46 protein-coding genes and 1 pseudogene are annotated in these 57,671 nt (G+C 39.4%); 3 read left to right on the plus strand and 44 right to left on the minus strand.

The window, feature by feature from the left end; translation table 11 throughout:
- The 27 genes and pseudogenes from DWW10_RS21700 to DWW10_RS21835 form a co-directional block, all read right to left on the minus strand.
- Positions 1-600 (minus strand): UDP-N-acetyl glucosamine 2-epimerase (locus tag DWW10_RS21700; RefSeq protein ID WP_182021513.1); only part of this gene is annotated, 600 nt, incomplete at its 3' end.
- Entirely contained in the window at positions 597-1,757 is a 1,161-nt protein-coding gene (locus tag DWW10_RS21705) for a polysaccharide biosynthesis C-terminal domain-containing protein (RefSeq protein WP_022394449.1), read from the minus strand. The genes DWW10_RS21705 and DWW10_RS21700, both read right to left, overlap by 4 nt.
- A 33-nt stretch (positions 1,758-1,790) precedes the next feature.
- Positions 1,791-2,810, minus strand: a complete 1,020-nt coding sequence (locus DWW10_RS21710) for a polysaccharide biosynthesis protein (protein ID WP_022394450.1) — start codon at positions 2,808-2,810, stop codon at positions 1,791-1,793.
- A gap of 350 nt (positions 2,811-3,160) precedes the next feature.
- Entirely contained in the window at positions 3,161-4,276 is a 1,116-nt protein-coding gene (locus DWW10_RS21715) for a glycosyltransferase family 4 protein (RefSeq protein WP_022394452.1), read from the minus strand.
- The gene (locus DWW10_RS21720; RefSeq protein ID WP_022394453.1) at positions 4,276-5,364 is read right to left on the minus strand and encodes a glycosyltransferase family 4 protein; all 1,089 of its coding nucleotides are present in this window, start codon (positions 5,362-5,364) and stop codon (positions 4,276-4,278) included. Before DWW10_RS21720 ends, DWW10_RS21715 begins: the two co-directional genes overlap by 1 nt.
- 79 nt (positions 5,365-5,443) lie before the next feature.
- Positions 5,444-6,436 (minus strand): polysialyltransferase family glycosyltransferase, encoded by a 993-nt coding sequence (locus DWW10_RS21725; RefSeq protein WP_022394454.1) that lies wholly within the window; start codon positions 6,434-6,436, stop codon positions 5,444-5,446.
- Entirely contained in the window at positions 6,436-7,086 is a 651-nt protein-coding gene (locus tag DWW10_RS21730; protein WP_022394455.1) for an acylneuraminate cytidylyltransferase family protein, read from the minus strand. The genes DWW10_RS21725 and DWW10_RS21730 overlap by 1 nt, the downstream gene beginning before the upstream one ends.
- Positions 7,087-7,133: 47 nt before the next feature.
- Positions 7,134-8,525: an O-antigen polysaccharide polymerase Wzy gene (wzy, locus tag DWW10_RS21735; protein WP_022394456.1), complete on the minus strand. Its 1,392-nt coding sequence runs from the start codon at positions 8,523-8,525 to the stop codon at positions 7,134-7,136.
- Positions 8,526-8,600: 75 nt separating this feature from the next.
- Positions 8,601-9,548 (minus strand): KpsF/GutQ family sugar-phosphate isomerase, encoded by a 948-nt coding sequence (locus DWW10_RS21740; protein ID WP_022394457.1) that lies wholly within the window; start codon positions 9,546-9,548, stop codon positions 8,601-8,603.
- A 50-nt stretch (positions 9,549-9,598) separates the two neighbouring features.
- Positions 9,599-10,069 carry a KdsC family phosphatase gene (locus tag DWW10_RS21745; protein ID WP_118421069.1) on the minus strand — a complete coding sequence of 157 codons (471 nt, stop codon included), beginning with the start codon at positions 10,067-10,069 and terminating at the stop codon, positions 9,599-9,601.
- Positions 10,070-10,074: 5 nt separating this feature from the next.
- Entirely contained in the window at positions 10,075-10,833 is a 759-nt protein-coding gene (gene kdsA / locus DWW10_RS21750; protein ID WP_022394459.1) for a 3-deoxy-8-phosphooctulonate synthase, read from the minus strand.
- Positions 10,824-11,768 (minus strand): glycosyltransferase, encoded by a 945-nt coding sequence (locus tag DWW10_RS21755; RefSeq protein WP_022394460.1) that lies wholly within the window; start codon positions 11,766-11,768, stop codon positions 10,824-10,826. Before DWW10_RS21755 ends, kdsA begins: the two co-directional genes overlap by 10 nt.
- Before the next feature lie 119 nt (positions 11,769-11,887).
- Positions 11,888-13,342, minus strand: a complete 1,455-nt coding sequence (locus tag DWW10_RS21760) for a lipopolysaccharide biosynthesis protein (RefSeq protein ID WP_022394461.1) — start codon at positions 13,340-13,342, stop codon at positions 11,888-11,890.
- Between the two features lie 8 nt (positions 13,343-13,350).
- A complete protein-coding gene (locus tag DWW10_RS21765) occupies positions 13,351-13,923 on the minus strand; it encodes an MBL fold metallo-hydrolase (protein ID WP_022394462.1) in 573 nt (190 codons plus the stop codon).
- Between the two features lie 7 nt (positions 13,924-13,930).
- Complete coding sequence (locus tag DWW10_RS21770) at positions 13,931-14,932, minus strand: ketoacyl-ACP synthase III (RefSeq protein WP_022394463.1); 1,002 nt, start codon at positions 14,930-14,932, stop codon at positions 13,931-13,933.
- 5 nt (positions 14,933-14,937) lie between these two features.
- Positions 14,938-15,684, minus strand: coding sequence for an SDR family NAD(P)-dependent oxidoreductase (locus DWW10_RS21775; RefSeq protein WP_022394464.1), 747 nt, complete (start codon positions 15,682-15,684; stop codon positions 14,938-14,940).
- Complete coding sequence (locus DWW10_RS21780) at positions 15,684-15,917, minus strand: acyl carrier protein (RefSeq protein WP_022394465.1); 234 nt, start codon at positions 15,915-15,917, stop codon at positions 15,684-15,686. The genes DWW10_RS21775 and DWW10_RS21780 overlap by 1 nt, the downstream gene beginning before the upstream one ends.
- Positions 15,918-15,949: 32 nt before the next feature.
- Positions 15,950-16,414 (minus strand): MaoC family dehydratase, encoded by a 465-nt coding sequence (locus tag DWW10_RS21785; RefSeq protein WP_022394466.1) that lies wholly within the window; start codon positions 16,412-16,414, stop codon positions 15,950-15,952.
- 4 nt (positions 16,415-16,418) lie between these two features.
- The gene (locus tag DWW10_RS21790; protein WP_022394467.1) at positions 16,419-17,009 is read right to left on the minus strand and encodes an acyltransferase; all 591 of its coding nucleotides are present in this window, start codon (positions 17,007-17,009) and stop codon (positions 16,419-16,421) included.
- Positions 17,010-17,013: 4 nt separating this feature from the next.
- Positions 17,014-17,979: an NAD-dependent epimerase/dehydratase family protein gene (locus tag DWW10_RS21795; protein WP_022394468.1), complete on the minus strand. Its 966-nt coding sequence runs from the start codon at positions 17,977-17,979 to the stop codon at positions 17,014-17,016.
- A 17-nt stretch (positions 17,980-17,996) separates the two neighbouring features.
- Positions 17,997-19,193 carry an ATP-grasp domain-containing protein gene (locus DWW10_RS21800; protein ID WP_022394469.1) on the minus strand — a complete coding sequence of 399 codons (1,197 nt, stop codon included), beginning with the start codon at positions 19,191-19,193 and terminating at the stop codon, positions 17,997-17,999.
- A gap of 7 nt (positions 19,194-19,200) precedes the next feature.
- Complete coding sequence (locus DWW10_RS21805) at positions 19,201-20,283, minus strand: DegT/DnrJ/EryC1/StrS family aminotransferase (protein ID WP_022394470.1); 1,083 nt, start codon at positions 20,281-20,283, stop codon at positions 19,201-19,203.
- Between the two features lie 13 nt (positions 20,284-20,296).
- Positions 20,297-21,331, minus strand: coding sequence for a Gfo/Idh/MocA family protein (locus DWW10_RS21810; RefSeq protein ID WP_022394471.1), 1,035 nt, complete (start codon positions 21,329-21,331; stop codon positions 20,297-20,299).
- A complete protein-coding gene (locus tag DWW10_RS21815) occupies positions 21,328-22,710 on the minus strand; it encodes an NDP-hexose 2,3-dehydratase family protein (protein ID WP_118421070.1) in 1,383 nt (460 codons plus the stop codon). Before DWW10_RS21815 ends, DWW10_RS21810 begins: the two co-directional genes overlap by 4 nt.
- Before the next feature lie 134 nt (positions 22,711-22,844).
- Positions 22,845-23,362: pseudogene (locus tag DWW10_RS21820) on the minus strand (polysaccharide biosynthesis protein).
- 1,369 nt (positions 23,363-24,731) lie between these two features.
- Positions 24,732-25,214, minus strand: a complete 483-nt coding sequence (locus DWW10_RS21830; protein WP_022394474.1) for a UpxZ family transcription anti-terminator antagonist — start codon at positions 25,212-25,214, stop codon at positions 24,732-24,734.
- A gap of 43 nt (positions 25,215-25,257) precedes the next feature.
- Positions 25,258-25,791: a UpxY family transcription antiterminator gene (locus DWW10_RS21835; protein WP_118421072.1), complete on the minus strand. Its 534-nt coding sequence runs from the start codon at positions 25,789-25,791 to the stop codon at positions 25,258-25,260.
- A 694-nt stretch (positions 25,792-26,485) separates the two neighbouring features.
- Here DWW10_RS21835 and DWW10_RS21840 point away from each other — a divergent pair.
- The 3 genes from DWW10_RS21840 to DWW10_RS21850 all read left to right on the plus strand — a co-directional run bounded on the left by DWW10_RS21840 (position 26,486) and on the right by DWW10_RS21850 (position 28,130).
- Positions 26,486-26,704: a hypothetical protein gene (locus DWW10_RS21840; protein ID WP_022394476.1), complete on the plus strand. Its 219-nt coding sequence runs from the start codon at positions 26,486-26,488 to the stop codon at positions 26,702-26,704.
- Between the two features lie 200 nt (positions 26,705-26,904).
- On the plus strand, positions 26,905-27,255 hold the full coding sequence (locus tag DWW10_RS21845; RefSeq protein ID WP_022394477.1) for an SH3 beta-barrel fold-containing protein: 351 nt from the start codon (positions 26,905-26,907) through the stop codon (positions 27,253-27,255).
- 26 nt (positions 27,256-27,281) lie between these two features.
- Positions 27,282-28,130 carry a DUF4373 domain-containing protein gene (locus tag DWW10_RS21850; RefSeq protein WP_118421164.1) on the plus strand — a complete coding sequence of 283 codons (849 nt, stop codon included), beginning with the start codon at positions 27,282-27,284 and terminating at the stop codon, positions 28,128-28,130.
- A gap of 125 nt (positions 28,131-28,255) precedes the next feature.
- Here the strand turns inward: DWW10_RS21850 and DWW10_RS21860 are convergent, their stop codons facing one another.
- The 17 genes from DWW10_RS21860 to DWW10_RS21940 all read right to left on the minus strand — a co-directional run bounded on the left by DWW10_RS21860 (position 28,256) and on the right by DWW10_RS21940 (position 57,643).
- A complete protein-coding gene (locus DWW10_RS21860; RefSeq protein WP_007213789.1) occupies positions 28,256-29,470 on the minus strand; it encodes an IS256 family transposase in 1,215 nt (404 codons plus the stop codon).
- A 192-nt stretch (positions 29,471-29,662) separates the two neighbouring features.
- A complete protein-coding gene (locus DWW10_RS21865) occupies positions 29,663-31,300 on the minus strand; it encodes a DUF6377 domain-containing protein (RefSeq protein WP_118421073.1) in 1,638 nt (545 codons plus the stop codon).
- 81 nt (positions 31,301-31,381) lie between these two features.
- A complete protein-coding gene (locus tag DWW10_RS21870; RefSeq protein WP_118421074.1) occupies positions 31,382-32,581 on the minus strand; it encodes an OprO/OprP family phosphate-selective porin in 1,200 nt (399 codons plus the stop codon).
- A gap of 6 nt (positions 32,582-32,587) precedes the next feature.
- On the minus strand, positions 32,588-33,910 hold the full coding sequence (locus DWW10_RS21875; protein WP_022394481.1) for a gluconate:H+ symporter: 1,323 nt from the start codon (positions 33,908-33,910) through the stop codon (positions 32,588-32,590).
- 35 nt (positions 33,911-33,945) lie between these two features.
- Positions 33,946-35,667 carry a dihydroxy-acid dehydratase gene (gene ilvD / locus DWW10_RS21880; RefSeq protein WP_022394482.1) on the minus strand — a complete coding sequence of 574 codons (1,722 nt, stop codon included), beginning with the start codon at positions 35,665-35,667 and terminating at the stop codon, positions 33,946-33,948.
- Positions 35,668-35,919: 252 nt separating this feature from the next.
- Positions 35,920-38,172, minus strand: a complete 2,253-nt coding sequence (locus DWW10_RS21885) for a GH92 family glycosyl hydrolase (RefSeq protein ID WP_022394483.1) — start codon at positions 38,170-38,172, stop codon at positions 35,920-35,922.
- A 26-nt stretch (positions 38,173-38,198) separates the two neighbouring features.
- The gene (locus DWW10_RS21890; protein ID WP_022394484.1) at positions 38,199-39,170 is read right to left on the minus strand and encodes a glycoside hydrolase family 130 protein; all 972 of its coding nucleotides are present in this window, start codon (positions 39,168-39,170) and stop codon (positions 38,199-38,201) included.
- A 27-nt stretch (positions 39,171-39,197) separates the two neighbouring features.
- A complete protein-coding gene (locus DWW10_RS21895; RefSeq protein ID WP_022394485.1) occupies positions 39,198-40,508 on the minus strand; it encodes an MFS transporter in 1,311 nt (436 codons plus the stop codon).
- A 24-nt stretch (positions 40,509-40,532) separates the two neighbouring features.
- Positions 40,533-42,800: a GH92 family glycosyl hydrolase gene (locus tag DWW10_RS21900; RefSeq protein WP_022394486.1), complete on the minus strand. Its 2,268-nt coding sequence runs from the start codon at positions 42,798-42,800 to the stop codon at positions 40,533-40,535.
- A gap of 26 nt (positions 42,801-42,826) precedes the next feature.
- Positions 42,827-44,833 carry a glycoside hydrolase family 97 protein gene (locus DWW10_RS21905; protein WP_022394487.1) on the minus strand — a complete coding sequence of 669 codons (2,007 nt, stop codon included), beginning with the start codon at positions 44,831-44,833 and terminating at the stop codon, positions 42,827-42,829.
- Positions 44,834-44,982: 149 nt separating this feature from the next.
- Positions 44,983-46,956: a BT_3987 domain-containing protein gene (locus tag DWW10_RS21910; RefSeq protein WP_022394488.1), complete on the minus strand. Its 1,974-nt coding sequence runs from the start codon at positions 46,954-46,956 to the stop codon at positions 44,983-44,985.
- A 30-nt stretch (positions 46,957-46,986) separates the two neighbouring features.
- Positions 46,987-48,141 carry a DUF1735 and LamG domain-containing protein gene (locus DWW10_RS21915; RefSeq protein ID WP_022394489.1) on the minus strand — a complete coding sequence of 385 codons (1,155 nt, stop codon included), beginning with the start codon at positions 48,139-48,141 and terminating at the stop codon, positions 46,987-46,989.
- A gap of 8 nt (positions 48,142-48,149) precedes the next feature.
- On the minus strand, positions 48,150-49,166 hold the full coding sequence (locus tag DWW10_RS21920; protein WP_022394490.1) for a glycoside hydrolase family 18: 1,017 nt from the start codon (positions 49,164-49,166) through the stop codon (positions 48,150-48,152).
- Positions 49,167-49,180: 14 nt separating this feature from the next.
- Positions 49,181-50,758, minus strand: coding sequence for a RagB/SusD family nutrient uptake outer membrane protein (locus DWW10_RS21925; protein ID WP_007666457.1), 1,578 nt, complete (start codon positions 50,756-50,758; stop codon positions 49,181-49,183).
- 21 nt (positions 50,759-50,779) lie between these two features.
- Positions 50,780-54,124, minus strand: a complete 3,345-nt coding sequence (locus DWW10_RS21930) for a TonB-dependent receptor (RefSeq protein WP_022394491.1) — start codon at positions 54,122-54,124, stop codon at positions 50,780-50,782.
- Between the two features lie 190 nt (positions 54,125-54,314).
- Complete coding sequence (locus DWW10_RS21935; RefSeq protein WP_022394492.1) at positions 54,315-56,594, minus strand: GH92 family glycosyl hydrolase; 2,280 nt, start codon at positions 56,592-56,594, stop codon at positions 54,315-54,317.
- Positions 56,595-56,635: 41 nt separating this feature from the next.
- Positions 56,636-57,643 (minus strand): FecR family protein, encoded by a 1,008-nt coding sequence (locus DWW10_RS21940; RefSeq protein WP_118487363.1) that lies wholly within the window; start codon positions 57,641-57,643, stop codon positions 56,636-56,638.
- Between the last annotated feature and the right edge of the window lie 28 nt (positions 57,644-57,671).

Genomic DNA, 57,671 nt, shown 5'->3' on the forward strand with positions numbered 1-57,671 from the left:
AATATATTTTCCTTTTTCCAGTTTTAGTTTTTCCAAAATATCACTCCCCTTGATCTGTTCCAGATTGTTATGCAAAACTTCAGCCATGGGTGAACCGACCACATAAGTACGTTCCTTAGGAGTACCCGCAGCATTCAGGTAACGGCGGGCATGCTCGGAGTAGCAAAGGTTCACGTCAGCAGTCACATCGACAATCCTCCGGTTCGTCTCTTCAGGAAGGCATTCGTCAAAACAGCGGTTACCCGCTTCCATATGAAAGATAGGGATATGAAGACGCTTGGCACCAATAACGGAAAGACAGGAATTGGTATCACCTAGTACGAGAACCGCATCAGGACGCATCTCTGCCATAAGTTGGTAAGACTTCGCGATAATATTGCCAATAGTCTCGCCAAGGTCCTTCCCTACAGCATTCAGGTAGTAGTCAGGTTCACGAAGCCCCAGGTCTTCAAAGAACACCTGATTCAGGGAGTAATCATAATTCTGACCCGTATGTACCAGTACCTGATCGAAATATTGATCACAACGTTTGATGGTGGCAGACAGGCGGATAATCTCCGGACGGGTGCCTATGATAGTCATTAATTTAAGCTTGCTCATTTCTGTTTATAGTTTTCAGTGTTATCACAAGGGGCAAAGTAAGTATCACCGTCAGAAGGCTCATACCATTCATTGATCCAGAACTGGGTATAGAGCTCTTCATCCCCGATATTGGTGATGTTATGGGTATACCAGACGGGCATATCCACATAACAAGGCTCATTGCCATCCAGATAGAAGTTCAGGACTTCAGCCGTACCTATCTTACGTAACTGAATACGGGCTTTTCCGCGGATAACGGTAAAACGTTCGATCTTACGGGTATGATAATGATTGCCGCGTGTGATACCGGGAACTGTAGTGGAAAAAGAGACTTGTCCGCCAATACCCAATTTTACTGTTTCCACAAACATACCGCGTGGGTCTTCGTGTTTTACCAGCTTACGGGGATAGACAGAAACAAAGTCAATATAACCGCAGAAAGTATTGAAAAGATTCACTTCATTCTTATCTTTCAGGACAGGAATGATACCCTGATCGAAATAGAGGGATTTAAATTTTTCCAATACACCTAATATCGTAGTTACTTTCTTTTCAAAGTCATAAGGAACCAAATCACGTTCAACCACCGGAACATCATTTGAAGCGGCTTCGCGTATCTTCCCAATGATATGTTTGCAGAGATTACCCACATAGATGAGATTCACCACACTGTCCTGAAGGACCTCAGGAATTTCCCCATGAGTCAGCTTATAGCAGAAGGTAGCAATGAAAGAATTATAGTTGGGACGGCCAAAAGGACCGTACACATTGGGAACGACCATACCGGTAAAACTGGCATGGTTCCGTCCCGCCCACTCTTCAAGCAGCCTACGCCCTTCGCGTTTGGAACGTCCGTATTCATTGTCGCGTTCCTCCTGCGTAGAAGAAGAGAATAACACATATGGAGTTACCTTCTCAGCTTCCATGGCGGATATCAACTGGCTTACCAAGTGGATGTTCGTATCATAAAGCACACAGGCATCCGGGTGGCGGTTCATAGCGGCCAGATGCACGATAACATCACATTCACGCACAAAAGAACGCAATTTCTCCTCGCTCTGAAAATAGGAGTCTTCAAAGGGGATACGCAGGAATTCATCAGGAAACAGGCCGAGCTCATTGTAAAGATGGGTACCTACAAAGCCGGGCTGGCCCGTTATGCCAACTCGTATCATAAAATCATTAAGTTTTTTAAGAATGAGAAAGAATTAGAGATGAAGGTCTTCGCGGATAAAGGAAAGCTTCAGGAGAAGTTGCTTCATGCCTTCCACATCCAGACGGTGGGTGTTATGGGAGTGATAGTCTTCTATACGGGAGACTTCCTCACTGCCTTCCACAAAGAATTTGTCATAATTCAGGTCGCGGGTATCACAGGGGATACGGTAGTAATCACCCATATCGATGGCCTTGGACATCTCTTCACGGGTCACCAGTGTTTCGTACAGCTTCTCTCCGTGGCGGGTACCGATAACTCTGACGTCAGCAGTACTATGGTACAACTCTTTCAGTGCATCAGCCAGGACATCCAGGGTAGCCGCAGGAGCTTTCTGAACAAACAGGTCACCGTTATGACCGTGTTGGAAAGCATACAGTACCAAGTCTACGGCATCATCCAGAGTCATCATGAAACGGGTCATGTTGGGGTCCGTTATAGTAATAGGATTGTTTTCCTTCATTTGTTCCACCCATAAAGGGATCACAGAACCACGGCTGGCCATTACATTACCATAACGGGTACAACAGATGGTAGTAGTACCATCCTCCCCCAATTGGCGGCCTTTGGCAATGGCGACTTTTTCCATCATGGCTTTGCTGATGCCCATGGCGTTGATGGGATAAGCGGCTTTATCTGTGGAAAGGACCACGACATTCTTTACACCATGTTCAATGGCTGAATCAAGGACATTCTCTGTACCAAGGACATTGGTACGAACAGCCTGCGTGGGAAAGAATTCACATGAGGGTACTTGCTTTAAGGCAGCGGCATGGAAGATATAATCCACGCCGTTCATTGCACCGTCAACGGAACGTTTGTCACGCACATCTCCGATGTAAAACTTTACTTTGGGATTCTGCAAGTGATGACGCATGTCATCCTGCTTTTTCTCATCTCTGGAAAATATGCGGATCTCCTTGATATCGGAATCAAGAAAACGACGCAAAACTGCATTGCCGAAAGAACCTGTTCCACCGGTAATTAATAACACTTTGTCTTTAAAAATAGACATAATTATAAAGATTTATTATATACATTAGCGTTCTATTTTGACGTAAGATCCAAGGTTAGCGGCCACAAGGCGGTTTCCTAATAAGTAATATCAAAAAAAGATACTGTTTTTTGATATTACTTATTAATCTAGTCCGATTGTCAAGGTTATCAATGATATTAAACCTATCTGCTACTTTAAAATATGCCAGTTCCAGTATAAACAGAATTAAAAAGATGACCCCATATGTAAATAATACATTCATACTCATTATAATTACTTCAATCCCATGATTTCATCAAGCTTTCTCAAGCATCTTTCCTTATCAAAATGCTCATCATAGTAAATACGGCCAGCCTTTCCTTTTTCATTCAATACAGATTTATCGTTTGTGAGAGTTCAATTACAAGTCGCGCCAAACCTGCAGCATCGCCAGCCTTTACATTCCATCCGCAATTAGCCTCATTAACAACTTCACTACCTTCGCCATTTAAACAGGTAATGATAGGGCGTCCCGATGCCATATATGAGCTTATCTTAGCAGGTGCGTAAAGATTAAACAATGGAGAATCCGTTAGCGATACCAACATAACATCAGCCTTTTCAAAGAACAAAGACATCGTATTTGATGGAAAACGGCCTAGTGTATAAACTGTATCTTCAAGGCCATTGTCCTTCACAAATTGCTTAACCCAGTCAAGTTTACGGCCATCACCTACAATTATCCATTTAATCTCCTTATGTTCCTTTGTGAGCAAAGCTGCTTGCATATTGCATTCGAATCCATGAGCCTCTCCAACAGCACCAGCGAACATAACCTTGAAACCATCTGGTATATCAGGCATCTCAAAATTCTTAGCAGTACTTGATGTCTCATCACTCCATTGTGGGTAATAGATAATCTTACCTTCATAATTACCATACTCGCGAATACTTTCGACGAAGCTTCGGCTACTGATCAATATCTTGTCAGAATATCTATATTCGCTCGCCACAAAGTTTTTAAAGAATCTAAGAATATATTTATTGTTTATACCACCTGCAGCAGTCAAACTTTCTGGCCATAGATCTAGCACCCAGATATAAAGAGGTACATGTCGTAACTTTTTATATAGAACAGCAGGACCCGACATCATCACTGGAGATAGTTGCTGGCAGAATACCATATCATACTTGTGCCAAATAGCATGAAATAGAATATAAATCCATGCTACAATCCAATAGCTGAAATAATTCAGCATCAGCATAATCTTATTATTCCCACGAGGAAATATTGGTAGGTGTGTTACTCTAACTCCATTTATTACCTCATGACGTTTCTTAAAAATACCATATCCATCATAAAACTTACCCGCAGGATAATTAGGTGTACCTGTCACAACATGCACATCATGGCCCTCATGGGATAAATGAAATGACACATCATTACCACGAAATGTTTCCGGATAGAAATACTGGCATACAAATAGTACCTTTTTATTTTGCATTATTTGTTATAGATTAAGGCATAAACTGATCCAACTTCTTGTATAAACTGGTCGTTGTATAACTTTAACTTATCTTTTTTTGTAGAACGCTCATTCACCTTAAACTTCTCTCGCATCTTAGAAAGAAAGGATTCCTTATTTCCACAAATAAACATATCTTCATCGTTAACTAATGGATTTTCAAAAAACATCGGAAGATCTGAAGTAATGACATCTGCACCAGAAGATAAAACCGTTGAAATAACTCCACTGTTAGAACCCATAAGATAAGGCAATAATACATATCTAGCAGATTCAACATAGGCAAGATAATCTTCATCAGTAACAAAGCCTAGATTAATTTCTGTATTCGAAGCTAAAAGTTTCATTTTTTCAATATCCAAACCAGGCTGAGGTTTTCCACAAATTCTCAATGTAGCCTTAGGCTCAATCTTATGAAATTCTGGCCATACATCCAACAATAACTGAATTCCCTTTTCTTGCCTCATTTGTCCAATAAACAAAAAATCAACAGATGAGTACTTTTTAGATGTACTTGGAAGCTTTGATAAATCCATAATAGGGAAAAGATGTTCAACAATTTTCGACTCATCTTCGTTGAAGACTTCAATAAGTTCTTTCCTTGAATTATCATTATGCACTAGCAAATAATCACCAATATTAAAGATTTTCTTACGATACTTCATTTCAGATGAAATACCGCCATGAGGCATAACATCATGACAAGTGATAATAAGCTTTGCCTTGGATGTCTTTTTAAGAAGTTTTAGAAATAAAGGAATAAAGAAAAAACTATGTCCGGCATGGGAATAATTAATTAATTGGGGTTTATCTTTTATAGAATAAATTAAAATCAAAAAATAACCCTTTAGCACCTCGATGAGTTGAAAGATCTTCCGAGTTTTCCCCTTATATTTACTAAAAGCTACATCTCCTCGCTTAAAAAACAACTTGTCACCATAATCAAATGGATAATAGTAGTTAACAAAGGCACGTTGTTTATATCCTTTACTGTCAAGCACTTTATATATAGCGTCTAAATAAAGACCCGAATTGCCGCTTGTCCCCCAGTAAATATGATAAATCATAGAGTCTATATAAAATAAAAGATACTATAGCAATAATTATACTACCTGACTTCCCAATATAACGACTGAAAAACAGAAGTTATTCAACATTCTGCCTCCAATGGCTGTATCTAGCAGAATTTGCTAGTAATTCGTTTTCCAGGCTTACTGTATTATGTCCTAATTGTTTGGCAAAAACAAGCAAAGAACTCTTAAAGCCTAATACAGTCATGTGCTTATAAGATGATAAATAAACCTCAAATGGGAACTCCATAGGAAGTTCCTTAAATTGCAGTCCTCTCTTAGTAAACAAACTTGTTATATACTCTCTATTCTCTGCCGATTGGAATGGATGGAACTTAAAATAATTCATCGAACCTGCAGCTCTTTCAATCAGAACTTCAACGAAATGCATATAAATGTCCTTTTCAATAATATTCATTTCTACAGAAGATTCGAAAATAAAGCATGGGTATTGAGGATCCAGGGAATATTTGCTTTCTATATTAAACTTAGGCCAATTAATAGTTTGCTGTTTATATCCTAGTTCCTTAAATATACTATCATTTAAAGCATAACAAACAGGATTTGACCTATCGTCATTAATAAAATCCGGTACTCGCCAACTAAAATGAGATGACCATATTCTATGTTGATAAAGAATCTTGAAAAAAAGGTCTAAAACAGATCTGTTTAGGGGTAATTGCCTTTTTTTTAGAAGACCACTTAGAACTAAAGCACCTTCTTGAAGATAATTGAATCCAGAACAAAAACTATTTGTAAAAATTAACTGTATAATACGAACTCCGCCAGGATTTGGTGCATACATTATATAATTACTATTTCCAATTCCTTCATTTATTTGTTTATCTATTTTTTTTATTGCCTTATGACAAGATAATAAGTTCTGAAAATATTTATAGCTATATGCCCATGACATATCAATTTCTTTATATTTGCCCTGAATAAGAATATTCTTATAATTTCTAACTAGGACGAATATAATATCATCTTTATTTAAATGTAAATAATCAATCACTCCCAATGCTGTCATACATGTGGTATGAGAATTGATAACAAAAAGATGTTTCATTATTTCTCTTTTTTCGACTCAATTATTTTTTCTGCAAATTCAAAATCCTCAGGCCAATCGATATCAACACCTTCTATTTCGTCAACTAAAGCAAAATAAGGGTTACTACCTATACGTTGATGATGAACCTTCCACACATCCCTCTTAAACATAAAAAATGCACTTGTCTCTTCGTATACTGGTTCAATTGTCTGTGTCCGTGGTATTTCCTTGAGATCATAATTCAAAGGTGCTCCCTTGTACCAAATAAAAGTCTGTATTTTTTTTGCGCTAAAAGCAGAATCATATCCATCATTAATAATCCTATCAATAGCATTTTCTACGGTTTCTTTTTTCATAAAAGGTGAAGTAGTGTGAGCAAGTATATATAAATCTGCATCTACGGTCTTTGCGAACTCTTCATATATTTCTTTACCTAAAGTCTCATCTCTATCCAAAAACTCTGGACGCTTCAAAAACTTAACCCCCTTTGGAAGATATTCAATAATGTCAATATTACTACAATAAACATAAACTTCATCTATTTTGTTAACATCAACTAGAGTATCAAGTATATGACACATCAAAGGTCTACCACCGAGTAATTTAAGATTTTTTCCAACAACTCTTTTACTATTAAGTCGTATAGGAACAAAAGCTACAACTTTCATATGGAAATTTTATTTTATATTTAAAAACTATTTAATACATAAAATTATTATTTATCAACATGCTTCACTAGCATTTTCTTGACTAAAAACATAAATATTAGTGAATAGATTACACCTACAAACAATGGGGAGGATGTTCCTCTTGGCATCATTAAAACACCCTGAGATATAGATATTAATACAAATCTGTATTTTAGATTAACATCAGCCTTATTTTCCAAAAAAGCGAAAAAGAGACCAAAGCCCAATGCAAGTATGCAAAAGACTAGTATCGATGCCCCAGAATAGAGATATAAATCAGAAAGAGAAGACCATCCTAATCCATTACCATCTGCATATAATTTCGGGTTCAAGTCATAACACATGTGCCCTTGAAAGGTAAGATCTTGCATATGCAGTTTTTGGTCAGATAATTTGGAATAAAGAAAAGTTGATCCTGGAATAAAAGTTTGGATGTATGCAATCCATGGATATCCATGAACAAGAGTACTTGCATGAAATATCATTAACGAAATTCCTGTAGAATACAAAAAAACTTCCAAAGCGTCAAAAATAATAAAACCTTCCAAACCGGCTCCTCTTGCGCTTAGTGAAAATATTACAAGCAAAACTATTACTCCGGCAATTACATATATGAGAATTTTTGATATTCCAATATTTTTCTCTTTAGAATATAGCCAAATACATATAAGAAGTATAGAAGCAAATGCAAATCGAGATCCACCAATTAAAACTAAAATTCCATAAAGAATGTACATTTTAAGATATTTTGGATATTCACTTTTTGCATATACATTTGTAAAAGCAAGCATCATTACGCCTACAACCGAGTTGATTACTGTTATAAAAGATTTATTGTATTCTTTTTCAGTAACATCAACTAAAGATACGCCATATCCATAAGTAAAAGCATAATAGATCTCATTCATACCTTGAATTAATATACATATTAAAATTAGAGGAAAAACAATTTTTGCAAATGAAACACATTTTTTACTATCCATCTTTCCATCAATGACTTCCTTTATAACACAGCATCTCCTCCTTGACATTACATATCCTATCGTAACGAAGTATAAAAAAGAATATACCCATGTCATCAACTCCGATACGTTTTTTGGTGTAACATTATATACAAAAAAATATGTCGGCTGAAAAATATCAAGATCATGATCAAAAACACCAACCCAGAATCTACCTCCAATAAATAGACTAAAAGCAACTAGGTACAAGAAAAATAAATTAATCTTTGCATTATTGCTATACCATACAGCCCTAAAGGAGACTATAGAGAGGACTACATAACCAACGCTATATTTAAAATTATGAACATATTGATCATTACAAATGTATAATGAAAATAAATAAACGACAGTAAGCAGGATCATCTGTGATGAGCGCGGCCTAAAAATAAAATTGTATTTATCTTGATATGCCATGCAAAAGATTAAATGATTATAAAAGTTTATTATGATTATAATATTCTGCCCACTCCCATATACGCTTTTCTACAATTATAGACATGAGAAACTATCAATAACTCCTACAAATCGAAAATTATCATCTACCACAATAAGTGAATGAATATTATACTCTCTCATCATTTCGCCAGCAAGGCTCAATTTTGCATTTTCACTTATCGTTTTGGGGTTAGTACTCATAATTTCCTTTACTGTAAGATCAAAGAATCTATCTTGCTTATCATACATTGCTCTGCGAACATCACCATCAGTTACAACACCTGCTATCTTATTGTTATCGAGAGCAACAGCAATACCTTGTTTAGTCTTACTAATCTCAATGATAGTATCACTAATTTTCTGATCGGGATGAACAATAGGTAGATTTGTAGAAACCATAAAATCCTTAACCCTTGAAAGCAATCTTCTACCAAGTGAACCACCTGGATGAAATTGCGCAAAGTCTGCCGCCTTGAAGTGGCGAACTTTTTCAAGAGCACATGCCAATGCATCACCCATTGCGAGTGTTGCGGTTGTAGATGATGTTGGAGCAAGGTTTAAAGCATCAGCTTCTCTATCGACATATACATTAAGATGGCATACAGAATATTGAGCAAGCAAAGAATTTGGATTGCCAGAAACTCCAATGATAGGAATATTACGATCAAGGAGCAGTGGTATGAATCTCAGTAACTCATCTGTCTGGCCAGAATAGCTGATAGCCATAACTACATCATCAGGCGTAAACACACCAAGGTCGCCATGATAAGCATCCAATGGGTTTACGAAAAAAGTTGGAGTACCGGTACTAGCCAATGTTGCTGCAATTTTCGCTCCTATATGGCCTGACTTTCCAACACCAGTAATCACAAATCTACCTTTACAATTATAAATTAAATCCACTGCCTTAGAGAAATCATCTGTAAGATTTGGAATCATGTCTAATATTGCCTTTGCCTCATCTTGGAAGCATTTAATGGCATACTTATTTGCGTCAATCATAAATATTCCTTTTATTTAACATCAACTATTTACAATTATGACAGTATTTTTTAAGCACCCAAAGATGTTAAATAATCAATACATTCACGTACTGCACCTTCTCCACCCTTTGCATTACAAACATAGTTTGCAACATCTTTAACTTTATGCATTGCATCAGCAGGAGCTGCTGTAAAACCACAAAGGTTCATACAATCAATATCGTTAAGGTCATCACCAATATATGCTACTTCATTAAGAGAGATACCTTTTTCTGCACATACATCACGAAGTTTAAGAATCTTATTTTCTATTCCTTGGTGTATGTTTGTTATCTTGAGTTCCTTGCAACGATTTAGAACGATATCTGATTCTCTACCTGTGATAATAACAGGAAGAATGTCGAAATCAGCCAATCGAGCAATAGCATAACCATCCTTGATATTAAATGCTTTCATCATCTCACCTTGGTTTGACATGTAAATCTTACCATCTGTGAGAGTTCCATCCACATCCATCACCAGTATTTTGATCTTTTGCATATCTACTACAACAATGATACAATTACTTGTTCAAGGTCCTTCAAATAAAGCATATTAGGGCCATCGCTCTTTGCATGCTCAGGATCTGGGTGAGCTTCGAAGAAATACCCACAAGCACCAAATGCCTTTGCTGCCAAAGCCATTGATGGTACAAACTCACGGTTACCACCTGTACTACCACCATTTCCGCCTGGACGCTGAACAGAATGAGTACAATCCATAATGACAATATCAGTATACTTCTTCATATCAGGAATATTACGGAAATCAACAACAAGATTATTATAACCGTAAATGTTACCACGTTCAGTAAGCCATACATTATCATTGCCAGTCTCTCTTACTTTCTGAACTGGAAATTGCATATCATCACCTGAAAGAAACTGAGCCTTCTTGACGTTTACCACCTTACCAGTTTTTGCAGCTGCGACAAGGAGATCTGTTTGTCGACACAGAAATGCAGGTATCTGCAAAACATCAACTACTTCACCAGCAGGAGCCGCTTGGTAACTCTCATGAATATCAGTCAGAAGTTTTAGTCCATACTTCTCCTTGATATCATTGAGCATAGTTAAACCGACCTCCAATCCTGGTCCTCTATATGAAGAGATACTAGTACGATTAGCCTTGTCAAATGATGACTTGAAGATGATATCAATACCATATTTCTTATTTAATCTTACAATCTCTTGTGCAACAATATCAAGGCATTCTTCTGACTCTATAACACAAGGGCCTGCTATAAACATAGGTTTTACTTCCATTTTTTCTTTATGTTTTTGATGATAAGTGTTAACATTTCTGGATAATACCTCCAATATTTTGGATTAAGGCTTAAGCCTTTGTACAATCCGAAGAAAATTGCTCTATTATTTCTCCAACTTATTCCCTTATGATATTTAAAGTTGGTGTACTCGTCAAACTGATTGTAACCTTCTACAACTTTTTGAATAATCTGCATTGCTTTCTTTTTGTCTTTACCACTGTTTGAATTCCACCCTCCTGACATAAATCGATAACACCCCATAACTTTATCAATATAAAATCCATTTCCGGTAGTGAGAGCGCACATAATGAGAGGCATATCACCATATGGGAATGAGGTGAGGACATCCTTTCTAAACTCTATATATTTGCTATATATTTCACGCCTCATGAAAAAGCTGCAAGTATGAAAACACCAATGTTGCCCTAAAAATTCTTCATCTACGACAGTTTTCATGGTTACTATACCCTGCTTTATTTTTGATTCTTCCCATGGTATTAAATTTCTTTTTGTAACACCATCTTCTTCTACTACTTGAACGCGATTAAAACATATGGAATATTCTGGATTAAGTTCCATCGCATCAAACTGTTCCTGCAATTTATTCGTATCAATCCAAAAATCATCACCCTCACAAATTGCTATATACTTACCTATACAGGCATCTCTCATGAGTATGTCCAATGCCATATTTCCTTTTGACCACTGGTTTTCCTTCTCGTAAATCGGCTTAATAATATTGGGATATCGTTCTGAATACTCCCGAATAATCTCGACACTCTTATCTGTAGATACATCATCATGCACAATTGCTTCAAATCGAAAATTTGTTTTCTGCATTACTATACCATCAAGACATTTCCGCAGATAATGTTCATGATTAAAAACTAAGCACTGTATCGATACCATAACAGGTCTCATATCATTTTCCATCTGTTACAATAAATTTTAGTTGTTTATGCTTCCTTCTAAAACAGTATCTTTGAATAATATTGAACATACTTATCTTTTATAGATACATAAAACTACAAATAATAATTAATTGAAAACTATCAAAACAGATTACATTTTTTAATAGTAACAATAAAAATTCCTTTAATTTCTTTATATTCTGGAAGCTTACAAAATTCACAAATAAAATATCCAATAATTATTCCCGTTATTACTTGAATTGGCAAAATAATCCAATAAGAAATTGGAATATATTTGAAAAAGAACACAGATAGAGCTATAATAAATGCAATACCATAAGAAGGAAGAATGTCTCTTAGCTGGTCAAACGATGTATATCCCAAATATTTGCCCGTATAATACGAATTCAAGAAAAAAGATATTATACATGTAATAATGAGAGCTATCAACATCATATAAATATCAAACACACCAATCACTAAGGGGATAACACCATATATTTTTTTTATAATCTCAAGTTTAAGAAATAAATCACTCCTCCCTTGAATCTGTAACATATTTAGATTGATTGCATGTATAGGATAAGTAGACATTGTTATACAAATGAATGGCAAATAAGATGCAGCTTCTCTCCATTGCGGTCCAATAAAACAATAAATCAAAGGATCAGCAATAGCCCCCATAAATATCATACTTATAGAAGATACAAACATTGTCACTTTTATAACACGTCTATAAGCTTCTATCATTCTCTTTTTATTATCTTGGATTTCAGCAAGAGCAGGATAACTAACCCTTTGAACTATTGCAGTAATGTTAGAAGAAAAAATATTAGCATATTCCTTAGATCTTGAATACTGACCCAATGTTGATGGGCTATAGTACTTACCAACAACAACTTGATAAAGCTGATTCCATATATTATTTAATATACCACTTAGCATCAATTTTGAACCAAAGCCCCACATATAGCTAAAGCTATTTTTATTAAACTTGAAACATGGTCGCCATTTATTCAGAATCCACAATATTATTGAATAAAACAGTGTTTGAGATAATTTCTGACCAACCAAGGACCATACACCAAATCCAATAAAAGCCATAATAACACCTATTATTCCACTAACTATAGCAGATATCAAAGAGGCTTTTGTTTTTGTTTTGAAATCAAGTCTCTTTGTTAATACTGTCACTTGTGTAATGGACAAAGCCTGAAAAATCAACATGACACCCATTGCACGTACCAAAAGGATCAATTCTTCTCTGTCAAAAAAAACAGCTATTAGAGGAGAAGACAAAAAAAGGAGTAAATAGAGAACTAAACTTATAATCATATTTGTAATGAACATTGTATTATAGTCATCGTACGATACTTCCTTCTTTCGAATTATTGCATTACTAAAGCCACTGTCTACAACGCCTGCTAATACCGTTGTAAATATTAAACAAATACCTATCAGTCCATATTCAGCCGGTGTAAGTAAACGAGCAAGAACTAAACCAACTAAAAATGTTACGCCTTGACCCAAAAAAGCATCTGCGGCACTCCATCCGACCCCCTTAATAGTTTTATTTTTTAATGACTCTTCTACCACTTTTTATATTACTCATGTCCAGGACAAATAATCTTGTCCATGGAATTGTTTTTAATTTTATCTAATGATTTTAATGCTTCTTGGGCGTTTCCATTCTGAAGTTTTGTGAATACCTTCTTCCCTGGAATATATGCATCTCCTGTAAATAACCATTCACCTATAGAATAGCACATGCATGACCAATCATGCCCAGGAGTTGCGAAAGCTCGTATTTCAGTATTGCCTATGTTTACCCTTACATCATCTTTAAGAACACAGATTTTAGCTTTTGAACTAAGTATCATTTCATTCTCATGATAAGCAGACAAGTTGTCTGATGGACTATACAAAGATTTTGATCCGAACTCATTTGTATATACTGGTACAGTTGGATGAAATGCCAACAACTCGTTCAAGCCATATATGTGATCATAATGCACATGAGTAAGCAAGATTGTCTTTAATTTGAATGGAGCAATTATATCAAGTATTTCTTTGGTATCTCCTACATCTATTATTACGCAATCATTAATTACATCATCATATACAATATAACTTACCGACCTAAATACTGTATTGACATGGGAGAAAAGATGTAACATCAAGTTACTATTCGCAATTTATCATAGTTGCACCCCAACTGAGACCGACTCCAAAGCCTGCAAGGAGCACTTTGCCATGAAGTTTATTCTCCTTCTTTGCTTCAGCAATTGCAATAGGTACAGTAGAAGATACAGTATTGCCTACCTTCTCCATGAAGATATAGAATTTATCCTTATCTATCATCATAAGCTTACGAAGGTAGTTAATCATATATTTGTTTGCCTGATGGAATATCCAAAGATCTACATCATCTTGAACCATATTCTCTTTAGCCAAGAGTCCCTCTACCATAGGTGGTACAACATCCGATGTAAAGTTGAATACTGCTCCGCCGTCCATGAAGAGATTATCATCCCACTGTATATTCCCGTTTTCATCAATAGATTGATTTCCTGTCTTCTCCGGGTTACGAGAGCCTCCTGTATTGACAATCAGATTCTTTGCACCTGAACCATCTGTACCTAATACAAACTCGCCAATTTCTGCAAATCCTTCTGTCGAAATCAAAGAAGCGGTTGCTGCATCACCAAAGATTGTTTGGTTGCCTTTATCTTCTGGATGAATATACTTGGTATAAGTTTCTGCTGTTAGAAGCAATATATTATTTGCGATTCCACTTACTATTAAGCCCTTTGCAACAGCTAAGCCATATTCGTAACCAGAGCATCCAAGATTAAAATCAAAAGCGCCACATTTTTTGGATAAACCAAGGCGATCCTGCAAAATACAGGAACTGGATGGCAACTTATAATCTACACTCTGAGAACAAAGCAAAAGAAAGTCAACCTGTTCTTTTACCTTTGGATTCTCTGCAAATAACTTTTCTGCTGCTTTATACGCCATATCAGCTGCAGTTTCATTTTCAGCAGAAAGATGGCGCTCAGTGATACCAACTTTTTTTGCCACTTTCTCAGCCGACCACTCAAGAAATCTTTCCGATATCTGATCGTTTGTAAGTATCTGTTCAGGCAAATAGTAATTGATTGCCTTAATATATACTTTATTCATTATTTTCAATTTAGTGTATAACCTCCATCTATTAATAATGATGAGCCAGTCATCCATTTGGTAGCATCTGATAACAGGTAAATAGCAGCATATCCAACTTCTTCTGGTTTACCATACCGTTTCATTGGATATCTTGATTTATCTATTTCCAGTTGTTCTTCGCTTATCTCGCTATTATTAAGCAAGTTACTCTCTACCATTCCTGGGGTGATGGTATTAACCCTTATCTTTCGAGGAGCAAGTTCCAATGCTATAGCTTTCGTAAAGCCCTCAAGCGCTCCTTTTGTAGCTCCATAAATTGAGCCACCAAGATAGCCACATCTTACACCAGAGATAGAAGATATCATAACGATAGAAGCTTCTTTTTCTAGTTTCTTGCCCTGTACGAGTGACCTAATTAGTCTAATAGAAGAGAATGCATTTGTTTGAAACAACCTCTCAAGATCACTCTCATCTGCAAATTTCAAAACTTTTGTTTCAACGATACCTGCACAACTAACAATACCATTCAATTTTGGAAGGCTAGCAACCAAATTCTCTATTGCATCATTGTTGCTTAAATCAGCAATAACCATCAGATGATTATTACCCTCCAAGCTATCCAAAGTCTGTTTCAGTCTTTCTTCGTTACGCGCAGTAATAATACAATTGGCACCAACAGCAGCACATTGCTGTGCCACTGCTTTGCCAATGCCAGACGATGCTCCTGTAATGAGTATTGTTTTGCCTGTTAAGCTAAATATATTCTGCATTAAAGCTTAGATGCTACCAAATCATACAAGCTCTGAATTGTATCAGTAGCTTTGATTTCAGAATTAGTCAACTTAATGCCATACTTCTTGTCAATCATGTTGAGAATAGCAAGACCAGTAAGGCTACTCCATTCCTCAAGACTCTCACGATAGTCTGTTTCAGGCTTGAACTCCTCAAGTTCTGTTTCATCAAACTGATCGGCGAAATCCTTAATGAACTCATTAATTTCCATAAATCTTATTTTTTTATTTGTGAATAATTATATTAATTGAAATAATACAAGAATACGATTGAACCTTCCAAAACAGGTTTTTCTTGACCTTCTATTTCAAAGGTACATTGGATATTAGTCTTACAGATATTTCCGAGGTCTTTTGCTGATTTCAATGTTGCAACCATTCGCAACTTGCTATCAACCAACACTACTGATTTATAAACCATTTTTTCGATGCTGTAATTCACCAAATACTTGAGATTTCTAACCTCTAGTATTTCATCCAAAAGACAAGGAAGAAGAGATAACGTTAGATAACCATGAGCGATAGTAGTTTGATATGGACTATTTGTCTTCGCTTTATCTGCATCAACATGAATCCACTGATGGTCATGAGTTGCATCAGCAAACTGATTAATCATATTCTGATCTACAAGCAGCCAACTTGACTCACCTAATTTTTCTCCAGATAATTGAAGAAAATCCTCGATCGTATTGATTATTACTTTGACCATAATTTTAGAAATGCTTTGTCCAATCCATTGCGTCAACAATAATTTTTCGCTCTTCTGATGGCTTTTCTCTCGTTCCCACCAACTTTACAGGGTTGCCAAAATATATACCCCATGGTTTAAGGTTGCGGTTGACTAGTGAATTTGCACCAACAACTGCACCTTCGCCAATTGTTACACCTGGCATAATTGTAGAATTAGCACCTATATATGCATCATCATGAATTGTTACATCGCCATATCGCGTCATGCGAGTGTCACCTGGAAGCTTCTCTATTGCATAATAGCCATCAAGCTCATAGGTCGAAGTTAAGACTTTCGATCCAGGTCCAATAAAGACTCTATCACCAATATATGTGTTAGCGCCACCTTCAATTAAACAATGCCATGTAACAAGACTGTATTTTCCAATTTTTAGAGACTTACCTGCATCAATAAAAGCAAAGTCGAACAAACGGCAATGGTCATCAATCTCTGCATTTTGTGGATGAATCATCTTGAACATAGGATATATTGAAACACCCTCGCCAACATATTTTATTTTATCTCTAAGATTATCACCCATTAAATCAAAACTCATATTCTTGTCTTTTTCCATAACTCTATAATCGATTAAGTTCCATTTCTTTTTTCATATCTCGAAGCATGTCCAAGAAAAAGTATTTAGGTTCATATCCTAAGTCCCATTTCGCCTCATCGATATTCATAATATATTGAGGAGCATTCGGCTTTTCTGGAGAGAACAAAATCTTAGATTTTTTATCACCTCCAAATACTTCAATAAATCCTTTGATTTGATCTAACAAAGAAGTGCCAACACCTGTTCCTATATTATAGAATCCGAAATCTTTATCCACGAAAGTTGCCTTGTAGAATTCCTGACATAAGTCTTTAACATATACCATATCTTTCTTTCTATTTGGATCACCCCACACATGAATGTCATCACCTGCAATAGCTTGATCAATAAGTATTCTCCATGCTCTTTTTATCTCCTTACCTTCTTCAAAGTAAGGTTTAGAATTCCAAGAATAAATGGTTGGTAATCTAAAGATAAAACTACGTTGGTTGAATAATCCGTGGTAGCACTTTATAAGTTCAACACATGTATTCATTGTGGTAATATATACACTTTTAGAATCTGTATAGTCCTGTAAAGGAGTCATTTCGACTTTTAGTTCCGGTGTTTCCTCTGATCTGCATAAAATATCACCAAAAGTTTGAGCAAATAGAATTCTGTTTACATTCTTATTTTTACAAAACTCCAAAACGTTAAATGTTCCTCCAATATTCACATCTAAATATAACTTTGGATCGAAGCCTTTCATTCGAGCAGGCATAATAGTAGCAAGGTCAATAATTGCATATATATCCTTTGGAAGACTATCTACTTGTTCTTTTTTACTAATATCAACCTGATGGAACTCTGATCGTTCTTCTAAAAACTGACTTCCGCTCAAGTCGGCAGTAATCAGTTCAATATTATGTTCTTCTTTTCTTTCATAGAAATAATCAACAAGATATCTACCTATCGCACCATTTGCTCCAAATACTAATATTTTCTTCATATCGAAATGTATTTATTTCAGTTTATTTTAATTTTCAGCCAGTCACTCTGATTTACTAGTGCATGATTAAGATCTTTGCGGCTATCAAACTTGAGGAATAATGTCCCGATTAATGCATTTGCACCTGTAAAGGGCCTTACATCATCACCCTTCTTATATAGGATCATTTTGTCAATGACATGATTGAAAAAAGGATCTTCAATAACAATATCTTCAAACTTTCCGGGCAATAGAGAATGCATAACTAAAATTGCATAATGTCCATCATACTGTGCTTCTGATAAAGTTTTAGGTTCTAAACCAACGGCTTTACGTACCTCTGCATCAATTATGTTTTGCCCAGTAGCATGTACCAACATCTCTGCAAGACGGTTGCCTCCTGCTCGAGGAGAAACTTCCATTAAGTATAGCTTACCATTTTTGCACAATCTAAACTCAATATTAAATATACCTGTTCTTACTCCTAAAATTGAAAATAGTCGCTGAAGCTCTGACTTTAACTCATTTTGATAAGAAGCAGATAATGACGAAGGCCATACTTCTCCTGAAGGAACATAAGGATTTCGAGATTCTTGGTCGAAATATTGATCATATAGCCCATTAAAAACAGCTTTACCATCTATTGCAAAGGATTCAGATCCACAAGAAAGTCCTTCCATTTCAAGAAAATCTTCTATTATAAAATGTTTCTTATGTGAGAACTTTAATGCATTTTCTACAGCTTCACGTAGCTTTCCTTTTGTCTCAACTTTACATACACCCTTACTTCCTGCCGAATCAACAGGCTTTACAATGACTGGCCATAAAAATTCATCGAGATCCTTCATTGCGTCTTCTATCGTTGAGTATCCCTTAGCATGAGGGCAATTAAAATTGTTCTTCTGAAGAAAATCACGGAATAATGCCTTATCCTGAAGTATTGATGCAGCTTCGTAAGAACACTGATAAGGTAATCCCATTTTCTCTGCGATATAAGCTGCAGTCAAAGCTCCCGAATCAGTAAACGTAAGAACACCATCTATATGCTTAGCCTCTGCCCATTCAAGAATGTCCTCTTTGTCTGTTGTACTGAAATTGACATACTCATCAGAAGATTTATGAGCAATATTATCAGGAAGATAATCACAAGTAATTGTATATATTCCATACTCCTTGGCTTTCTTTATTACTGGAAGCAACAGAGCATCGCCACCCAACAACAGCAATTTCTTCATGACAGAACTATTTTAAAATGCAATCAATAATTCTTTGCATATCGTTCTCTGCTAATGTATAATACAAAGGCAAGCAAAGAATACGACTAGCTAAATCCTCAGAATGAAGCATTGGTACGTAAGGCACCAGCTTGGTGAATGTGTTCACTGAAGGATAGAAATATCTTCTTGGAAAGATGTGTTCCTCATTCATTTTAGCCTGAGCCTTGAGAAGAGACTCTTCATCCTTGAATACTACAGGGAAATAGCTATAGTTGCAACAACCATTAATCTTTTGAAATGAAAGTGAACTATCCTTAGAGAGTTCATCCCTATATATCTTATATTTACGCTCACGATCTGCAAGGGCAGCATCAAGATACTTTAGGTTGGCAAGACCAACAGCAGCATGAACCTCAGTCATCTTGCCATTAGTGCCATCTTCAACAATATCTGCATGATTCTCGAAACCAAAGAAGCGAATTCTTCTAAGCTTCTCATCAAGTTCCTTATTGAGCGTGAAGACGCCACCACCTTCTGTTGTGTTCAGTATCTTTGTAGCGTGGAAACTTGTTACAGAGATATCACCATAATTGAAGATGCTTTGACCTTTGTAGTTTACACCTACAGAATGACATGCATCATAGATAACCCTGAGATTGTGAGCCTTTGCAATGGCATCAATTGCCTCAATATCACAACAATTACCAAATACATGTACTGGCATAATAGCAACAGTGTGGTATGTAATTTTTTCTTCAATCTTCTTAGGATCCATGGTATAAGTCTCAGGATCTACATCCACAAATACAGGAGTACATCCCTCCCAAAGAATTGAATTGATAGTAGCAATGAAGGTGAAAGGTGTTGTAATAATCTCACCACCCTTGAAATTCAAAGTACGGATTGCCATCTGAAGTCCTATGGTACCGTTAACACAAGATACAAGATTTGGTACTCCAAACTTCTCTGCAGTTTCCTTCTCGAAACGTTGTACCAGAGGGCCGTTATGAGTCATGATGCCTGTTTCCCAAATACCTTTCATCAATTCTGCTACTTCCTCTAAAGGAGCCAAGGTAGGCTGGGTAACATAGATATTCTTTTGTTCCATTATTATCTTTGTTTCAAATTTTTGCTAACTTTCTAAATTGCCCAACGAGCGTTTCTTGAGTATGAAGGATGTCATACTCTTCTTTTCTGGTCTCACCTGATTCCACGCATGCGACAAATCTCTGAATAGATTTAAGGAATGCGTCATCTGCAGGTAGTTCTCTAGTTTCAATTTCCTGATTCTTCTTAATGGTATAAGAAGGAACGAATCCTGCAGGAGCTGTCAGGATGCGTCCAGATGTGATTGTTCCTTTACTTCCCCAAATTTCAATTTCGCAACGATAGTCATTATCCATTCCAAATGATATCTGAGCTATATCGCCATTATTGTTAGACATTGTGGCTGATCCATACATCTCAACTTCAAAACCATCAATATTGTTAACCTGTGCTGTAACAACCCTTGCAGTATCGCCAAGGAGATAGCGAGCATACTTCATACAGTAACCGCCTGCATCAAGCAAAGCGCCACCACCAAGTTTCTTATTGTAACGGAAGTCGTTCAACTGGCGAAGGGGGAATCCAAATGATATACGATATAAACGTATATCGCCAATCTCTTCACTCTTCACAACATTATTCAGAGCATCAAGCTGAGCATGATATATAAACATATAATTCTCATGGAGAGCAAGACTCTTCTCGCTTGCAATATGAATGAGTTCATCTGTATCAGCAAGAGATGTTGTTGAAGGTTTTTCTACAAATACATGTTTACCTGATTCAAGCGCCTTCCTTGCCCATTGGAAATGAAGTGCGGGAGGAAGAGGAATATATGCAGCATCAATTTTGTCTGACGTTACAAAATTGCCATAGCCAACAATGATTTCACCACCATACTGATCAATAAAAGATTGAGCTTTGGCACGCTCACAAGCCTGCTGCTCATCAATAGCCTTTTGTGAGATATTGGAAAGATCACCAAACCATTCCTCAGGACTTGCAATACCAATGGCTGCAAATTGTATCTTATCACCAGCATTTTGCAATGCAGGAAGAAATCTTCTGAATGCAATTTCAGAAGGACATATAATTCCTATTCTAATCATAACAGTTTATATGACAAGCATGAAATCAAGCCTCGAGCCTGGATATTCAAGTAATTATTGAAGCGAAGGAACTTGTATATCTGACGGAGAGTCATCCAAGTATAACGCTCAGGTAATTCCATTGGAAAGTCATCACCTACCTCAATAATCATATTACGATTTTGCTCTTTGTAGAATCGACCACCTTCTTCGGATTGAAGTGTATCAAAAATAATTTCCTCTTTTGGTGCATTCAGTACGTATTCAGCGAAGTCTGGCTTATACACATTTTCGTCATATACATTGCCTGTTAAGCATTGAACAGTAGGTGCCAACTCAATCACATCAAAGTTACCACATTCTAATTTTGCTTGCATAAGGAAATGATATACGCCATTGATCTTTCTAATAATAAATGCGCATAATCCATATTGCATAGGTTCAACCAATGGTTGGCACCATGATGCAACCTCACGATTTGAGATAGTAACATTCACACCGATGATACGGAAGAATTTCTTATCATGGCGCACAATCTCTGTTTCTGTTTTCTCCCATCCTGACATATCAAGAACAGGACAATAATCAACGAAAAGGTCGTATTTAGCTTTTAAACCTGTAAGCCATGAAAGGTGATCGCGAGTGCTAATATAGGCATGATTTGTTTCGGATGAAAGAATCATGTCCTTTCCGAACTGAGACATACCTTTCAATCCATCAAGTGGAGTAACATAATCAGATATCTTCAAACCAGACAATACTGTACGTGTATCCATATTCACCATATTGTCATAGTACATCAATTCCTTAATCTGCCCAAGTGTCATCCACCGAAAATCTTCAAGCACAGGTACATCTTCATCTACTTTGATGATGATATTGCGATTGCGCTTACGCATAAACCGTGCACCTTGTTCAGATTGTAACTGATCAAGGATGATATTCTCAGGCTTTGCATTTACGAAGTATTCCAGATAATTAGGAGATTTACCAGAATGTACGCGTGAATAATTACTCTTGGTTGCCTGAAGTGTTGGAGAGATTTGAACGCAGTTCACATTCCCCGGTTCTATCTTTGCCTGCATCAGGCAATAAAGTACGCCATCAATTTCCTTGGTCAATATACCAAGATATCCAACTTCTGGCTGAAGTATGATTGGCTGACGCCAATGACGCTTATCTCCATAGTCGGTATTGACATCAATACCAACAATAGAAAAAAAACGGCCAGAATCATGACGAATAGAACCATCATCCTCAGAATGCCACATCTTCATTTCTGAAAATGGTATTCTCTCAACCTTTACTTCTACTTCGCGATTTCGTCTTTCTATCCATTGACGAATCTCTTCCGTAGAATTGAAAGGATTCATGTTAGTTAAAAGTGAACGTATAATCATATTACTTCAATATATCTTTTTCATCTACTGGTGCATAAGGACCTTCACGTGTTTCAGCTTGTCCAAGATTATTCAGTACCCCATTATTTACAGAAAAGCAGATAGCAATTCTACAAAATTGACAAATAAAAGATTTAAGGCCTCTGCATGAAATACTGTGGCATATATCTATGTCTCTGTCCCCACAAAGAGTAACGGCTCTTGGCTACCGCAATCTTCTCCTCAATAGCCTTGGTAATACCCATTATTGGGATGCCTCTTTGTCTGTGCTTAAGCAAATGACTGCCAGCCTCAATGGCTGCAGTGAGGACATTGTTAGTACCAATAACATAAGTCTTTACGACCTCCATGGGAAAGAATTCGTATGAGGGACCTGCTTGAGGGCAGCAGCATGGAAAATATAGTCAACTCTAGGCATCGCATTGCGACAAGACTGAAGGTTTCGCACATCACCAACAAAAAACTTGATTTTATTTGCGTATTCAGGATATTTCACCTGATACTCATGGTGCATATCGCCCTGCTTCTTCTCATTACGAGAGAATATGCGGATCTCGCCAATATCAGTTTTAAAAAAACGATTCAATATTGCATTACCAAATGAACCGGTACCTCCAGTGATCATTAAAGTCTTGTCTTTGAAAATACTCATAGCTCTATATAGATTGCAAATTTCGTTAATTATCCATCTATCTGATATCGAAACACATACTCATTAAGCATTATCTAAAACAAATGATTAATTTTCCTTAGATTTTTAGGTAATTGATTTAAAAATGGGCTGATTTCGTATTCTAGAGGCTCAAAGGCGATATCAAATTGATATTAAATGGCGATGTTTTTGATTTCAGCAATCTTATATATCACTAACATTCAACGAATTACAACAACAAAAAAAAAAAAAAAATAAGCAAATGTGAGGTACATCCTGATAGTTAGCAAGGGCTAGTTCTCCATTTTCTCTTTTGCAGTATGCTATATCCTGCGGAAAAGGCCCTTGATATACACCATGGAATCAAGTGAATGGTTCTTGATATTGGCAAAAAGAAACTGAAAGCAAACAAAGTCTTTCTCTGTCTTTGTATAGCGTTGTTATATTCCTGTCCATCCGGAATATCTTGTCCATTTATACCTGTGATCCCATCTGCATCTGTGGAGTAGTCTTTCAATTTAAAGAAAGGACGGCGCATATGAACCAGACAGGCTATCCGACTATTAGTTCGCCTACATCATAGCACTTATACAGCTGGACTCCATCACTATGGACATATAACTTGTCGTTGACATCTCTCAAATTGTGTTGTTCTGCCTCCCTTGTCTTATGACCATGCTTGTAAAAATCAAACTGAGTAGTTAGCGTCCAATTTTTGCCGTACTATAATATATAGACAATCGCCAGAAAGCTGTTCTCCATTAAATAAGTTCAAAAAAAGAACTGATTTTAAAAGTTTATTATTACCCAGTCCAATAATCATTGGAAGAAAACATTCTTTCGTACTTGCATACCATGAAAAAAACTTAAAAAATAGCACTTATTCAAGCCAGCTTCGTGGCTCAAATTCCACTGCTAGATGTAAACGCCATTGCTCATATAAATATCCACCATAATACGGAACGATTCCTGAGAGGAAGCTGGTTGAGACATCTAAGGCTCCGGCTGCTCTGATTGACCGGAATCAGGATGATCTGACACTTTTACTGAAATTAACTTGTAACGTGTATTTTTGTACCATTTTTCAAACAGGTTATAAGGTACTTTATTTCTCAAACAAAAAGCTTGAATTGACTCTTTACTAGTCACCACTTCCAATTTGTAGCAAAGGAAGAAACTTATAAAATCACTGTTACTATACACATAAATAGGAGGGGAAGGTAATTACAGCAAAAAGGTTTCGATTTCATTCGAATTATGCTAGACATCATCTTGGGACCCTAACCATGTTTAATACAAATGACTATTGATCCTTTTTTATTACAAACAGTATTAATATAAAAAAATTACCTAAGAATAATCCTATATTTTAGTCAATATAGTGACATGGATACGGATTCTCTTCAATGTTCTTAAGTACTTCAATAATATCTATTTGTTCAGAACTTAAAGTGCTATTACCCCACTGAGTCATAATAGCATGAACCTGCTGAAGCATAGATTCGTCATAAACTTCACCATAAGTATAAGTCAGCAGACGAACCTTAAGTAAAGAATCAGGAAGTTTCTCCAAAATATTATAGATTCGATCTAAAACAGCTTGTTTTTTCTGCCCTTTATCTCCATAATCATAAATGGTAGCATTATAGCCCATCAGAAGAGCCAGACACAAATTGGCTTCTTCCTCAATATTGGAACTCTGAGAGGAAAAAAGGGAATCGGACTTGACGAGAAGTTCCTTATTTAACCGACAAAAAGTATCGGAATAGATAGGTTCACCGTCCATACCAAGATACATCAGCTCATGAGCAGCATGTTGAAGCTCAAGAGCACGAGAAAGTAAAGAATTCATTTGGTATATGATTAAAATATGATTAATCTCAATTAAGATAAGACTACTTTATCATCTTCAGATAAGATTTAGGCACTTTGACACTGGCAACTAAAACGCCCTTGATACGAATAACGACATAAGTTTTATTGGATTCCGTAGCTATTTCACCTTCAATGCCACAAAAATCCCCTTTAATGACCTTCACTTTATTTCCTATAGCGAAAGGCTCAGTATCAAAACTAACCCCATCAGGATTCAAGTCCATAACAAACATGAAGTCTTCCATTTGCTTATTGGGGACAATCAGCATGGAATGGGTGGAAAGATCCTTCATATAAAAAAGCTGGGCACTATAAACATTAGAAATATCACAAGCCACCTGTTTGGTGGCACAAATGAAGATCAAATTCCGAATGACAGGAACTTCACTACGCTTACGACGATATTTCAGTTGTGATATAACAATTCGCGTGGGAAGATAGTAATCAATATCCAAATTTTCCTCAGATTTAAGTTTATCTAAGAATCTTCGGACTGCAAATTCTTGCTTATCACGAGTACGAGCTGCAAACCAATATTTTTGATTTTCAACCACTTATATAAAGTAAAAGGAGAATTTCACGATTATTTCGGGTGCGCTTCGCGGTTTGAATGAGACATATTCTCTTCCAAACCGTACAAACAGGTATTCCAGCTTAATATACTGTAAACAAACCTATTAAAATCAAAAAATGACTTTTAATCGTTCGTTTAATATACGTAAAGATTTACAAAAAAGAAAAAGCTTAGAAAGCACAAAAATGAAAGGATATTAAATTCCTTTATTATTAGTGATATAATACTGATTATTAACTATTTAACTGTGATAAAATATTCATTTAGGAATATTTTTATTAAACACCTTGCAAGTTCAAAAAATACCCATTACCTTTGTGCCCATTAAACGAACGTTTTTTAAACACCCCTTTTTCTCCACACCATCCACCTATATATCAACTACATACACCACATTCAAAAACTTTCAGAATCATTTTTTCTGTCAAACCTATCTATTTTCAAAAATAGCATAGTACTTTTGTCATTTTTTTACATTTTATACGTATTTAAATATTTAACTAAAAAACAAGAAAAATGAAAAAAGAAATGAAGGCTGAAAACCTTGAAAAAAAGAGCCGGAACAGGCACAGAAATTAACTTCAAAGAACAATGTATCAGAGACTAAGAGAAAACCCGGACGCCCTAAAAGTAAAGCAGTAAGAGGCATCCTCCATAAAGATCGGAAAAAGGGAATGAAACTCTTACTCAATTTAAGAGAAGAAGGATGCTTTGGTAATAAAAACGAAGTATCTATAAAAGAATTCGCAGAATGGGCAGCAAAAGGTAAGTTCTTTCTATCTGCTCAAGATAATCATTTAGTTTCAAAGACAATAGAAGAGGAAATGGGAGAAATATTAAGAAGCGAATTTCCTCGTAAAATAAATAAAAGAGGAAAAACATCAAAAGAATAATCTACAAAATAATCGGACAATAATTAAATAGTTATATCCTATCTACAATTCGCTATATCTTTGCCCCCGCTTTAGCAAAGATTAAGCCCCGCAAATGAGAAGATGCCGCTTTTTCAAAAAGTGACATCTTCTCTCTTTTTATGCCTGACATAAACACCTACTAAACAATTTAAAATTCAAGAATTTAAAATTAAAATGCAATGAAAAAGCGAAAGAAGAACGCTTCACTTCACGAAGCACTCAGAAAGAAATGGGCAATACGTATTATGCTTGAAAAAGAATATACGAAAAGCGCAGCACAGTGGATGACGGACAGACTGGAAAACCTTATTGACTACATGCTCTATGGATATGCTCTCATAGCATATTACAAACAAGATGGAACATTCAAGTTTGTAAAAGCAACCCTACTACCCTATGAAAGCCACTTTCATCAAAGATACGATATACAGCGTATCGAAGGACACGTTGTGTATTGGGACGTAGATATACAAGCATGGAGAAGCTTCCAACTGGAAAACTTTCTGGAATGGAGACCGGTAGTAAATTAAGAATTAAAAGTTTTAAATTAAAAGTTATGGCAATGACGTATGGAGGGATACAATATTATCCCATATCAGTGGTACTCTTTGATGAAGTATCCATGGAATTGACCGAGGCAAAGTTCGGCATGAAAGGAACGGCAGCAGTAATGAAACTGTTGAGTAAAATATATAAAGAAAGCGGATATTACCTGCTTTGGGGAAAGGAGCAATGTACCCTCTTCACTAATAAAGCCGGCAGAGAACTTACAGAAGATGAGATGCAGGGAATTGTAGATATCCTGGTAGAAAAAGCATTCTTTGATAAAGAGACTTATGAGAAATATGGCATATTGACATCCGTGGAGATTCAGAAAGTATGGCTTGAAGCAACCAAACGTAGGAAAAGGGACTTAGCTTCCCTACCCTACATGCTGGTAAAAACGGAAGAAGAGAGGAAGGAAGATAAAACCAAAAAAGGAGGAAAAGATACAGACTGTATGCAAAATCCACAAAATAGCATGCAGCATGTAGACAATTCACCCGAAAATGCAGACAATTCCGGACAAAGTATAGCAGAGCATAGTATAGGAGAAGAAAATAAAGAACTTCCCCCTCTAACTCCCCTTGGGGAGAACGGAGGAGGAACGACGGATATTTCCTTCTATGAAATCCCCGGATATGCATACAACAAACAGACGCATAATTTAGAATGCTTACTACTCAGACTGGACCAACTGTGTATCATTGACCCGAAAGAGATCAAAAGCATACTGAAACTCTCGAACTACGGAAAATTAGGAGGGTATGTATGGAAAGTGATCAGCAATGCACGATGGAGCACAGTAGATTCGAAAGGAGCATACCTGATTTCATCCCTGAGAAAAGAAAGAAATAACCAGTAGAAAATACATACTGATTATCGGGGGCGTAAAGTAAACTGTGTCATGCGCTGTTTTTCTTTCAAGCTCATCGGTCGGGGATCGGCCAGCGCCAAGGGGGTGCACCAGCACTCCCGACGAGCGTAAAATTACAACAACTTAAATCTATCTCCAAACTTTATCGCCAGTTGTTGGGCAATGGTGCCCCAATTAGCCAGTGGCATAGTCCATTTCTTGCGTATGTTGCGATAAGCGAGGTAGACAAGCTTCTCAAGGGCGGTGTCATTAGGGAACACGCCCTTGTTTTTTGTAACTTTCCGTATTTGACGGTGGTAGCCTTCAACGGTATTCGTCGTATAAATCATACGACGTATATCGGATGTGAACTGGAAGTATTCAGTGAGCTTTTCCCAGTTGTCCTGCCACGACTTGATGACGATAGGATATTTCTCTCCCCATTTCTGATCTAAATCAAGAAGCTCCGTTTCAGCGGCATCCTTGCTGACTGCACCGTAAACCCGTTTCAGATCTTTAAGAAACTCCTTCTGGTGTTTACTGCCGACATATTTGATGGAGTTACGTATCTGATGGACGATACAAAGTTGCACTATGGTATCAGGGAATACGCTTTGGATGGCATCCGGGAAGCCCTTCAGACCATCGACACAAGCTATGAGAATGTCGTGTACACCACGGTTCTGTAAATCGGTCAGCACATTCAACCAGAAGTTTGCCCCCTCATTCTTAGAGATGTACATCCCAAGCAAATCCTTACGACCGTCCTTATCTATAGCCAATACGTTGTAGATTGCACGGGTAATGGCACAGCCTCTCTCATCCATGACTTTATAATGAATGGCATCCATCCAAACTATCGGATAAATATAGTCCAGGCTACGCGAACGCCACGCTTTTATTTCCGGAAGTACCCGGTCAGTGATGGAACTGATTGTTTCGGCAGACACACGGTTACCAAGATTCTCTTCCATCCAGTCGCTTATTTCACGTGTACTATTACCAAGGGCATAAAGGCCGATTATGCGGTCAGCAACACCTTCCGCAAGAATGGTCTCCCGCTTCTTTATAAACTGAGGATCGAAGCTGGAATTACGATCACGGGGTGTAGAAACGGTCACCTCACCCATAGAAGTTTGCACCTGCTTCTGCATCTTGCCATTACGACGGTTGCCACTCATGCGTTCATCCTCGGAAAGATGGGCATCCATCTCACCTTCTAAGGCTGCATTTAAAATGCTCTCCAATAACGGGGCAAAAGCTCCGTCCTTACCCAACAAGGGCTTGCCAGCCTTGAGCTGCTCGATTGCCTTGTTCTTGATCCTTTCAAAATCAAATTCTTCACTCATAAAAAAACTGTGTTAGCAAAGTTAATACTTTTTTTGTTTGCTTTGCTGACACAGTTTAAATTACAGCCTCCTGATTATCAAAGCATTACAAGAAGTTAATTTTCTGTCAACAGAAAGTTAACTTCTTGTTGACAAACTCCCAATATCTTGTCGACAGGCTCTTTATTTTCAATCGGGCCGTAAGTTTATCAACTATGAAGAAGCATGGACACTGCCAATCTTTAAGATCTCCTGATCAAAGTTATTTTTATCTTTTGCCCTACTTTTTACTTTCGTACGATAGGTATATACGGTTACCGGATTGTACCCCATAAATTCGGCGATTTGCGAACTATCCTTTATGCCCAACCGGATGAGAGCACAGATGCGCAACTCAGCATTCAGGAACTCCCCCTCCTTAAGTGTATATTGTTGATCCTCTTTAAGGAGTGCATTCAATTCTTTGACGAACGAAGGATATATCTGCAGAAAAGCTTCGTCGAATTGCGAGTAGAAATCTTTGCTTTCTTTTAACAGGTACTGGGTAGATGAATTCAATTTATAAAGTTCTTCAATTTGCCCACTTTTGATTTTTCTATTGACCAACTTTTGATAGTCACCGATCTTCAGTATATACATGGAACATAATTTGAGGAAATGACCGATATATTTCTCCTTGACCCGGTCAGATTCCATCAGGTTGGATGTCAGAGATTGAAGTTCTTCATTCTTTTCCTGTACTTCGCAGTTTATACGATTCAATTTATCATTAATAGACAGAAGTTGTGAGCGGGCAACCGATAAGTCCTTTCTTTTTTTACGCAAGTATAAGGCTATGCCCAGAATAAGCAGCAAAAAGAAGGTAGAAATGACAATCCCCGCCCATAAATAAAGCGCCTGTTTATCTCGTTGAAGTTGATACTCTTTCTGAATGATAGGGATAGCCTCGGCTATTTGCGAATTACGCAGCCGGGTATTGTAAAAGTTAGCGTCTTGCAGAGATATGTCCAGATAACGATATGCACGCCGGATATCACCCTTGTCATTCCGTATCTGAGCTAACAGCCGAAGAGATCTGTTCTGCTTGACAGCACTTTTAATATCTGCCATAACAGAACAGATCAGACTTTGCTCTTCGTTCAACTCATCTTTTTCAATTTTATAAATAAGTGATAAATGATATAATGCCCGCGCAGCCTCATTAGAAGCAGAATCGATTAACTGATAATATGAGGCTATATCTTTTTTCGCCTCTTCCAAGTTTCCTTCGGCATAATTCTGCTTGAAACTATAATAATAGAAGTCCTTGGATTCCCGAGGAACCAATCCACAGATTATACGAGAATATTTCAGTTCCTGCCTGCGGTATTCCTCCTCCAGATGAGAATTTTGCGCAAGCTCGCGAAGATTCATGTAGAGCCTTTCATATTGCTTATTATATTCTGCTTTTTGACTCATATTCATATCCGGATACTGATCTTCCAGTTCCAGCAGAGCATGCTGGGCTTCATTGAGGAGTCCTGCTTGCGCACACAAGAAGATATACTGAAATCTATTCTCCAACAATTTATCTTTGCTTTCCAAGCTCCCGGCAAGCAATCTGTTCTGTTCGATATACTGAAAAGCCGAGTCGCTCTGAAAATTACTGTATTCCTCTATCAACCGGGAAATAATATCATATTTCTTGTCCACTGATGCCTCGGAGGATGATAGCTGCTTCAGGTAATTGATTTTGTTTTCTTTCTTCCGGACATACGTAATACGTTCTTTCAACAATTGATCCAATTCTCCAAGCAGAAGCTCATTGCCGGATGTTCCGGCATGTGCATTCGTCGTTGCTAAAATGAACATGAATAAACAAAAGAGGCATCTTATCATCTTACATCGTTTAGGGCGGTTTCCACAAAGATAAGTTTTTTCTTCGATTTTTTATCAAAACCTCAATTGTACCCTGACATTTAATGAATTATAATCATTATGAGTGATATAGTAATAATTCAACTGCACTTTCAGATTCTCATTCACATAATAATTCACTCCGGCTGTATATTGATTGGATACACCTCCTTTAATTACTTTTCCATTCATATCCAGGCGATCAAACCGCAGGGCCAGTTCCACATCTCCTTTCTTACCGATCAATGGTTGGTTAAACGCTCCCCTGGAGTTGTTATAATCCTGCTTTCCACCAAGCAACAGACAAGATGATTGCACATAGAAGCCTGAAAAGGATTCGTCGACAAAACCGTGATTCCGGTTTACTTCCTGCTGTATATACTCCGCTTGAAATTTCCAAGGGCCATAATAACCGGCAAGTTCGACTCCCATCAACCAGGTGTTGTCCACATCCGTAATGTATCCGGTGTCCATAAACTTAATCTTGTTGATAGTTGACTCCGATTGACTGTAGCGAACCGTTTTAGGAGGAGTATCTTTGCCTACATCAGTCTTAGGTGTGGCGTATGAAGCGGCAACACCTATGTGCAAGCCCTTTTCCTTGCTACTGTTTTGCGGCATCCACACGGCTCTTCCGGTGAGCGAATATCCTTCGTTCTGTCCTTTATGCAAATTACTGTCCGAGTTTTCCTTATTGCCCAGAGTCATGGACTTCTGGAAATGTACACCTCCCGTCAATAACCATTGTTTGTCTTCATAAACTCCTTGTAATCCCAGGTGATGTCCCGGGGCGAAAGCATTAACAACTTGCGCCCGGTTCATCAACGAAAGATCTTTGAAAGAGTTCAGTAAATCCATAGAGAAGGCTTCCTGTATATTGCCGGCACGCAATCCGAATCTTTTGGTAAAATTATAAGTGATAAAGTTGTCCAGCAGGAGGAGGTTACCGTTTGAGAAGTCTATTTCAAACTTACCGGATAATCTTTCTCCGAAGAAAAATGTCCCTCCAAAAGCCAGTTGGGATATGGTGGTCCCATTGGCCATTTTTTGATCCTTTTCACCCCAGAAGATTCCACCGTCAGCCGAAATACGGCCGAAGAATTTGACGTGATATTTATTATCGTAACTAAGATGCCATTTAGAAGTTTTCGAGGGACTTTCTCCGGTTTCATTACCTGCCAATACAGACGGGACGGTACAAAGAAACGTGAACAAAATAAGAAGATGCTTTTTCATAATAAATCAGATAAAAAGGTTAAGAACCAAAACTCCGCATAGACCTACAACAGAGACAATGACTTGCATAGCCGACCATGATTTGAAAGTGTCTTTCATACTAAGATTGAAATATTCTTTATAGAGCCAGAATCCAGAATCGTTGACGTGTGAAAACATCAGACTTCCCGCCCCGACGGCCAATACCATTAAATTAGGGTTTACATGAGATACGGCTATCAGAGGCATCATTACACTGGCAGCTGTCAGGGCAGCCACTGTTGCCGAACCTACCATAGCTCGGATAACGCTTGCCATCAACCAACCTAAAATAAGCGGGTGTATCGGAAGTGTTTCCATAGCATTGGCCAGAAGCATGCTTACACCGCTTTCTTCCATGACAACTTTAAAGATACCCGAACCGGCAACTATCAGAATAATCATGGCAATGTCTTTACATGCCTGCACATAAATATCCATGATCTGCTTAATGGAACGTCCCTGCCTGATTCCTAATGTATAGGTAGCTACGATTACAACAATCAGCATAACGATGGTAGGTGAACTAAAGAAAGACAGCAGGTTCTGCGTCGACTCGCTCGGATTGGGTAAGAAATGGGTAAGCACCGTTGTTATAATCAGCAAAAATACGGGTAATGTAGCCGTCAGGAAGCTGTTGAGCTTTCCGGGTTCACTGAAAGCTGAATCCACCTTTTTGGCAGCAAATACATCTACAGGACCGGTTTTTATATTTTTCAGGGTTTTACTGAACAAGGGACCGGCAACAATAATAGCCGGTATACAAGCCAATAGACCTAAAATCAATGTCATTCCCATATTGGCATTGAACATAGTAACCAATGCTACCGGAGATGGATGGGGAGGGAGAAAACCATGCGCCACTGATAAAGCTGCCAACATGGGAATACCGATATATATAGCGGGCATTTTGTATTGGTTGACAATAGAAAAGATAATCGGAACAAGAATGACGAAACCGATATCGTAGAACAAAGGGATACCTACGATGAATCCGGTAAGCATCATGCCCCACTGAATGTTTTTCGTTCCAAAAGCTCCAATCATCACTTGGGCTATCTTTTGGGCAGCACCGCTTTCGGCAACCAGTTTTCCGAGCATGGCACCAAATATGATGATGAGTGCCATATTACTATAGATATTGCCTACGCCTTTATTCAATATATCGGGTATTTCCTGAATCGGAATGCCTAAACACAGAGCTGCTCCTACGGAGACGAGAACGAACGCGAAAAATGCGTCTACTTTATAATATGCTACCAGAAAAATAAGCAGTAGCAAACTGATTATAATGATACAAATTGACATCATGGTATTGATAAGATTTAAAAGGTGGGATTTCTTTATTATTCAGCTTCCATATATCCGCCCTTCATGGGCGATACGCAGTTACGGGTATAGATACCCAGTATGCCATCCTCATAACGAGAAGTAGGTTTGTGCCATTTTTCCCGACGATATGACAGGATCATATCTATTTCTTCCGGTGTTTTTTCTTCTCCTTTTGTACCTACGATATTCAGTGAACGGGCAGGAATGTCAATGCGAATCAAATCGCCATCTTTCACCAAAGCTATCGGTCCTCCTTCATTGGCTTCGGGAGAAACATGTCCGATGGCAGGTCCACGGGTTGCCCCGGAAAAACGTCCGTCTGTGATAAGTGCAACAGACTCCACAAGTTCCGGGTCGGAAGCAATTGCCTCGGTAGTATAAAACATTTCCGGCATGCCGCTACCCTTAGGACCTTCATAACGGATAAATACAGCTTCCCCCGGAGTTATCTTTTTGCTCAGCACAGCCTGAAGAGCTTCTTCTTCACAATCGAATACATGTGCTTTGAGTGTAGCCTGCATCAGTTTAGGTGATATTGCGGAGTGTTTAACCACAGCACCTTCGGGAGCCAGGTTTCCTTTCAGTATGGCAATGGCTCCTTCCTGTCGGATGGGGGATTTCGCAGATTTGATCAGGTCTGATTGAGTTAAGTTATGCAGCGACAGATAGTGATTACAATTTGCGTAAAAGTCTGTATTGCGTAGTTCTTCAAGGTTTTCTCCGAGTGTTTTTCCGGTAATGGTCATTACATCCAGGTGCAGGTGTTCTTTGATTTCTTCCATAATGGCGGGAGTACCTCCGGCGTACCAGAAATATTCTCCGGGCCAGTATCCGCTGGGACGGATGTTGAGTATATAGGGTATTTTGCGATGAATCCGGTCGAACAGTTCGGGCGATAAAGTAATCCCCACTTCATGTGCAATGGCGGGCAGGTGTAACAGGCTGTTGCTCGATCCCGCTATAGCGGCATGCACCATAATTGCATTTTCAAACGCTTTTTCTGTCAGTATCTCTGCCGGTGCGATTGGGTTATGAACCAGTTTTATTGCACATTTTCCGGCTTCTCTTGTCGCTTTTTCCAATTCACCGATATGGGTTGGAATCAGTGCACTGCCGGGAAGAGCCAGACCTAACGCTTCTGCCATCACCTGCATGGTCGATGCTGTCCCCATAAAGGAACAAGCGCCACAAGCCGGACAGGCATTCCGCTTATATTCCATGAATTTTTCCTCCGTGATTTCACCACGTTCAAACATGGCACTGTATTTTCCTATTTGTTCGAGCGTCAACAAATCCGGTCCTGACTTCATGATACCACCGGGCATGAATACGGCAGGCATATTCAAGCGTGCTATTGCCATTAAATGTGCCGGGACTGATTTGTCACAACTGGTAAGGAATACACCGGCATCAAAAGGAGTAGCTTTCACATGAATTTCAATCATTGCCGCCATAATATCACGGGAAACAAGTGAATAATTCATTCCGTCGTGTCCCTGGGCTTCGCCATCGCAAATGTCCGTTACATAATAGTTGGCCGGGCGCCCTCCGTCATTATAGATGACCTTGTTTACTTCATGTACTAAACGATTGAGATGTGCACTTCCCGGATGACTATGTCCGTAACTGCTTTCGACTATGATTTGTGGTTTACTCAAATCTTCAACTTCCCATCCGCTTCCTAAACGTAACGGATCTAATTCGGGTGCTTTTTTACGTAACTCTTGACTTTTCATGATAACGATATTTTGAGGTTATTGATGTCGATTGAACATGTGACAAAGTTAGAGGATGGCAAGGGTTGTAAAACTATGCACCTATATACACACATAGATTATTTTTAGATAAAGCAGAAGCTAACCAATTGATAATAAACAATAAACATCAATTTCTACAGAAAGCAAAATATAGATATGTCCTTAGTTTATTGCACACAAAAAAGGGGCTATCCAACACCTTGGACAGCCCCACCATAGCTTTTCTCTATACTACCGAAGTATAAATCTCAGCGTTCCACCTTTTACCAGTTCTTCATGACTGATACGATAGCGGGATAATTTTTTTCCGCCTAATTCCATCTCACGGATGTATAAGGATTCCGCTGAAGGACGTTCAGTTTCTATCACCAGTTTATCGCGTCCCCAAATTTCAGGGTCAAGGCGAATCACCACCTTATCGAATACAGGCGTAGTAAGAGTATAATACGGAGCACCGGGACAGTCGGGATAGAATCCTATCATGTTGAAAATAGCCCAGGTAGACATCGTACCGGTATCATCATTACCGGGAATACCATCGGGAGCATTCTTGAAATACTTCTGCAAAAGCCGTTGAGTCTCCTTTTGTGTACGCCATTCTTCTCCCTTGAAATAAGAAAAGAGATGAGCGTAGGCAATGTCGGGTTCATTGGCGGGATCATAGAGTCCATCATCAAAGACACGCTGAAGCTTTTCAATGAAAGGTTTCTGTCCACCCATAAGACGGGCAAGTCCTTTCACATCGTGAGGAACATAGAAACTGTAATTCCAGGCACATCCTTCATGAAAACCGGGATTCGGTTCAAAATTCTCTCCCTGTCTCGGATTGAAAGGTGAATAGAACTGACCATCCGGCAAAATAGGACGGAAAGTGCCGAATTCTTTACTATAATAGTGTTTATAGCCCAATGAACGGTTATAAAAAAGACGGGCATCCTCTTTCTTGCCCAATGCATCTGCCAGAAGCGAAAGAGAATAGTCTGCAATGTAATACTCCAATGCATGAGAGACAGAATTATCATATTGCTCACGCAGAGGAACATAGCCCAATGAGAGATAATCGTCATTATCCGGACGCAATAAATTTTCAGCCCCGGGCAAAGTGGCAGATTTATACATAGCCTCATAAGCCAGATTGATATCAAAATCACGCAACCCTTTCAACCAGGTATCAACGATGACAGGAATAGACGGGTCGCCCTCCATAGTTAACGTTTCACGTCCGTAGAGTTCCCATTTGGGGAGCCAACCATGTTCACGATACATATCGAGCATGGAACGCACCATTTGCAACTGACGCTCAGGATAAACCAATGTCAGGAGTTGGTGAACATTACGATAAGTATCCCACAAAGAAAAAACGGTATAACGGTCTCCATCCGTAGTCAGTATTTCATAACTTTCCATAGCAGGATATTGCCCGTTAACATCTTGCAAAATATTAGGATGTATCAATGTATGATAAAGGGCAGTGTAAAAGACTGTTTTCTGTTCTTCCGTTCCGCCTTCGACAAGGATACGCGAAAGGTCCTCATTCCAACTGGCACGGGCATCAGCCAATACTTGACTAAAATTCTTTCCACCCTGTTCCGTATCCAGGTTCAGACGTGCATTTTCGATGCTGACAAAAGAAACTCCCATTTGGACTTCTATCTGCTCACCTTCCGTTGTGTCGAAGGTTAGAAAAGCACCGATATCATCTCCAGCAATCTCTTTACGGTAACGGGTATAGAGTTTATAACGTCCGTTGTCCGGGTCCCATTCGGCTTCAACGCCGGTCATGGGGCGTTGTTTCTTCCAATAACCACTGGACGTCGGTTGCTTGTTGACGCGCATTACGAAATAGATAGGGAATACTGCCTGGGGGTTATAGCAGAAAGTTCCCAATAACTTCACTCCTTCAAATTCGGTATCGCTTACCTGCTTCAGAAAAGCACCAGTTTCATTCGTTAAGCCTTCACCCAAATTCAGCAAAATATGACTTTGTCCGGCTGGAAAAGTAAAGCGGGAAACACCAGTACGAGGCGTGGCAGACACCTCAGTCTTTACATTATAACGAGTGAGGAAATTACTGTAATACCCTGGAGAAGCCTGTTCATCCTTATAACGACTTCCATACTCCTTGTAATCTACGGACAATTCACCCGTAGTAGGCATCAGCAACAAAGAACCCAGTTCAGGACACCCCACACCACTTAGATTAACATGCGAATATCCGGTAAAAAAGCAATTGTGATACTCGTAAGGAGTAGACCACCAACGGGCATCTTTATCATACTTATTATCTTCCGATCCCATCACATTGAAAGGAACCACGGACATCATTCCATTGGGACAGACCGCTCCCGGATTAGTAGTTCCGAAGTTGGTGGTACCGATGAAAGGATTGACATAGCTTATAGGTAAAGCCCCCTCTCCACCTCCGGCAAATGCCGGAAGCAGACAAAGGGCAGAAAGTGTGTAAGCCAATAAAATACGTTTCATAGTCGACTGATTCTTTAAGGGATTAACTATATAATGCTGTTCTTCTTCGTAAATTCTATGATTTCCGAAATATAACCAAAGGCCATACCTACAACTGTATCGGCAGCGCCATAATATACTGCCACTTTATCTCCATCCTGCAAAGAAGCACAAGGAAATACTACATTGGGCACATCTCCCTGCAATTCATAAGGAGCAGCAGGAGCAAGCAAGTACGGACGTGTGCGATACAATACCTTTGCCGGATTTTCTTTATCAAGAATAGCCGCTCCCATAGAATAACGGAAACCGTTGCAGGTAGTAATAACCCCATGATAAAATATCAACCAGCCCTCTTCAGTAAGGAACGGTACAGAACCGGCACCTATCTTCGTACACTGCCATGCACTTTCAGGGAAAGGGGTAACTTTCATCACACAACGGTGTTCTCCCCAATATTTCATGTCCGGACTGTAACTGATGTAAATATCTCCAAACGGTGTATGACCGTTATCGCTCGGACGGCTCAACATAGCATATTTACCATCTATCTTCTGCGGAAAAAGTACCCCGTTACGGTTAAAAGGCAAAAAGGCATTTTCGCACTGGAAGAATTCTTTGAAGTCGAATGTATATGCAATACCGATAGTAGGTCCATGGTAACCATTACACCAGGTTATCCAGTAACGGTCTTCAATCCAGGTGACACGCGGATCGTATTTATACTCGGACTCTATCATCTCCGTATTCCCCGCCTTGAAACAGATAGGCTCATGGTTTATTTCCCAATTGATTCCGTCTTTACTAAAGCCCGCAAAGATATTCATCTGCACTGCCTTATTATCACAACGGAAGACACCGGCAAATCCATCTCCGAACGGAACTACCGCACTGTTGAAAATACTGTTGGAAGTCGGAATGTGATAGCGTCCGATAACCGGGTTTTTAGAGTAACGCCACATTACGTCTGAGCAACCTTCCGGGCGTTCTTCCCAAGGCATATTCATCATCTGTTTCATAATTCTTCTATTTATTAGTTATATATTTCATTGATTCTTCTTTTCATCCGGATAGGTGAATGGTACAAAATAAGTGATCAGAAATGCCGGAATAGTAGCAAACATCGTAAAAATAAAAAATGCCTTATATCCCAACGCATCACTGACAAAACCACTGATAGATCCCGGAAGCATCACTCCCAGATTCATGATACCCGAAGCAAAAGCATAATGGGCCATCTGATGTTTGCCGGGAGCCACTTGCTGCATCATAAACAGGGTCAGACCTACGAATCCAAAACCATACCCGAAGTATTCAAGCACGATGGCACCGCCTATCAGCATACCATTCTCCGGCTGATAAATGGCCAGCAATGTATAAGCCAGAAACGGCAGGTTGAAGACACAACACAACGAAAACAATGTCCGGCTCAGTCCTCTGTGAGAGATGTAATAACCTGCCAACAGGGATCCCAATACAAAAGCAGCTGCCCCGTAAGTACCATAATACAGACCGATCTCCTGTTCTCCCAGTCCCAAGCCTCCAACAGAGCGTTCCGCCTTTAAAAACAACGGAACAATCTTCATGACAAAACCCTCGGCCAGACGATAAAGAATGATAAATGCCACATAATACCAGATATGCTTCTTCTGAAAGAAAGCACGGATAACTTCCACCAACCGGTTCCAAGTTTCCCTGCCGGACGCTGCGCCTGTGGCTGCAGTTCCTCCCGAAGGCAACATACGCATATGGTATACTCCCAGAAATACCATTACAACAGCCAGAATCAACATAACCATCATCCATGCTTGCACAGTCGCTTCATGGCGAACAGCTTCTTCCGCTCCCTGAACTCCTCCGAAGTATTTCAGCAACCATCCTGCCAACCAAACCAGTCCGCCGGATGCAACAATCTTAGCAATATTATAGAAAGCACCTTGCCAACCGATATACTTGGCCTGATCCTGCTTATTCAGTTCCGACATATAAACGCCATCTGTTGCAACATCATGTGTCGCCCCGCTGAAAGCAATAACCGCCAACAAAGCAATACACACGGCAAAGAAAGCCGGAAGATGCAACGCCAATGCTACCAGGGCAAAACCTGCCCCGGTAATCAATTGTGTCAGCACCACAAAGAACTTCTTTGTCTTGAACATTTCCAAGAACGGACTCCAAAGGAATTTCAGTGTCCAAGGCAACATAATCAGTGATGTCCACAAAGCAATCTGTGCATCACCAATCCCCAATCCCTTGAACATCAGCACAGACACCATATTCAGTACAACAAAGGGAAGCCCCATGGCAAAGTAGACGGTGGGTACCCAGGAAATCGGATTACGACTATTTTGATTCATACCTATTGACTAAATCATTCTTCTTCACTTCAGAGGAACATTCCCCATCGTCAGTTCCAACGTACCACCATCTACTATATCCTGATGCGTAAAGAAAGGCTTATCCAACTTCTTTCCATTCAGTACCATACTCTGCACATACTTGTTCTCGCGACTGTTATTATGTGCTATGACAGTGAATGTCTTGCCATCTTTCAACTGAATGGTAGATTTTTCGAATAATGGGCGACCGATAGAATAAACCGGTTTACCCGGACATACCTGATAGAAACCCATAGAATTAAGAATGAACCACGCGGACATCTGTCCGCAATCCTCATTACCCGACAATCCGTCCGGATCATTGAAATAAAGGGTATGTAATACTTGATCCACCAGCTCTTGTGTCCGCCAGGGTTGATCCACATAGTTATACAGATGAGTAATATGATGGCTCGGTTCATTGCCATGTGCATATTGTCCTATCAAACCGGAGATATCAGCAGAAACCATATCACCCTCCAAAGCAGAATCGGCAATAAACAAAGAATCCAGTTTACCGATAAAGGCATCACGTCCTCCCATCAGTTCCACTAATCCATCTATATCATGAGGCACAAACCAAGTCCATTGCCAGGCTGTACCTTCGCAATAGTCGTCACTACGGTGATTGGATGAACGGGGATTGAAAGGAGTACGCCAGTTACCTTCACTGTCCAGTCCGCGCATAAAACGGGTAGAAGCATCAAAATAAACCTGGTATCCCTTAGCAAAGGCTGCATATTTTTCCTCATTCGGTTCATCTCCCATAGCATCTGCCAGCACAGAAATACACCAGTCATCATAAGCATATTCCAACGCCTTTGCCACCGATTCATTATCCTTGTCGCAAGGCACATAACCTATTTTATTCTTCCAGTATTTAGCTTGAGGCATCAGGTGGGGCAATACTAACGGCGGACATAATATACCGGTCGTATCATATTCCGCAGCGCGGATGCAAGCCTTGTATGCATCTTCCACATCGAAATTACGATAACCTTTTGTGTAAGCATCAGCTATAATAGATGCAGCATGATAACCTATCATTGTTCCCGTATAGTTTCCGGCCAGTTCCCACATAGGATATACACCACCCTCATGCTGTTTCCGGATCAATGAACGGATAAAGGCTTCATTTAAATCAGGATCGATAATTGTCATCAACGGATGATATGCTCTGAATGTATCCCATAAAGAGAATACGGTATAGACAGGCTCTTCCACACTGCCCTGATGAGGTTTCAAATCCATACCCAGATAGCGTCCATCGGCATCTGTAAACAAATTAGGTTGCACACCGGTATGATAGAGTGCAGTATAAAACATCACTCGCTGATCCTTATCAGAGGTTTCAATATCTATCTTGGCAAGATAATTATTCCATGATTCACGGGCAGCACTACGCACACCGTTAAAGTCCCATTCAGGTATTTCAGCCTCCACATTCTTTCGTGCCCCATCCATATCTACAGCAGAAACACCGACTTTCACAAGAACTTCCTCATTATTATCTGTCTGGAACTGTAACAAAGCCTTAGCTGTCGGAAAAAGTGGACCACCTTCATCCAATGCCATAGAGTCAGTTACCAATGTATAGGTAAAAGGTTTGGAAAACTTCGCATAAAAATTGATATACTGGTCAAATGCCCAATATACTGTTTTCTTACGTCCTCGTATTTCTGTATCACTGATTACCTCCAACTCCATCTCTTCATTCTTCTGACGCTGCAGGCTGTAATCCAGGTCCAGTATAAATCCGGCATCTTCCGCCTTCGGAAAAGTATAGCGGTGAATAGCTGCACGTTTGGTAGCCGTCAATTCGGCTTTTACCTGATAACGATCCAAAAAGACTGAATAGTACCCCGGTTGTGCCACTTCATTGTCATGAGAGAAAGCAGAAGCATAAGCCATCTGTTGGCTCTCTTCTCCCATTGCATGATAATCCTGTTTGCCTACGGTAGGCATCAGCAATACATCACCATAGTCTCCACAACCTGTACCGCTGAGATGGGTATGCGAAAACCCATTAATAGTAGAATCTGCATAATAATATCCGGAACAGGCATCCCACTGATAAATGCGTGTGTCGGGACTGGGTTGTATCATTCCGTTCGGAACTACAGCCCCAGGGTAAGTATGTCCATGCCCTCCCGTACCGATAAACGGATTAACGTATGATGAATAATCCTGCGCTCCCGGGGTACAACTGTACATTCCGAATAACAGCACTCCACTCATCAACATAAAATTCAGTTTCATGTTTTTCTTCATATTCTTAATAGTATTACATATTCATATCAAAGTGGCATAAAAGTAATGGCTTGTCCTCCACCTCTTGCCATGTCCACAGACAGAGTGTCTTCAGCAGTCACCTGCTTCTCTATAATCTCATAAGCCGTAGGATTCGTTATCCAGTCAGCCTCTTTACCATCAGCATAAATGACAGCCCTGTAAGTCTTGTCTTTTTCCAGAAAATCCAATTTGACTGTAACCTCACGTGCGTCTTCATTAGTAGCTGCACCCAGGAAATATTTTTCTCCTGCACGGCGCACTATGACTACATATTCTCCCGGCTCACCTGCCAGCGCTTCCGACCAGTCACAATCAGCATCAAAATCGCGGAAGAATTGAAAAGCAGGATGTCCTTCGTAATTCTCAATCATGTCGGCAGCCATTTGTAAAGGAGAATAAAGTATCACCCAGTTAGCGATCTGTTTCGCCAGCGTAGAATTGATCCGGCAATCCTTACTATCCTTCATATTCCACTTCTTGCGATAAGGAGACTTTTTAGCACGCTCATACAGTATGTCGAAGATTCCCGGAGTATAGTCCATTGGTCCTGACAACAGGCGGGTAAATGGCAAAAGCACGTGATGTTCGGGTGGATTGCCTTCGCTCCAGGCATTCCATTCCATGCCACGGGCCCCCTCACGAGTCATCATATTGGGGTATGTACGACGGATACCAGTGTCTTTGATTGGTTCGTGTACATCAAGAGTGGTATGATATTTTGCAGCAGTCTCTACCACTTTACGATAATGACGTACATTGTATTGCCCATGATGATTGTGCCCATTGGGAAGTCCGCCGGCATAACCGGTCTTCACACTATGAATACCCAGGTCAGCATACCATTTATAAGACTTATCCAGTTGTCTCTCATAATTGATTATGTTGCCACCCGTTTCATGGTGTCCAATAATCTCAATTCCTTTTTCCTTAGCATAACGGGCTATTTCCTTTATATCAAAGTCAGCATACGGACGCGTATAATCAAAGTCCTGAGAGCCTCCCCAATTTTCCCAACCGGCGTTCCAGCCTTCAAACATCACTCCTTCAATGTTGTTGGCTGCTGCAAAGTCAATATACCGTTTAGCATTCTCCGTTGTGGCACCGTGGCGGTCATTTATCACCCAGCTTTCTACACCCAGATGCATTCCCCACCAGATACCTACATATTTCATTGGACGTATCCAATCCGTAGTTTCCAGTACACAAGGCTCATTCAGATTCAGTATAAGCCCGGAGTTAATTAAACCGACAGCTTTCGGAGCAATCTGTATGGTACGCCAAGGCGACTTGAAAACACCACCGTTTACCCGCACTTTAATGCCATCAGGCCAAGGAGCCAGTTCCGACTTGAATTTGCAACCACCTGTATTTTTCAATGTCATCTCGGGGAAGTCCGTCAATGCTGCTTCGTGAATGCTGGCATATACATTGCCTGCCTTAAATGTCATGGGAGTATTGGCATTGTCTATCCGGCTGACAGGCTGCGTACGATATAGCAATTCATAAGTATCATAATTGGCAGGTATGGACCATGAAGTACCATCCTGTGCTATATTGAACGCAGTCAGCTCATCCGTGATAAGAAGACTGTCTGCTCCGGACACTTCATACTCGTAGCGGAATCCTACCCCATCATCGAATACACGAAACCGTAAAATCAGTTTGGTAGCAGCTGCATCAGACAAGTGAACAGTCATTTCATTGTAGTGGTTGCGAACGGTTTTATTTTCTCCCCAAGGTTGCGCCCAGGTTTCATCCTGGGTAGTGAAATCAATATCTACAATGCGGAATTCTTTATGAAGATTAATCCCATTCTCTGCTTCGAATCCCAAACAGGAAGAAGCTACAAAAGGAATACTGTCAACTTCAATTTGGTAGGTCATACGGTTACTGTCATTCAGAACAAACTGTAACCTGATACGACCATCAGGTGAAAAGACCTCTTTTTGCTTAGAAGAGCAACTACTTGCCAGACAAATAATTACAATAAAATAAATAAAATGTATTCTCATATTCGATTCATTATTTTGTTATCGGAAATATGTTTCACCAGAATTCATGTGTCCGAAGTTATCGGTCAGCAAGATAGTTAAGAGAATGTCTCAAAGATACATAAAATAGCATGATTATTTGAGACATTCTCTTTTAAAAAGCCAAAAGCTTACTTTTTAGTCAGGTTATAATTAGCACCAGGATGATAATAAGCATCATAATATGCTTCCGGCAATTCTGCCGTACCATCTACTATACGGCACAGAGATATGCCATAACGTTGGCCTCTACCCGTTAGAGTCAGATTTCCAAGTGGATCAAATGCTCCCTTCGTAGCAGTTGTATTTGTATCGTATTTCCAAGTATTCTGGTTACCATTCTTATAAGTTCCCCATCTCATTTCCCATGTTTCAGGATCCTCTGTATCACCTTCATGAATAACCTGAGGCATGGAAATAGTAAAGTTACCATTATTGGAATCAAATTCAGCTACCAAAGGATATTTATTGGTTACTTCAGGATATTCTCCCCAACCATAGATATAGTAAGTCTTACCATCCTCTTTAGCCTCAATACGAATATCAAATGTCTGATCTCCATTATAATCCCACCAGCCATTACCACCTTCGGGAGGCGTAAAGAAGAATAAAGAACTGGTAGAAGCTACTTGCCATTCACCCAGATAAGCTTCATAGTTAGACTTAACCCCTGTTGAAGCCGTAAAGTCCGTCCTTCCATAATACTTGCCACTCCATTCTACCTCATCATTGAACAGAATCTTACTTACAGCTGTGAAATAATAATCATAAGAATACAATTGTGGTTTCGGGTTATAGAATACCTGCAAACCATATCCGGCATCTTTCAGGTCCTGAATCGTTTCTTCTTTAAAACTTGTCCAGCCACCTTTATATTCTTCATTAATCTTCAATGAATAAGGGCCATACTTTGATTTGGGAAGTCCGGTGAAATTAGATTCGCGTCCTTTGACGTATCTCTGATAAGTTCCATAACACATATAATCTACCAACTCGCCAATAGACTTACCGTCGACAGTTCCGCTTGGAGAATCCTCAAAATTACTTTTATATTCATAAATACCCAGCAATTTATCAGGCATCACCTTACGACATTCGCTGATTAAGCGGCAGTAATTCTCACGGGAACGTTGCTCGAAGCCCGGACTCGGATTCTCTTTGTAGTCTGTATACTCGTCATCAAAATCAATACCGTCCAAACCATAAATATCGACAAATGCTTTCAATTCTTTGGCAAAATCAGCCGCAGCAGCCTGCGATAAGTTACCCATACCGGCTTCATCATGATTACCCAAGATACTCATATTGACTTTGATACCTTTAGCCTGCAAAGGACGGATGAATTTATCTGCATTTTTCAACAGGAAAGATACCTGATCGTTACAATGAATATGCACACGGCCGCTTTCACTATCCACATTGATGTTGGCAGCAAAGATACTAACTACATCAAAGAACGGTTTTCCACTTTCCTTCATTACGTATTCACCACAATTCAGGATATTTTCATCATTCACTTCCACAAAACAGAGAGTACGTACATCTCCCTTTTTAGAATCAGGCACAGCCGCCAATGGCTTCACCAGATAAATATAAGTCTGATTATTAGCAGAAACAGCCACTCCATCATTTGCAGTAGCTGAAACAGCTACTGCATAGGTTGAACCGATTGAACCTCCGGCATTAATAGTTAACTCTACTGCACCGGACTTTTTCTCTCCGGTTTTAACAGTTGCCGTACCACCATTTGCCAAGCTCAATTTATCAGCAGGATACATAGCATAAGATGTACCATGAGCAGCATTATAAGCCTCAAGCGCTGTTGCATCTACTTTGAAAGTAACCGTTATGTCTTTTTCAGCAGCTTTACTCAATTCAAAATAAAGATGTCCCGCACCGGATTTATCCCCGAAGAGAGAAATCGAAGTAAGTTCGCGTGCTCCGGCAGCTGATCTGACATAACCGTATACGCCGTCCACTGTATCCAGCTTTTCTGTATTAACGGCATTGATCGTAATGTCATCTTCACAACTTGTGAAAACAGTTCCTGCACAGGCAAAGGTAACTGCCAACAAGCCTAATTTTATGTGATTCATATATTTCATAATATACATCTATTTAAAATATAACTTAATTTATTTCGCAGGCAATTCTACTGCAGTCCAAGTAAGCGATTCTACCGCTGTAGCGTGATTCTCATTCCCGCTATAATCGGCTATTGAAGTACCTACACCTTCATCAAATTTCCAATAGGCAACCAGTCCTTCCGCACCCGGTTCTACCTGGTAGAAATGATTCTTTGCATTAATCTCCTCCTGAGTTAAAACTTTATTCCAAATACGGCATTCGGACATTTCACCATCAAACCAACGATCACGGTTATAAGAGTGACCAATCCAGAAACCATCACCCTCATCAGTTTTGGTCTTTCCCAAATCCAATGCTCCCCAATTCGCTGTCGCTTCCAATTTATTCACGCCATTGAAATAGGCTATCACTTTTTGAGCATCAGCATCATAAGTCACAGCAATATGTGTCCATTCACCGGTAGCCACAGTCAGATCTTCTGAATTTATCTTCTTATCTCCAGGACCTACAATCTGCAAACAATTCTTTGCCGGCGCAGTATCTCCGAAACGGAGCAGGAAATATCCTTCAATACCCAGAACTGTACTGATAGCTTTATCGAGCTTGCTGGGATTCACTAATACTTCCACAGTCATCTTCCGTAAACCATTTGCCTTTTCAGGTGTACCCCAATTTACGTATACAAGATTCTTAGTAAGATCAGCTACTACATTGATAAGTGCAGCACCTTTAAATACGTAATACATGGTACGGGCACTTTGCAGAATACCTACGTTAGCCTGATCAATGGTTACAGGTAACACATATACTTTTTCAGCATCCAGCTCTGTCAGATTACCAAATTTCAATGTGACTTTTTCTGAAAGAACGGATCCGGCAGGAATCACGGTCTGTGGAGTTTCCAATGTATAGTGCTTACTCGGCAAAGCCTCAGCATTATCATAAAATGCAGCATTATAAGTATCAACCAACGCAGGTTCAGCTTTCAAGGAAATAGTTACATCTGCATTTTCCGGCTTAGCCATAGCAACCCTGAATTCACCTTCCGCAGAAGGAATCGTATTCTTCAGTAAAACATTACTAGTCTTCACCGAAGCATCTACATACACTTGGTTATCAAACGTTTCAGTATCATCACTACAAGCCGCCAAAGCTACAGACAGCAATGTGATCGATAGTAAGTATAAGTTTTTTAATTTCATAGCTTGATTTATTTTTTAGGAGCAGGGTTCATAATATTAATAGCCTCTTTCACATACTGGTATGTGTTAGTAGCATTGTAATAGTCATTCTGAACATTATAGATAGCCAATCCGGCACGGGTATAGCCATCTGATGGTTCCGTAGTCCAATAAGCTGCTTCTGTAAGCGCCCGGTCGGTACCGTAGAACCCGGTTTGCTTATCAGATGCATCCAGTGAAGCTGTGGAAACTGCAACTACGAAACGATCAGTCGGAACACCTGCAGCAGCCATGGCCAAACGGGCAAATACCGATAACTGTGCATCATCCGTTACATTATCCGTAGCCAGGATGATGTGCTTACAATCAGTCAAAACGGTCTGCTCAATCAGATTTTCCGGATATCCCTGAAATGTCAGCAACTTATCTGCATTAGCAGTTTTCCAGGTTGAAACAGCGCTGAAAAAAATATCCTGATATTTCTTTGCCTCCGCTTTTTGTTCGGCAGACATATAAATAGGATTATTTCCCTTATATTCAGTAATCATACCATCGAAGCTCCCTGCATAACCAATCTGTTTGTCCATTTCTGACTTCAGATAAGTATCGAAAGATCCGGTTTCCGTACCTTCCTTTACTTTTTCAGTATATTCTTTTTGAATCTTATCAAAACTGATAGTATATACCACCTTGGTACCCTTAGCATGTACAGTTTGCATATCAGCTAATTCAAAATCAGCCAGTTCTGCCGGATACATCATGGAAATTACGTCTAAACTGTCAGGAGCATCAGCGATATGCTGTCCACGACTGAACGGCGTTTTCTCGCTATTGTCGAACCAGGCATATACAACCTTATGGTCCGAATTTTTATAGGCTACCAGATTTTGCAGATATTTGGCATACGCAGCCGGATCTTGTTCCTCTATTCCGGGAGTATTGATATTCACATTCTCTACTTCCGTCCAGTCGTCGCATGCGCTGAAACAGGTTATGGCAGCGAAGCAGGAAGCTACGATGAATATATTTTTCATTTTATTTTTCATAATTCTTTTCTTTATTAGATGTTAGGGTTGCAGTCCCACCATACTTTGGAAGACATTCTATCGTTCGCAGGTTTCAAATCTTGCAGAGCATTCTGCACATTCGTACCATTGTCCTTGTACTCATCCTGCGGATAAGGCAAGCGGCGTGGGAAAGTACCTTCGGGAACTTCCGCCTTGTTTTTATTAACGGCAGCAGTCATCAAGCGCGGGTAACCCGTACGACGGAATTCAGCCCATGCTTCGTTACCCAACGGGAATATGGCGATCCATTTCTGGGTAATTATACGTTCCAGATTTGTTTCAAAGACGGCGCTATTATCATACTTAATCGTAATAGTCGGCTGAGAACCGTTATAACTATAAGTTCCCAGAGGATCTTTATACAGATCGGGTAAACTACTACCATCTTCCAGATAAGCATCCGCACCGGAAGCCCCCCATTGACTGAATGATAACTCTACGCCTTTCTTATAAAAACTTTCTGCAGTTCCACCCATGTTCCAACCACGCAATGCACCTTCGGCACGCAGGAAGGCAACTTCAGCAGCAGTCATCCAAACAAGTTTCGTATTGGCTTCAACATTCATGTTAGAATACTTATGAGCTGTTTCACTCGGAAGCGGTTCAGTTCCCAAACGAATACCATGATAACCGTTCTTCACTCCATCGGCTGTTGTAAAGGTAGATTCTACAAAATATTTTTCACGACGAGGATCTTTGTAGCCATTCATATAGGCAGTAATATCTGCCGCAATACGAGAGTCACCACCATTATATTCGTACATAATAACTCTGAATGGATTAGTAGTAGCCTGAATGGTTGCATTATCATCATTCGATGTAAACACACCTCCTCTTTCTGAGTCAACAGCTTCCACCGCTTTAGCTTGCGCCGTAGTAGAATCTACATATACCATACGCATAGCCATACGCAATTTCAAAGAATTCGCCAATTTTATCCAGTTTTCCACTTTACCACTATAAACCTTATCAGCTTTGGATGAAAAAGTTTCCGTACGATGTGGTAATAATGCAGTCACTGCCTCATCCAGTTCATTCAACATAGTCTCATAAACTTTCTTCTGAGTATCCAGCGGAGCAGTCAGGTCACCATTGGCTCCCAACTGGGAATAAGGAATAGGACCGTATCCATCTGTAACACGCAAGATAGCTGCTACCTTTACAACTTTTCCTACTGACAAATAAACGGGGTCTTCTGTTGCAGCTTCCAACTGTGCATAGTTAGCATACACATTAGGAATAACATCTTTATATAATTTACCTACCCAGTCCTGAGATTGGTTGTAGTTGGAGAAACGGTTCGTGAAACCGGAATTGGATTCCGCCAGATAGCCACCATAAGGTCCACCCAAAAGGGCCTCCAGAAACTGATTAAGAAGTACATCCGTAGGGATGACATATCCCTGCATACCTGTCAATGCCGAACGGGTCAAGTAGGCATCACGGTCCATCTGGTCTTTGGTTGCTTCATACGGATTGGTATTATAATCCATATAATCACCTGTGCAAGATGCCAACATGCCAGCTAACATTCCACCGCATAAAGCGAATTTTATAATTGATTTTCTCATTGTTTTTCTTTCTTTAATCTGTTAGAACTTAAATCTTACATTGAATCCTAAGCTACGTGCACTCGGCGTCATAAAGTTGTCAATACCCTGATAATAGTTACCGGTAGAAGCTACTGCTTCCGGATCGAACGGAGCTTTACAATAAAGCATCAGTAAGTTACGGCCTACCAGAGATACGGTCACGTCAGCCACATTCCAAAGCTTATCTCTTGGAATAGTATAACCGACACTAGCCTCCTGGAGACGCAGGTTAGTAGCACTGTAAGTATAATATTGTGGAATACCGGACTGAGAACCGATAGTAGTATACCATTTCTGTGCATTTACCAAGTCCGTTCCATTCACATAAACACCACCTTGATTACGCGCAATTTCTGTTGACTCAGAAACACCATACATATCCATAGCAGCCTGTGTAGCAGAGTAAACAATACCACCAATACGTGCAGAGAGCATGAAACCAAAATTCAGGTTCTTCCAGCTGAAATCATTTCTCCACGACATATTGCATTTTGCAAATACACTACCCAATTTAATATCTTCTGCATTATAGTTAGCAGTCACACTACCATTCTGATCTACCAGAATATTGCCGTTACTATCACGTTGCAGGTCGGCAGTAGAATAGAGATCACCCAGAGAGCCACCTTTCTTCAAAATGAAACGAGCCTGTCCCATACCACCTACATCCAAGCGTTCTTTGGTGATGACAGTGCCGGTTTCAGGATGCACATAGTTTTCCAGCAGTTCAAGAATTTCATTCTTATTGGTACTGAATACGTAATTGCTGGACCATTTAAATTTACCCCATTCATTAGAGTAACCTAATCCTAATTCAACACCCTTATTTCGTACGCTACCCGTCTGCACATACAATGTTGAGTAACCGGAAGATACGGAAATCTTAGGGTCAAACGTCTGATTATAAGTTTTAGTAGTATACAAAGCCAAATCCAGATTAAAATGATTCAGGAAACGGGCAGTAAGACCTACTTCCCATGAATCTGTTCTTTCCGGTTTCAGATTATACATCGGATAGTTACGTTTGGATTGCCAAACCTTATTGGAGTTATCCCATGAATAAGTAGGGTTGGCCAGGAAACGCGGGAAAGGAAGACCCACAGATGCAAATGAGCCGCGTACCTTCAGGAAAGAAATCTGTTGTGGCAATTTCAGTAACTCGGACAAAATAACAGAACCACCGACTGAAGGATAAAGGAATGCACTCTGAGTAGAGTTAGGACCAGCCAATTGTGAAGGCCAGTCAGAACGTCCGGTCAAAGTCAGGTAATAAGTACTCTTATATCCTAATTCAAGACTGGCAAAAACAGACTGAGTCTGATCATGAAAACCTGACTGCGTACGTTTTGTCTTACTGTCATCCAACTGGAATACATTGAAAACGTTAGGAATACCGTCTTCACTGATAGGACCACGATTTTGCAGTACATCTTGTTGCATATCCGATAAAGAAGCACCAATATTAGCTTGGAAAGTAAGATTTTCACCAAAGTTTTTATTGATGTTCAACATGATATCAGCATAAGTTTGCTTGTCATTCGTATTAGAAATACCATACAAACCGTTGTTAGAGCCTTCGGCCAATGTAGTATTACTTGTAGCATAAAGCTTTTCCGTATAAGTACTTGCAGAGTTATCCACACGCACACGACCCGATACACTCAACCAATCTAAAATCTTATAGCTCAAGCTACCGCTCAGCATATAACGGTCCTTATTATTCTCACGCAGGTTACGATAAGCAATCCAGTACGGATTTTGTCCTGTAAAAGTATCGATACCCTGTGGCCAATATTGTGTATAGATGTTGCGGGAAGTATCCCAGCGTTCGTACATCTTAATCTCATTCCAGTCGTCACCACGAGGGAACAAATAAGCTGTAACCAACGGATTGGAGTAAGTACCCTGATTCACCATGTTCTGGTCTTTCTGCTTGATATAAGAAGCACTTACATCCAGTGTCATCTTATCATTCAGGAAAGAAGTAGTGTTGCGGAAAGTAAAATTATAACGGTCATAATCGTTATTCGGAACCATACCGACAGAATTCACAGCACTCGCAGAGAAGTAGGTCTGATTCTTTTCCGTACCTGTAGATAAAGAAACGGTTTCGGTAGCTACCACACCTGTTCTCAGGAAGTCATTGATCGGATCATATCCCATGTAATTGGAAGGGTTCAATTTATTACCCCAGCTTTTTTCTACAGAGCCTGCACTGGACAGCAGATCGCCTGTACCATAGGAATTCTGAAAATTAGGAGTAACAAACGGGCGGAGAAATTCAGTATTCTGTGATACAGTCAAACTCAGACGCCCTTCCTTACCTTTCTTAGTTGTAATAACAATAGCACCATTGGCAGCGTGACTACCATACAAAGCGGCAGCGGCAGCACCCGTCAGTACAGACATAGATTCGATGTCTTCCGGATTTATATCTGCAATCGCTTCCGAAGAACCTTTAGAATCAAATTCCTGACCACCTTCACCTGAAAGATTGAACATAGGTACACCATCGATCACATAAAGAGCGTTACTGGACTGGTCAATACCTTTCGTACCACGCATCACTACTTTACTGGCGCCACCTACACCGGAGGAACTGGCATTAATGGTAACACCCGCCACTTTACCTGACAAAGAGTTTACAAGGTTAGCATCTTTCACTCTGGTCAGTTCATCACTCTTGATTTCCTGAACATTGTAACTCAATGCTTTAGTGGCACGTTTAATACCCAAGGCCGTTACAACCACCTCTTCTACCAGTTGAGAATCGCTCTCCATCATCAGGTTGATAACACTCTGTTCCTTTGCTGCAATCTCCTGTGTTTTATAACCGACATAAGAGAATTGAATTACAGGATTTGCTTCTGTTGTGGTCAGCGTAAAATTACCGTCAAAATCGGTGATACAGCCAACACTGGTACCTTTCACCAATACGTTGACACCAATCAGAGGTCCCATATCGTCCGATACCTGACCGGTTATCGTACGTTCTTTTCCTTGTTGGGTACCTTCTTGTCCTGATTGAGGCTTCTCTGAAAGATAAACGATGTTATCTTCTACTTTAAAAGAAATATTTTTCCCTTTAAGAATAGCAGTCAAGGCATCTTCGATAGATGCATTCTTCACATCGACTTTTTCCACTGCCGTAGCAGCAAGTTTGTCGTCATAAAAAAATTGATACTTGGATTGAGTTTTGATTTGTTCGATGACCGTACCTAATGTCGTGCGAGACATGTTCAAATTCAGTTGGGCAAAAGTCCACTGGACTGATACAGTCATGAAGAACAAGACTAATAAAGCCCGTAGAAATTTCGAACTTTGAAAAGCATGATTGTTGTCCATAAACAAAGTTTAAAGGTTACACATTGGTTAATTTTAATCTGTCAGGAGACCCTTTCCCCCGACTTTCATATATAAAACAACAGTCGCTAAAAATACACTTACTACAAAATGATATTTTTTTTCATTAAAACAAAAAAGGGAATAGTTTTAATTCCTATTCCCTTCTTTCTTACATTATTAACTTCAGCCCTTACTTCTTTTTTATTTCATTAGAGAAAGAATATGGATAATCTTCCGGATGTATTCCTCTCTGCAAGTTGGGCTTATTACCCATATCAAATTTCAGGACACCCCCCTTCAACAGGTCTTCGTGTTTCACATAATTCTTCGTATATTCATCTCCATCCAGGCGAAGCGATTCAATATACATATTTTCAGAACTATTGTTTGCTGCATCAATGACCAATGAACGACCATTCTCCAGATGAAGTGTAGTTTTCTTGAACAAAGGAGCACCGAGAACATATTCATCGGTTCCCGGACAAACCGGATAGAAACCTAATGCTGAGAACACATACCAGGCAGAAGTCTGCCCATTGTCTTCATCTCCACAATACCCATCAGGACCGGGAGTATACATACGGTTCATCACCTGACGCAACCAATATTGAGCTTTCCAAGGCTGTCCGGCATAATTGTACATGTAAATCATGTGCTGTATAGGCTGGTTACCATGCGCATAGTTACCCATATTCATCACTGTCATTTCACGTATTTCGTGGATCACCTGTCCATAATAGCTGTCATCGAAGATAGGAGGAACAATAAACACAGAATCCAACATTTCGACAAATACTTTTTCACCACCCATCAAATCGATCAGACCTTGCGGATCATGGAAAACAGACCAGGAATAATGCCAGCTGTTTCCTTCTGTAAATGCATCTCCCCATTTCAAAGGAGAGAAAGGTGCCTGGAACTGCCCATCTTTATTACGCCCACGCATCAATAGGCTTTCCTTATCGAACACGTTCTTATAGTTCATAGCACGATTAGCAAAAAGTTTCTGCTCTTTCTTCGGACGATCCAGCGCTTTTGCCATCTGATAGATACACCAGTCATCATAAGCATATTCCAGAGTACGGGCAGCATTCTCATTGATCTTTACGTCATAAGGAACATAACCTAATTCATTATAATATTCATGACCGAGACGTCCGGTAGAAGAAACTTCCGGATGTACATTCTTTGTGCCATGAATAAGTCCTTCATACAAGGTAGCCACATCATCCACTTTAACCCCTTTCAGATAGGCATCAGCCAATACAGAAGCAGAGTTATTACCAATCATACAACCGCGATGTCCCGGGCTAGCCCATTCAGGGAAGAAACCGCTTTCCTTATATGTATTGACGAGACCTTCCTGGATTTGTTTGTTTACCGAAGGATACATCAGGTTGAGGAAAGGGAACAGGCAACGGAAAGTATCCCAGAAGCCGGTATCCGTATACATATATCCAGGTAATACCTGACCATTGTAAGGACTATAATGAACAGGATTGCCCGCCTCATCAAATTCATAAAAAGCACGGGGGAAAAGTACCGAACGATACAGACAAGAATAAAAAGTACGATACTGATCAAGATTACCACCATCCACTTCTATTTTACCCAATACCTCGTTCCAGGCATCTTGCCCTTTCTGAACCAAAGTATCAAAACTATCGTTTCCAAGCTCTTTCAAGTTTCTGTCTGCCTGCTCAAAACCGATAAAGGAAGAGGCTACACGAGCATGCACGATTTCTCCTTTACGGGTTTTAAAACCAATAATTGCACCTGCATGTCCGGCCTTCTGTTCTTTTTGATTCTCTGTCAAAACGCCATCGGCAACAGAAGCCTGATAAGTGAAAGGCTTGTCGAACTCAATGACAAAGTAGTTCTTGAAGTTATCGGGCACTCCACCACTGTTACGGGTTGTATATCCGATAATCTTATTTTGTTCAGGAATAATTTTAATATAAGATCCTTTGTCGAAAGCATCCACTACAATATATGAATGTTCATTCTCCGGAAAAGTAAAACGGAATAAAACAGCACGTTCAGTGGGAGTAAACTCCGTCACGACATCGTGTTCAGCAAGATACACCTTATAATAATGAGGTAATGCAACTTCTCCTTTATGAGAGAACCAACTGGCACGCTTATCTTCATTAAATTCGGGTTTGCCTACTACCGGCATGATAGAAAACTGACCGTAGTCATTAATCCAGGGACTGGGTTGGTGGGTTTGTTTAAAACCACGGATTTTATGGGCGGTATATACATACTGCCAACCATCTCCCATTTTTCCTGTTTGAGGAGTCCAGAAATTCATACCCCATGGACGTGCGATAGCAGGGTATGTATTACCTGTAGATAGTTCGAAACTGGATAACGTACCCATCAGCGGGTTAACGTATTGTGTTAAATCTTTAGCCTGCGCCCAGAGAGCACAGCCCAAAAAGCACATTGATAAAAGCAGCTTTCTCATACTATTATATTTATAAGATTATATATTTCAAAAGTTTCCTTTTATTTTTTGGGAGACAAAAATACACTATTTCCTACAATTTTATATTCAATAGGTATTGCATTTGTACTTTTAATCAAATTCAGGATTTCCTCCACAGTGTTTTTCTTCTTCAGTGTACCCGAATATGTTTTAGTAGCATCCATATCAGGCGCCAGAATAATCTTCACTCCATAAGAATTCTCTAAAGTACGGGCAATCGTAAATATATCGGCATTTTCAAAGACAAACTGATTATTATGCCAATTCTCAATACCTGTATCCACTTGCTTCACTACCAGACGACGAGTTACAGCGTTCAATTCGGCTTTTTGCCCCGGGGCCAACACAATCATACCCTCATTGTGATTGCCTTTCACCTCAATTTCTCCCTTAATCAGTGTAGCTACTGCCGAGCGGTTCATCTTATCACTCTTCAAGTTAAAAACCGTACCCAGCACTCTGACTTGCATGGCTTCACTTCGCACAATAAAAGGCTTTTCTACATTTCTCTTTACTTCAAAATAGGCCTCTCCCTCCATATACACATTTCTTCCCTTTTCAGAGAACTCACGTGGATACTTCAAGGTTGTATGCTTATTCAACCATACTTTAGTGCCATCGGGCAGCATCAACTCCTTCACCTCATCCCGGGCTACAACAGCCACTAACTGTTCTTCACTTTGAGCCTGATAGATATGATAGCTCAAACCGGATACAAAGAAAATTCCTATGAACATAGCAGCATACTTCATCCAAGTATGCATTCTACGCACCTTGAACTGTTTAGCTTCTTCCTGTGCCAACCGTTTGAATAACTGCTTTTCTGCTTTTTCTATTTTTTTCTCATCAGTAGAATCGCCATTCTTTCCCAGATGATATATTTCCTCTATCCTGAACAATTCACGCGCATTATCGTCCGACTCGTTCAGCCAAGTGTTCACCTCACGGAGTTCTTCTTCAGAACATTCACCCATAAGGAATTTGACCAGTAATTCTTCATTCAACTTATTTTTTCCTTCCTTCATCATACTAATAAAACAATCGTTTCGACAAAAA

Source organism: Bacteroides intestinalis (assembly GCF_003464595.1).
GTDB lineage: Bacteria > Bacteroidota > Bacteroidia > Bacteroidales > Bacteroidaceae > Bacteroides > Bacteroides intestinalis_A.

Excerpts from the sequence above, each read along its gene's own strand:
- kdsA (WP_022394459.1), bottom strand. The coding sequence starts at position 10,833 with ATGGAAGTAAAACCTATGTTTATAGCAGGCCCTTGTGTTATAGAGTCA.
- DWW10_RS21745 (WP_118421069.1), bottom strand. The coding sequence starts at position 10,069 with ATGCAAAAGATCAAAATACTGGTGATGGATGTGGATGGAACTCTCACA.
- DWW10_RS21860 (WP_007213789.1), bottom strand. The coding sequence starts at position 29,470 with ATGAGTGAAGAATTTGATTTTGAAAGGATCAAGAACAAGGCAATCGAG.
- DWW10_RS21925 (WP_007666457.1), bottom strand. The coding sequence starts at position 50,758 with ATGAGAAAATCAATTATAAAATTCGCTTTATGCGGTGGAATGTTAGCT.
- DWW10_RS21905 (WP_022394487.1), bottom strand. The coding sequence starts at position 44,833 with ATGAGAATACATTTTATTTATTTTATTGTAATTATTTGTCTGGCAAGT.
- DWW10_RS21785 (WP_022394466.1), bottom strand. The coding sequence starts at position 16,414 with ATGGTCAAAGTAATAATCAATACGATCGAGGATTTTCTTCAATTATCT.
- ilvD (WP_022394482.1), bottom strand. The coding sequence starts at position 35,667 with ATGAAAAGTCAAGAGTTACGTAAAAAAGCACCCGAATTAGATCCGTTA.
- DWW10_RS21770 (WP_022394463.1), bottom strand. The coding sequence starts at position 14,932 with ATGAATAAAGTATATATTAAGGCAATCAATTACTATTTGCCTGAACAG.
- DWW10_RS21795 (WP_022394468.1), bottom strand. The coding sequence starts at position 17,979 with ATGAAGAAAATATTAGTATTTGGAGCAAATGGTGCGATAGGTAGATAT.
- DWW10_RS21790 (WP_022394467.1), bottom strand. The coding sequence starts at position 17,009 with ATGGAAAAAGACAAGAATATGAGTTTTGATTTAATGGGTGATAATCTT.
- DWW10_RS21720 (WP_022394453.1), bottom strand. The coding sequence starts at position 5,364 with ATGATTTATCATATTTACTGGGGGACAAGCGGCAATTCGGGTCTTTAT.
- DWW10_RS21915 (WP_022394489.1), bottom strand. The coding sequence starts at position 48,141 with ATGAAATTAAAAAACTTATACTTACTATCGATCACATTGCTGTCTGTA.
- DWW10_RS21930 (WP_022394491.1), bottom strand. The coding sequence starts at position 54,124 with ATGGACAACAATCATGCTTTTCAAAGTTCGAAATTTCTACGGGCTTTA.
- DWW10_RS21725 (WP_022394454.1), bottom strand. The coding sequence starts at position 6,436 with ATGAAACATCTTTTTGTTATCAATTCTCATACCACATGTATGACAGCA.
- DWW10_RS21895 (WP_022394485.1), bottom strand. The coding sequence starts at position 40,508 with ATGAATCAAAATAGTCGTAATCCGATTTCCTGGGTACCCACCGTCTAC.
- DWW10_RS21815 (WP_118421070.1), bottom strand. The coding sequence starts at position 22,710 with ATGATTATACGTTCACTTTTAACTAACATGAATCCTTTCAATTCTACG.
- DWW10_RS21810 (WP_022394471.1), bottom strand. The coding sequence starts at position 21,331 with ATGATTAGAATAGGAATTATATGTCCTTCTGAAATTGCATTCAGAAGA.
- DWW10_RS21780 (WP_022394465.1), bottom strand. The coding sequence starts at position 15,917 with ATGGAAATTAATGAGTTCATTAAGGATTTCGCCGATCAGTTTGATGAA.
- DWW10_RS21845 (WP_022394477.1), top strand. The coding sequence starts at position 26,905 with ATGAAAAAGCGAAAGAAGAACGCTTCACTTCACGAAGCACTCAGAAAG.
- DWW10_RS21730 (WP_022394455.1), bottom strand. The coding sequence starts at position 7,086 with ATGAAAGTTGTAGCTTTTGTTCCTATACGACTTAATAGTAAAAGAGTT.
- DWW10_RS21805 (WP_022394470.1), bottom strand. The coding sequence starts at position 20,283 with ATGGAACAAAAGAATATCTATGTTACCCAGCCTACCTTGGCTCCTTTA.
- DWW10_RS21850 (WP_118421164.1), top strand. The coding sequence starts at position 27,282 with ATGGCAATGACGTATGGAGGGATACAATATTATCCCATATCAGTGGTA.
- DWW10_RS21885 (WP_022394483.1), bottom strand. The coding sequence starts at position 38,172 with ATGAAACGTATTTTATTGGCTTACACACTTTCTGCCCTTTGTCTGCTT.
- DWW10_RS21715 (WP_022394452.1), bottom strand. The coding sequence starts at position 4,276 with ATGCAAAATAAAAAGGTACTATTTGTATGCCAGTATTTCTATCCGGAA.
- DWW10_RS21755 (WP_022394460.1), bottom strand. The coding sequence starts at position 11,768 with ATGGAAAATGATATGAGACCTGTTATGGTATCGATACAGTGCTTAGTT.
- DWW10_RS21865 (WP_118421073.1), bottom strand. The coding sequence starts at position 31,300 with ATGTTCATTTTAGCAACGACGAATGCACATGCCGGAACATCCGGCAAT.
- DWW10_RS21870 (WP_118421074.1), bottom strand. The coding sequence starts at position 32,581 with ATGAAAAAGCATCTTCTTATTTTGTTCACGTTTCTTTGTACCGTCCCG.
- DWW10_RS21775 (WP_022394464.1), bottom strand. The coding sequence starts at position 15,684 with ATGCAGAATATATTTAGCTTAACAGGCAAAACAATACTCATTACAGGA.
- DWW10_RS21800 (WP_022394469.1), bottom strand. The coding sequence starts at position 19,193 with ATGAAGAAATTGCTGTTGTTGGGTGGCGATGCTCTGTTGCTTCCAGTA.
- DWW10_RS21765 (WP_022394462.1), bottom strand. The coding sequence starts at position 13,923 with ATGTTACATCTTTTCTCCCATGTCAATACAGTATTTAGGTCGGTAAGT.
- DWW10_RS21705 (WP_022394449.1), bottom strand. The coding sequence starts at position 1,757 with ATGATACGAGTTGGCATAACGGGCCAGCCCGGCTTTGTAGGTACCCAT.
- DWW10_RS21900 (WP_022394486.1), bottom strand. The coding sequence starts at position 42,800 with ATGAAGAAAAACATGAAACTGAATTTTATGTTGATGAGTGGAGTGCTG.
- DWW10_RS21935 (WP_022394492.1), bottom strand. The coding sequence starts at position 56,594 with ATGAGAAAGCTGCTTTTATCAATGTGCTTTTTGGGCTGTGCTCTCTGG.
- DWW10_RS21890 (WP_022394484.1), bottom strand. The coding sequence starts at position 39,170 with ATGAAACAGATGATGAATATGCCTTGGGAAGAACGCCCGGAAGGTTGC.
- DWW10_RS21840 (WP_022394476.1), top strand. The coding sequence starts at position 26,486 with ATGAAACTCTTACTCAATTTAAGAGAAGAAGGATGCTTTGGTAATAAA.
- DWW10_RS21940 (WP_118487363.1), bottom strand. The coding sequence starts at position 57,643 with ATGATGAAGGAAGGAAAAAATAAGTTGAATGAAGAATTACTGGTCAAA.
- DWW10_RS21920 (WP_022394490.1), bottom strand. The coding sequence starts at position 49,166 with ATGAAAAATAAAATGAAAAATATATTCATCGTAGCTTCCTGCTTCGCT.
- DWW10_RS21910 (WP_022394488.1), bottom strand. The coding sequence starts at position 46,956 with ATGAAATATATGAATCACATAAAATTAGGCTTGTTGGCAGTTACCTTT.
- DWW10_RS21740 (WP_022394457.1), bottom strand. The coding sequence starts at position 9,548 with ATGATTGACGCAAATAAGTATGCCATTAAATGCTTCCAAGATGAGGCA.
- DWW10_RS21875 (WP_022394481.1), bottom strand. The coding sequence starts at position 33,910 with ATGATGTCAATTTGTATCATTATAATCAGTTTGCTACTGCTTATTTTT.
- wzy (WP_022394456.1), bottom strand. The coding sequence starts at position 8,525 with ATGGCATATCAAGATAAATACAATTTTATTTTTAGGCCGCGCTCATCA.
- DWW10_RS21710 (WP_022394450.1), bottom strand. The coding sequence starts at position 2,810 with ATGTCTATTTTTAAAGACAAAGTGTTATTAATTACCGGTGGAACAGGT.
- DWW10_RS21830 (WP_022394474.1), bottom strand. The coding sequence starts at position 25,214 with ATGAATTCTTTACTTTCTCGTGCTCTTGAGCTTCAACATGCTGCTCAT.